The organism is Enterobacter sp. 22466, assembly GCF_052044775.1.
Taxonomy (GTDB): domain Bacteria; phylum Pseudomonadota; class Gammaproteobacteria; order Enterobacterales; family Enterobacteriaceae; genus Enterobacter; species Enterobacter dissolvens.
Genome location: NZ_JBQENX010000011.1, coordinates 1 through 56,841, shown reverse-complemented (window position 1 = coordinate 56,841; position 56,841 = coordinate 1). Strand labels below are relative to the sequence as shown.

Below are 56,841 nucleotides of genomic sequence, written 5' to 3'. Positions count from 1 at the left end.
TTTGTGCATTTTTACCGTACCGCGCGGTGCCGGCAGGAAACGCCAGATGAGGCCGCCGCCAAGGAGCAGGTTGATTGCCGCCAGCGCATAAAATGATCCGGCCCAGCCCAGATGGGCCATCAACCAGGTCACCAGCGGAAAGCCCACGGCCAGCCCGAGCGAGACGCCCAGCGCGGTCACGGCGTTGGGTTTGCCAATCTCTTCTGCACCAAAGTTATCGCTGATAAAGCGCGTTTTCAGTGAAAAGAGCGGCCCCTCCGCGACGCCCAGAATCATGCGTGCGATGAGCATTCCCATCAGCGAGCCGAGTAAGGGGGAAATGGCGCAGACCAGAGCCCAAATCGCAATGCTGCTTAATAATCCATGTCGATAATGCAGTTTGCTTTCGATAACCGGTGTTAATAATAAGGCCGAGAATCCATAACCCAGCAGAAAGCAGGTCATTAACATTCCCTGTAACATTCTGTTTTCATTTAACTGAAAATGTTCGGCAAATTCCGGGTTTAAAATCATCACCGAAATATTTACCCGGTCAACGTAGGAAATAATAATGAGAAATAACAGTGCAATTGTGCCTTGCCATCTTGCCGTCATATTGCCCGCCTTATGCGTTCGAGAATTTATATTTTTATCAATGTGATTGTCACGGAGCTAAAATGGTTCACCTGTGAAACTTATTGTTTTTAAAAGGTTGTTTGTAAATGTGTTTCACAGGTGAAACCTGTCGCTTTTTCTTTGCTTTATTTTTAAGGAAGAAAAAGAAAAGAAGTCAATATTTTTCATTTACTCTTTTAGCTCATCACTAAAACGTATTCTTTCACGCCTCAATAATGAAAATTTCATATCGCTGCATTTTTTCGTGATCCCTTGCACACTTAGCTTATTAATTGCCGATCAATTAACAAATTCGTCACATTTACGCTTGACGAAACATTCATCGCTTTTATATTGACCGTATTAAATAAGAAACAGAGTTTCATATATGAAACAAAAGCCTGGAGGATCGTGATGAGCTGGATAGGCGTATGTGACGCAGAACAAGTACAGGAAGATTTCCCTTTTAGCGGCAACGTAGAAGGTAAAGAGATCGGCGTTTATTTAATCGACGGCGAATATTACGCGCTGGAAGACGTATGCCCGCACGCCTATGCGCTGCTGAGTCAGGGCTTTGTCGAGGACGGCAAAGTGGAATGTCCGCTGCACGAGGCGGTGTTCGACGTCAAAACCGGCCAGTGCCTGCACGGCCCCGGCGGCCGAAACCTTAACCGCTACCCGGTTCGGGTCTTTGAAAATCAAATCCAGATTACTTTTGTCGAGGAGACCGTGGCATGAGCGACATCCTGAACTTCAACCCGGCGCTGCCCGAAAGCCGCCAGTTTACGCCCCCGGCAGAAGGCGGGAACGGCGCCATTCATAAACCGGGTGAGTATCAGAACCTGATCTGGCAGACCCGCAGCCGGGTGCCGGAAAACTGGGAAGTGAGCCTTATCGCCACGCTGGAAGATCTCTTTGAGCAGGGCGTTGAAACCTTGCCGGAGCTGGTCAACGGGCTGAACGCGGTGCGCATGCACGACCAGCAGGGCGAGCCGTGGAGCGACGCCAGCTTCCAGGCATTCTTACAGGTTAACGGCTACTGAGGACGACGCGATGACAACTACCGTACAAAACTATCTCGATAAAGGTCTGCGTGGCCTCTGGTATCCGGTGCTGGCAAGCTGGGAAGTGCAGTCTGCGCCCGTGGGCATTACTCGTCTGGGCGAACAGATTGTGGTCTGGCGCAACAAAGATGGTCAGGTGCAGGCGCTGGAAGACCGCTGTCCACACCGCGGCGCGCGTCTGTCGATGGGCTGGAATCTCGGCGACCGCATCGCCTGCTGGTATCACGGCGTGGAAGTGGCGGGCAACGGTGAAGTGAAAGACGTGCCCGCCGTGGACAAATGTCCGCTGGTCGGCCAGCAGTGCGTGCGCAGCTATCAGGTGCAGGAGGCGCACGGCGCCATCTTCCTGTGGTTTGGCGTCACTGCCGATCAGCAGCCGGACGAGCTGACCTTCCCGGATGAACTCGCTGACACGGAACATTTCAGCAACTTCCTCTGCACCGCAGCCTGGAAATGTAACTACCAGTACGCGCTGGAAAATGTGATGGATCCGATGCACGGCACCTATTTGCACTCCTCCTCGCACTCGATGGCGGAAGGGGATCGCAAGGCCGACATGGTCCTGCAGCCGACGAAGACCGGCTTTATCTTCGAGAAAAAAGGGCAGAGCGGCGTCAACTTCGACTGGGTGGAGCTGGGCAACAGCGGCACCTGCTGGATGCGACTCTCCATTCCGTACAAGAAGCGTTTTGGGCCGGGCGGTCACTTCTTCATCGTTGGCATGGTGGTGCCGGAAGATAACGACAACTGCCGCGTCTTCTTCTGGCGTATCCGCCGCGTGCAGGGCTGGCAGCGCGACATGTGGCGTTTTATGTACCGCAACCGCCTGGAAAAGCTGCACTGGGAGGTACTGGAGCAGGACCGCGTGGTGCTGGAAAGCCTGGCGCCCAACGCCCGCGACCACGAATACCTGTACCAGCACGATGTCGGCCTCTCGCGCCTGCGCCGCATGATGCAAAAGGCCGCTAAAGAACAACTGGCGATGCGTGACGCGCAGCAGGGAGCCGCCTGATGAATGCGCTGCTGAGCGGGAAACGCATCGTGGTGACCGGCGCCGCGCGCGGGCTGGGCTATCACTTCGCCAGCGCCTGCGCGGAGCAGGGTGCCGCGGTGGTGATGTGCGACATCCTCGAAGGTGAGCTGGCCGAAAGCGCACACGCTCTGCGGGCACAGGGTTTTACGATCGAATCGCACGTTATCGATCTCGCCGATCCGGCCTCCATTGAGCAGGTGTTCAACGCGATTGGCGAGCAGGGGCAGATTGATGGGCTGGTGAATAACGCGGCGATGGCGACCGGCGTGGGCGGCAAAAATCTGCTCGATTACGACCCGGATCTGTGGGACCGGGTAATGCGCGTGAACGTCAAAGGCACCTGGCTGGTGACGCGGGCCGCGGTACCCCTTCTGCGCGAGGGGGCAGGGATAGTGAACGTGGCGTCCGACACTGCCCTGTGGGGTGCGCCGCGCCTGATGGCCTACGTCGCCAGCAAAGGGGCCGTGATTGCCATGACCCGCTCAATGGCGCGCGAGCTTGGTGAAAAGCGTATTCGTATTAACGCCATCGCGCCGGGACTGACCCGGGTTGAGGCCACCGAATATGTGCCCGCCGAGCGGCATCAGCTCTACGAAAACGGCCGGGCGTTAACGGGGGCACAGCAGCCGGAAGATGTCACCGGCAGCGTGGTCTGGCTGTTAAGCGATCTGTCGCGGTTTATCACCGGGCAGCTGATCCCGGTCAACGGCGGTTTTGTCTTTAACTAAGGTAGGGCGATGATGGCAAACGATCAGGAAGTGAAGTATCTGGTACCGGGGCTGGAGCGTGGCCTGCAGCTGCTGTTGGCCTTTGGCGAGCAGCATCGCGAACTGACCTTTGCCGAGCTGCACCGGCTGGTGGATATGCCGAAGGCCACCGCCTACCGTGTGGTGCAGACCCTGGAATATATGGGCTTTCTGGAGCGCAACACCCGTACCAATACCTTCTCGCTCGGCATGAACGTGCTGCGTCTGGGTTTTGAGTACATCGCCTCGCTGGATGTGGCGCAGGTGGGTCAGCCGGTGATTGAACAACTGCGCGACGTAAGCCAGTGCAGCAGCCATCTGGCGATCCGCGACGGGCGCGACATCATCTACATCGCCCGCGTCAGCGCCGCCGGGTCACGCATCAACCAGGTCAGCATTGGTACCCGTTTGCCGGTGCACTGCACCTCGCTTGGCCGCATGCTGTTGACCGATATTTCCCGCGCCGATTTCGAACAGCTGTTCCCGCACGAGCGCCTGCCGGGCAACACACCGGGTCAGCTTCACGACCGTGAAGCCCTGTGGCAGATGGTGCAGCAGGATAAAGCCCGCGGATACGTGATCGGTGAATCCTTCTTCCGCCACGGTATCTCCTCCATCGTTTATCCGGTGTTTGACCGAAGCCATCGCGTGGCGGCGGTGGTGAGCATTCTGGTGCCGTCGGAAGAGATCCCACAAGCCGACCGCGAGCGACTGCAAAACGAGGTTCGTCTGGCGGCGGACAAAATTTCTGGCTTCTTAGGGTATTTATCACAGGCCAGTTAAATCAGTGAGTTAACGTCAGGCGCTTTGCTGCGTCGGGCATGTTTTACGCCCAATTTGGGCCAGATGAGGCAACGAACGATGAGTGTAACCGGAATTGAAAAGCTGGAATTTGGCGTTGAAGACCTGACGCACTGCGCCAAATTTATGCGTGATTTTGGCCTGACGGGCGATGCCAGCGGCCAGCGTTTTACCACCCTGAGCGGCGCGCGCGTGGAGCTTAACCCGATCGACAGCCCCGACCTGCCCCCGGCGTTTGAAGCGGGCAACACCCTTCGCCGCATGACATGGGCGGTTGCCGCACAGTCAGATCTGGATGCGCTGCGCCCGAAGCTTGCGCAGCAGCCCGGCTTTCGCGAAGTGGGTGACGCCCTGGAGTGTCTTGACCCGAACGGCATGACGCTGCGTGTGCAGGTCAGCCAGCAGACCGAAGTGGAGCTAAACGTTGAGCCGATCAACCAGTGGGGCGACGCTCGACGTATCGACACCCCCAGCCCGGTTTACGATCGCGCCCAGCCCATTAACGTGGGGCACGTGGTGTTCTTCGTGGAGGAGCTCGCGGCGGTGGAGAAATTCTACCGCGAGGTGCTCGGCTTCCAGGTCTCTGACCGCTACATCAACCGCGCCGTATTCCTGCGCTGCGGCGTGCGCGGCGGCCATCACAACCTGTTCCTGCTGCAGCTGCCGAACCGTAAGCGCGGCCTGAACCACGTGGCCTTTACCGTGCGCGATATTCACGAAGTGATCGGCGGCGGGATTGCGATGAACAAAAACGCCTGGAGCACATTTATCGGACCCGGCCGCCATCCGGTGTCGTCAGCCTACTTCTGGTACGTCAACAGCCCGACCGGCGGGGCGTTCGAGTATTACACCAATGACGACTACCTGACGGAAAACTGGCAGCCGCGCGAGCTGGAGCACTCGCTGGTCTCCTTTACCGAGTGGGCGGTGGAAGGCGGTATCGACCACGATACACGCCGCCAGCAGAAAAAACCGGAGGCGGTATGACGTCGCGCATTGTCATTATTGGTGGCGGTCAGGCGGGGGGCTGGGCGGCGAAAACCCTGCGCGATGAGGGCTTTGACGGTGAGATCTGCGTGGTGGCGGAAGAGGCGTGGGATTTCTATGAACGTCCGCCGCTGTCGAAAGCGGCTCTGCTGGAGACGGACGCGACGCTTCCGCGACTCTTTACTGAAGAGGCTCAGCAGGCGCTGAATCTGACCTGGTACCGTCCGCTGCGCGCGGAGCAGATTGACCGCAAGGCGAAAACGGTGCGTTTGAGCAACGGCGAGCATCTTAGTTACAACATACTTTTAATTGCCACCGGAGGGCGGGCGCGCCTGCCGGGCGAGGCATGGTCTGTGCATCCGCAGGTCTACACCCTCCGCCACTGGCAGGACGCGCAGCGCCTGAAACGTCGGCTGGCGGAAAGCCAAACCCTGGCGATTGTGGGCGGTGGCTGGATAGGCCTGGAGATTGCCGCTTCTGCGCGCAAAAGCGGCGTGGCGGTCACCCTGTTCGAGCAGCAGCCCGCGCTGTGCATGCGCTCGGTGAGCGGCGAGGTATCGCAGCGCTTAGAGGCCCTTCACCGCGAGCAGGGCGTGGATATCCGTACCGGCAGCGGCGCGCTGGAGCTGGAAGACGACGGCGGCCTGCCGGTCATTCACTGTGACGGCAAACGTGAAACCGTTGATGCGGTGGTGGTAGGGATCGGCGTCGATCTCAATCTGGAGCTGGCGCGCGACGCGGGGCTGCAAACCGAACGCGGGATCGTGGTGGATGCGCAGGGCCGCACGTCGGATCCGTCCATCTTCGCTGCCGGGGATGTGGCACAGCATCATCATTACGGCCTGTGCATTCAGTCCTGGGCCTTCGCCCAGAATCAGGCGGTGGCGGCGGCAAAAGCGATGCTTAACCCCGATGCGGCAGGCTATGACGACGCGCCGTGGCTGTGGTCGGATCAATACCAGCACAATATTCAGATCCTCGGCATTCCGCAGCCGGGCAGCCGCACCATAGTGCGTGAAGACGCGCTGTACTTCTCGCTGGACGAAAACGGGCGCCTGACGCAGCTGGTGGCGTTCAACGATGCGCGCACCGTCAAGCTGGCGAAACGCTGGATGGCGGCCGGGCGGGATTTATCAGACGTGCCGCTCGCCGACCCGACTTTTTCACTGATGTCATTGCGATAGCTAACCCGCACCCGTAGGGGGAGACATGACCACATTAGAGACCAACACCGCGCCCGTTGAGGCGAGCGGTGAGGGGACCCGCACGCCTGAAAAAGCGGTGCGCTGGGCCATCCCGCTGTCGCTGCTGGCCTGCGTGCTGCTGGCGTTTTTCGACAAAATCAGCATTGCGGCGCTGTTTTCTGACAGCCATTTTCAGCAGGCGATGGGCATCGATTTTGACACCACGCGCCTCGGCATTCTGATGAGCGCCTTCCTGCTGAGCTACGGCTTTTCATCGGTCTTTCTCAGTGGGCTGGGGGACAAAATCGCCCCGCTGCGCCTGCTCACCGGGATGATGGTGGTGTGGTGTGTACTGATGGTGGCGATGGGCTTTACCCATAACTACACGCTGATGATCGTGCTGCGCATTCTGTTGGGCGTGGCGGAGGGGCCGCTGTTTCCGCTGGCCTTCGCCATTGTGCGCCACAACTTCCCGCAGCATCTTCAGGCGCGCGCCACCATGCTGTGGCTGCTGGGCACGCCGGTGGGGGCGGCGATTGGCTTCCCGCTCTCCCTCTGGCTGCTGAACACCTTCGGCTGGCAGAGCACCTTTTTCGTGATGGCGATGCTGACCGTACCGGTGCTGATCTTTGTGCGCGTGGGTCTGCGCGGGATCCGTCTGGAGGCGAAGAGCGGTACGTCACAGACCTCCCGGGACGAACGGCGTGCTGCACGGCGCGAGCTGTTTGTCAGCCCGCACTTCTGGATCATCTGCATCTTTAACATCGCTTTCCTGACCTACCTGTGGGGCATCAACGGCTGGCTGCCGGGCTATCTGATCAAAGGCAAAGGGATCCATCTTGAGCACGCGGGCTGGCTGTCGTCGATGCCGTTCATCGCCATGCTGGCGGGGGAAGTGATTGGCGCGTGGCTCTCTGACCGGGTCGATAAGCGTGCGGCGGCCTGCTTTATCTCCATGGCGGGGGCCGCTGTCGGGCTCACGGCCGTAATGCACCTCGACACCCCGCTGACCATCATTGCGGCGATGAGCTTCAGCACATTCATGTGGGGCACCGGGGCACCCAACATTTTCGCCCTGCTGGCAAAGGCCACCCATCCACGGGTGAGCGCCACGGCGGGCGGCATTTTCAACGGGCTGGGAAACTTTGCGGGCGCGCTGTCGCCGGCGGTGATGGGCGCGCTTATCGCCTTCACCCACAGCATGGATTCCGGGCTGATTTTTCTGGCGGTGATGGCGGCGGTGGGCTGCGTCCTGTTACTGCCGCTGCTGAGACGTTACTGAGGAGAGTGTCATGACTGATTCAACCGTAACCAATACATCTGGTATCAAACCTGACCACCTGACGATGGAAGAGTGGGTCGAGTCGCGTATTGCGCGCTTTGAGGGTCGCAAATACGACTGGAACGCGCTGAAGTTCCAGGCCGATTTTGACCCGAAATACCGCCGCGCGCAGATGCGCTATATCGGCACCGGCGCCACGGGTGTGGCGAGCGACACCAACACCGTGCAGGCGGACCATTTTACCTTCTCCACCATGGTGCTGCCGTCGAAGTGCGAAGGACCGTTGCACCTGCACGACGATGTGGAAGAGGTGTTCTTCATGCTCAAAGGGCAGATCACGCTGATGATCCAGGACGGCGATAACTACACCGAAACCGTGCTGCGCGAGCGCGACCTGATCTCCGTGCCGCCGGGGATCTATCGCGGGCTGTTTAACCACGGCGAAGAAGAGGCGCTGATGTGCGTCATGCTGGGCACCAACAAGCCGGAAATTCCGACCTACCCGGCGGACCATCCTCTCTCGAAAGTGAAGCGGAACTAAGGGGGCATGATGACGGGTTTTCGTGAACAGGGAAGCGGCGTTCCGCTGATGCTGCTGCACGGGATCAGCTCTGGTGCAGCCTCCTGGCACAAGCAGATGGCGCTGAACGGTTTTCGCGTGCTGGCGTGGGACATGCCCGGTTATGGCGAAAGCCCGATGCTAGCCGCGGAACGGGCGAACGCGGGGGATTACGCCGACGCGCTGGCGGCGATGCTTGATCGGGCTGGCGTCTGGCAGACGGTGCTGGTGGGCCATTCACTCGGGGCACTGGTTGCCAGCGCCTTTGCGGCGAAATATCCGGATCGTGTGCTGCATCTGGTGCTGGCGGACGCCGCGCAGGGTTACGGCCAGGCCGCGCCGGAGCAGCGCGAGCAGGTCTGGCGCAGCCGCGAGCAGCAGATGGCCCTCGGCGGTGAAATCCTCGCGCAGACCCGCGCCGCAAAACTGCTGCGTCCCGGCGCGCGTGAAGCGGATATCGCCACTGTGGCAGCAGGCATGCGCAGGCTTCGCCCCGAGGGCTACCTCGCCGCCGCGTGGATGCTGGCGCACGACGATATTCATGGCTGGCTGAAGCGCTATTCCGGCAACTTTGAAGTGTGGTGCGGCGAGCAGGATGCGATCACGCAACCCGAGCTGGTGCAGGGGCTGGCGCTGCGCTACGGCATGCCGTTTATCGCCATTGCCCAGGCCGGTCACGCCAGCTATCTCGATAACGATGCGTTTTTTAACCAACAGCTTTTACGTATTAACGAAGAGGTGCGCGATGAATGCACAAATCGACGGACGCGTAGCGGTCGTCACCGGCGGTTCTTCTGGTATTGGCTTCGAAACGCTGCGCCTGTTGCTGGGCGAGGGGGCAAAAGTGGCCTTCTGTGGCCGCGATCCGGATCGCCTCGCCAGCGCCCATGCCGCGCTGCATAACGAATACCCCGACGGGGAGGTTTTCTCTTATCGCTGTGACGTACTGAACGCTGACGAGATGCAGGCCTTCGCGGCTGCCGTTCAGGCGCGCTTTGGTGCTGTGGACATGCTGATCAATAACGCCGGGCAGGGATACGTGGCGCACTTCCATGACACCCCGCGCGAGGCGTGGCTGCATGAAGCCGAACTCAAACTGTTTGGCGTGATCAACCCGGTGCAGGCGTTTCAGCCTTTGCTGGAGCAGTCCGACATCGCTTCCATCACCTGCGTGAACTCCCTGCTGGCGCTTCAGCCGGAGGAGCACATGATTGCCACCTCTGCCGCCCGCGCGGCGCTGTTGAACATGACGCTGACGCTCTCAAAAGAGCTGGTGGGTAAAGGCATTCGCGTGAATTCGATATTGCTTGGCATGGTCGAATCCGGACAGTGGCAGCGTCGCTTTGAAAACCGGACAGACAAAAGCCAGAGCTGGCCGGAGTGGACGGCGGAGATCGCCCGCAAACGCGGTATTCCGATGGCGCGCCTCGGCAAGCCGCAGGAGCCCGCGCAGGCGCTACTGTTTCTCGCCTCACCGCTGGCCTCGTTTACCACCGGTGCGGCGCTGGACGTTTCCGGCGGCTTTTGCCGACATCTGTAAGGACACATCATGAAAAAGGTTATGTTGATTGGTTTTGGCGCCATGGCGCAGGCGGTGATTGAGCGCCTGCCCGCTGGCGTGGCTATCGGCTGGATTGTGGCGCGCGAGGCCCATCATGCGGCGATTCACGCGCAGTTTGGTGATGCGGTAGTGGCGTTGACCTCACCGCTGCAATGCGCGCAAACGCCCGACCTGGTGCTCGAGTGCGCCAGCCAGCAGGCGGTGGCGCAGTACGGCGAGGACATTTTACGTCGTGGCTGGCATCTGGCGGTTATTTCGACCGGCGCACTGGCGGACAGCGCGCTCGAACAGCGCCTGCTCAACGCGGGCGGCAGGCTGACGCTGCTCTCCGGGGCGGTGGCCGGCATTGACGGGCTGGCGGCGGCGAAAGAGGGCGGGCTGGCGCGCGTGACCTACCAGTCGCGTAAAAGCCCGGCCAGCTGGCGCGGCAGCTATGCCGAGCAGCTTATCGATCTGAATTCGGTGGCTGTTGCGCAGGTCTTTTTTGAAGGCAGCGCCCGCGAGGCGGCGCGTCTGTTCCCGGCCAACGCCAACGTGGCGGCCACCGTGGCGCTCGGCGGCGTGGGAATGGACGACACGCGCGTACAGCTGATGGTCGACCCGTCAACGAAACGTAACACCCACACGCTGCACGTGGAGGGCGCGTTTGGTGAATTCCATCTGGAGCTAAGCGGCCTGCCGCTTGCCTCTAACCCGAAAACCTCCACCCTGGCGGCACTCAGCGCGGTACGCGCCTGCCGCGAGCTGGCCCTGAGCTGAGGAGTGACGATGGACGATCTGAAGATATTTATCGGCGGCCACTGGCGACACGGCAGCGGCAACCCGATGCAGAGCCAGTTTCCGGCTGACGGGTCGATCAACGCGACGTTGAATGCGGCAAGTCTGGACGACCTGCAGGACGCGATCGAGGCCGGTGAGCGCGCGTGGCGAGATCCCGCCTGGCGCCACAGTCTGCCGCATATACGGGCTAAGATCCTGCACAAGGTGGCGGAGCTCATTGAATCCCGCGTCGACGATCTGGCGCAGATGCAGAGCCGCGATAACGGCAAGCCGCTGGCGGAGGCGCGCGGGCTGGTGATGAGCGCGGCGGGCACGGCGCGCTACTTCGCCGCCGCCTGCGAGCTGCTGGAAGGGGAACTGCCGACGCCGCGCCAGCCGGATTTACTGACCCTGAGCCGCTATGAGCCGCTCGGCGTGGTGGCGGCCATCACGCCGTGGAACTCGCCGATTGCCAGCGAGATGCAGAAAGTCGCGCCGGCTATTGCCGCGGGTAACGCGGTGATCCTCAAGCCCGCCGAAGCCACGCCGCTGATGGCGCTGGAGCTGGCGCGGATATTTGAACAGGCCGGGCTGCCCGCCGGGCTGCTGAGTGTGCTGCCGGGCAAAGGCTCGGTGATTGGCGATGTGCTGGCACGCCACCCTAAGGTACGCAAAATTTCCTTTACCGGCGGCACCACCACGGGCCGTCACTTGGCGCACGTGGCGGCGGAAAAACTGATCCCGGCATCGCTGGAACTGGGCGGAAAATCGCCGACTATCGTGCTGGAGGATGCGGATATCGAGCAGGCCGCGCGCGGGATCTGCTACGGCATTTTCAGCTCGGCGGGACAGGCGTGCATCGCGGGGTCGCGGCTGTTCATCCATGAGAGCCTTTACGCGCCGCTGATGGCGCGGCTGCTGGAGTTAACCCGCGGTCTGCGCGTCGGACACCCGTTCGCGCCGGGTACCCACGTTGGGCCGCTGATCAGCGCCAGCCATCGTCAGAGCGTGCTGGCTTACGTTGAGCTGGCGAAGCGTGAAGGGGGCCGCGTGCTGTGCGGCGGGGAGATCCCGGCCGATCCTAATCTTGCAAACGGCAGCTTCTTCCTGCCCACGATTATCGAAGGGCTGAACAACAGCGCCCGCACCTGCCAGGAGGAGATCTTCGGCCCGGTGCTGGTGGCGATGCCGTTTCGCGATGAAGCCACGCTTATCCGCGAGGCCAACGACTCGGTTTACGGCCTGGCCGCCGGGATCTGGACGCGCGATACCGGGCGCGCGCTGCGCTTAAGCGAGCAGCTTGAGGCGGGCACGGTGTGGATCAACACCTACAAAGTGTTTGCGATTTCGACCCCATTCGGGGGCTTTAAAGAGAGCGGTCTGGGCCGCGAAAAGGGCATTCAGGGGCTGAAAGCCTGGATGCAGCAAAAGAGCATTTATCTGGCGACGGGTAACAGCGTCAACCACTGGTGCGACTGAGAAAGGGTGAGCAATGAGCGAAATGATAACCGTCGGCGACGCCATCGCCAGAACGCTGGAGCAGTATCAGGTAGAGGCCATCTACGGCGTCATCTCCATTCACAACCTGCCCATCGCGGATGCGGTAGGACAGCGCGGTAACATCCGCTTTGTACCGGCACGCGGTGAAGCCGGTTCCGTCACCATGGCCGATGCCCACGGGCGCTTTTCCGGCCTCGGCGTGGCGCTGACCAGCACCGGCGCGGGTGCGGGTAACGCCGTAGGCGCGCTGGTGGAAGCGATGAACGCCTGCACGCCGCTGCTGCACTTAACCGGGCAGGTAGAAAAAGCCTGGCTGGATGCCGACACCGGATTTATCCATGAAACCCGCGACCAGCTGACCTTCCTGAAGGCCAGCTCAAAACGGGCGTATCGCATCAGCAATGCCAGTCAGGCGATAGCGATTCTGCATAAAGCTATTCAGGACGCGCAGACGCCGCCGTGCGGGCCGGTCTCCGTGGAGATCCCGATTGATATTCAGGGGGCGAAAATTCCGCTGTCGCTGGTGACCGCACCGGTGAAACCGGCGCCGGGTGTGAGCGTTGATGCGACCGTTATCGATACGCTGTGGGCGCAGCTCAAGCAGGCAAAACAGCCGCTGCTGTGGCTGGGTGGCGGGGCGCTGGGCAGCGCTGAGGCGGTGAAAAAGCTGGCGGATGCGGGTATCACCGTGATCTCCAGTACTCACGCGCGCGGCGTGCTGCCGGACAGCCATCGCGCCAGCCTGCGGGCGTTCCACAACTCGCCATCGGTCGAGGCGCTCATTTCGCAGTGTGACTTTACGCTGATCGCCGGTTCACGTCTGCGCAGCAATGAGACCCGTTCATGGACGCTCGAGCTGCCTTCTCCGCGGGTGCAGATTGATATCGACCCGGCGGCGGCCAGCCGTAACTATCTGATGGATAACACGCTGGTAGCCGACTGCTCCGCGTTGCTGAACGCGCTGGCTGAAAAAGCACAGGGGCGTGAATGGGGGAATGCTCAGTGGGATGGTCTGGTTCAGGAGGCGGTGACACAGGCCGAACGTGGGCTGCGTGAACAGTGCGGCGCCTATGCGCAACTCAACGATGCCATAGAGAAAGCGCTACCTGAAGATGGACTGCTGGTGCGCGATATTACCGTTTCCGGCAGCCTCTGGGGCAGCCGACTGTTCCGCGCCAGGGGGCCGCTGATGAATATCCACTCTCTGGCCGGGGCAATTGGCATGGGCCTGCCGATGGCGATCGGCACCGCGATTGCCAACCCACAGCGTAAAGTGGTGGGGCTGGTGGGGGACGGTGGTCTGAGCCTGAATCTGGGCGAACTGGCGACGCTGGCGCAGGAGAAGGCCAACGTGACGTTGCTGATCATGAATGACGGCGGCTACGGCGTCATGCGCGGTATACAGGACAAGTATTTCGGTGGCCGTCAGTATTACAACGAACTGCATACGCCGGACTTTACCCTGCTGTCACAGGCGATTGGCCTGCAGGCATGGAGCATGGAGCGGGCAGAGGATTTTGATGCGGTGATGACGGAAGCGCTGTCGATGCCGGGACCGTCGGTAGTGGAAGTGCGGATGGGACAAATTGGCGCGCTGAAGTTTGCCGGGCCGCCGCAGAAGACGCTTTACTAGCTGTTTTTCCCTCACCCTGGCTCTCTCCCAAAGGAAGAGGGTGATCATATTCCCTCTCCCTTTGGGAGAGGGTTAGGGTGAGGGGATAAACTCAGAACACGTTAAACGGGTATTCCACGTAAGCGCGGATCTCATCCCCGCCCACGTTATAGTCGCTGGCGTTGCTGGAGACGCGCAGTACGGAATAGCGCAGTTTCAGCTTCAGATCTTTCGCCGGGCCGTCCTGCACCTGATACTGGATCTGGTTAAACCATTCATGCTCTTTGCCGTTACTGGTTTCAGCGGTTTTAATGTTGTCGCCACGCACGTAGGCGGTGGTCCAGGTCAGGCCTGGCAAGCCGAGACCGCCAAAGTCCAGCCCGTAAGACGCCTGCCATGAACGTTCGTCTTCACCGTTAAAATCAGACCAGTAGGAGTTCGCCAGCCAGATGGTGTTGCCGCCGTCACCTACACCGCCCTGGTCACGGTAGCCACCATAGTTGTAGCCGGTGCTGCCGCTGCTCTGCTGGTACGCCACTTTAAAGGTATGGATATCCCAGATGTAGCTCGCTGCCAGGCTCCAGATGGTGTTGCTGCGGCCCGTATTGAGGCTGTCAGCGTAACCCTGGTCCAGACGTGAGTTGTAGCCGTTAAAATCGAGTACCAGCTGTTGTCCGGAGCTGAACGGCTGTTTGAAATTCATGCCCAGATATTGCTTGTTCATCACCTCTTCGTTATGGGAGGCGTACAGCGCGCCGCTGAACTGGTCATTGAACTGGTAGCTCGCGCCGCCGAAGGTGAGGCTTTTCAGACCGCTGTCGTGGCGATCGTCACTTTTACGCTGCTCGTCGGTGAAGTAACCGGCGTTGATTTCAAGACCGTCGATCTCTTTCGAGGTCAGCAGGGTGCCGGTGTAGCTTTCAAACAGCAGGCGTGAGCTGTCGGCGGTAATGATTGGCAGCTCGGGACGTTGATTACCGTAACTGAGTACGGTATTCGAGATGCGCATTTTGGCGGTCGCGCCAAATTTCGCCAGATCGGATTTTGCGCGTCCATCGTCTTCCTGTTTAAAGAAGTCAATGCCGCCCGCGCCGCTCTTGCCGCGCCCGCCGTCCAGACGCACACCATACTGCGCAATGCCGTCCACCCCAAAGCCAACCACTCCTTCGGTATAGCCGGATTCAAAGGTGGCGATGATACCCTGGCCCCATTCTGCTTTATCCTGCTGGCCCTGGTGATAATCACGGCTGATATACGCATTGCGTAAAAACAGATCTAAATGGCTGTCATTAATAAAACCCTGGCTGTCTGATTGTTGGCTCGCAACGGCAGGGAATGTGGCGAATAAGCCTAATGCAATTAACGATAATTCTTTTTTCACGGAGGGAACGTCTCTGTCTTAATATATTAATTTGAATTACTGCGGATTCGATAATTACCCGAAAAGTAACCGATTGCAATAATTATGTGACCAGACATTTCAATGGTGAAGGGCAGGTGTTACGGGCTTTCTGTGGGTGTTACCGATATGTGCGGTTAAGTTAGCAATTCATGCGAAATAAAAAGGAGGCAAATTTGCCTCCTTCCAAAATTATTTAATTCCGTCTGCGGCCATACGGTCGCGAATATGTTGTGCACGCGCTTCTGAGGCCGGGTGATCGTCAAACATGGAACTTTGACGTCCGGCTTCCAGTTTGGCCAGCTTTTCAAAACTGGTGGCTAAGCCTGCTGGATTAATACCGCGTTTGCGCAACAGATCGTAGGAGTAGTCATCCGCTTCGGACTCCTGACGCTGAGAGAACTGCGAGTTGACCAGCTTTTCACCCACATCGCCAAGCTGTGACTGGGACAGGCTGCCCACAATACCGCCCGCCGAGGCCGCCGCTGCGCGCAGGGCGTTGGTGCCTAAGGCGACCTGCATCCCTTTCTTCACGTGGCCGAGGGCAACGTGGCCCATCTCATGGCCGATCACCGCTTCCACTTCGTTATCGGTCATCATGTCCATTAACCCGCTGTAGACGCGGATACAGCCGTTCGCCATGGCAAAGGCGTTCACGTCTTTTGCGACGTAGACTTTGTAGTTCACCGGCTGACCGTTGATGTTATCGCCAAGCGCAGAGGCAATTTTATTCAGACGCTGCGTGTAGGGACTGTTGGCCGGGGCAATTGTAGCCTTTCCATCCATATCTTTACAGGCCTGGTCGCTCAGCGCTTTAACCTGCGCGTCGCTCAGGGAATAGGCCTGAAAGGCTTCTGCGCCTGAGGACATCAGGCCGTTAGAATCCATACTCTGACAACCGCTCAGCAGGAACGTTGTACCCAGGGCCAGCACTAATGCACGCATTTTCATGAGATTGCTTCCGTACTCGTTAATCTGAATAAAATCCGAAAAGTACACCGACAGCGAAGCCGGGGTCGGGCTAAGTATAAGGAATATCGACGGGCCCGGGCGAGCAGATTGCGCAACATGCGAGCATGATCCAGAGATTTCTTAAGCGGCAAAAGAATGCTCCATGTACATGGCATGCCGCTTGGGTTACATTGTTGGCACTTTTTTCCGGCGTAGCCCAAAACGCGCTGTCGTCAAGGGCATGGCCTTTAACAGTCCGATCTGGAGTTAAAATGTCCTCACGTAAAGAGCTTGCTAATGCTATTCGTGCGCTGAGCATGGACGCAGTACAGAAAGCCAAATCCGGCCACCCAGGGGCCCCTATGGGTATGGCTGATATCGCCGAAGTCCTGTGGCGTGATTTCCTGAACCACAACCCGCAGAACCCGGCATGGGCTGACCGCGACCGTTTTGTGCTGTCTAACGGCCACGGCTCAATGCTGATCTATAGCCTGCTGCACCTCACTGGCTACGATCTGCCAATCGAAGAGCTGAAAAACTTCCGTCAACTGCATTCCAAAACTCCAGGTCACCCGGAAGTGGGTTACACCGCGGGTGTTGAAACCACGACTGGCCCACTGGGTCAGGGCATTGCGAACGCGGTGGGTATGGCGATTGCTGAGAAGACCCTGGCGGCACAGTTCAACCGTCCTGGCCACGACATCGTTGACCACTTCACCTACGCGTTCATGGGCGACGGTTGCATGATGGAAGGCATTTCTCATGAAGTGTGCTCTCTGGCAGGTACCCTGAAGCTGGGCAAACTGGTGGCGTTCTATGACGACAACGGTATCTCCATCGACGGTCATGTTGAAGGCTGGTTCACTGATGACACTGCGGCACGTTTCGAAGCCTACGGCTGGCACGTTGTGCGTGGTGTTGATGGTCATAATGCTGACTCGATTAAACGTGCAATTGAAGAAGCGCGTGCGGTAACGGACAAACCATCCCTGCTGATGTGTAAAACCATCATCGGTTTCGGTTCACCGAACAAAGCGGGCACCCACGATTCTCACGGTGCGCCACTGGGCGACGCGGAAATCGCACTGACGCGTGAAGCGCTGGGCTGGAAATACCCTGCTTTCGAAATTCCATCTGATATTTATGCTCAGTGGGATGCCAAAGAGGCGGGTCAGGCGAAAGAAGCCGCCTGGAACGAGAAGTTCGCGGCTTACGCTAAAGCCTTCCCACAGGAAGCGGCTGAATTCACCCGTCGTATGAAAGGTGAAATGCCGTCTGACTTCGACGCGAAAGCGAACGAGTTCATCGCTAAGCTGCAGGCGAACCCATCTAAAATCGCCAGCCGTAAAGCGTCTCAGAATGCGATCGAAGCGTTCGGTCCGCTGCTTCCGGAATTCCTGGGTGGCTCTGCTGACCTGGCCCCGTCTAACCTGACCCTGTGGTCTGGCTCTAAGCCAATCAACGAAGATACAGCCGGTAACTACATCCATTATGGTGTACGTGAATTCGGTATGACCGCTATCGCGAACGGTATCTCCCTGCACGGTGGTTTCCTGCCGTACACCTCTACCTTCCTGATGTTCGTGGAATATGCACGTAACGCCGTGCGTATGGCTGCGCTGATGAAACAGCGTCAGGTGATGGTTTATACCCACGACTCCATTGGTCTGGGCGAAGATGGTCCAACTCACCAGCCGGTAGAGCAGGTCGCTTCCCTGCGTGTCACCCCGAACATGAGCACATGGCGTCCATGTGACCAGGTGGAATCTGCAGTGGCATGGAAATACGGCGTTGAGCGTCAGGACGGTCCAACCGCGCTGATCCTCTCCCGTCAGAACCTGGCACAGCAGGATCGTACCGAAGAGCAGCTGGCGAACATCGCGCGCGGTGGCTACGTGCTGAAGGATTGCGCGGGTCAGCCAGAGCTGATCTTCATCGCAACCGGTTCTGAAGTTGAGCTGGCTGTTGCAGCCTGGGACAAACTGACTGCCGAAGGCGTTAAAGCGCGCGTGGTTTCCATGCCGTCTACCGATGCGTTCGACAAGCAGGATGCTGCTTACCGTGAATCCGTACTGCCTAAAGCCGTTTCCGCACGCGTGGCGGTTGAAGCGGGTATCGCTGACTACTGGTTCAAATACGTGGGTCTGAACGGCGCTATCGTCGGTATGACCACCTTCGGTGAATCTGCTCCGGCAGAGCAGCTGTTCGAAGAGTTCGGCTTCACCGTTGAGAACGTGGTCGCTAAGGCGAAAGAACTGCTGTAATTGCCGTTTTGCCCGGTGAAGCTTACGCTTACCGGGCCTACATATGGCACAAAATATAGGCCGGGTAAGCGTAAGCGTCACCCGGCTTTTTTGTAGGCACTATTCCTCAGACATGTAACTGCTCTGTAAATTATTCCATCCAAAATGTGACGCAAGTCATATAGCTCGCTTATTCATCTGGACAGACATTCCTTTTATTCCCCGATTCGCTTATTCTTGCTGAAGCGTTTCAGTCGATTAAATGTTCGACAATTGACCAATCAATCGCAGTTTGTGATAGCAAAGATTCCCCTTCGGGCGTAGCTGGATTACTCTTTCAGCCACCTCGAACTCAGGGATAGCTTTGCAGGAGATCTATGACCGTACGCGTAGCGATTAATGGCTTCGGTCGCATCGGGCGCAACGTGGTTCGTGCTTTGTATGAATCCGGGCGTCGGGCGGAAATTACCGTGGTGGCAATCAATGAACTGGCGGATGCTGCGGGCATGGCGCATTTGTTGAAATACGACACCAGCCACGGACGCTTTGCCTGGGACGTGCGCCAGGAAAGGGATCAGCTGTTTGTCGGTGACGATACGATCCGCGTACTGCATGAGCGCAGTATTGCCGCGCTACCGTGGCGTGAACTGGGTGTGGATGTGGTGCTTGACTGTACCGGCGTATATGGCAACCGTGAACACGGCGAAGCGCATCTCACCGCCGGCGCGAAAAAAGTCCTGTTCTCCCACCCCGGCAGTAACGACCTCGACGCGACGGTCGTTTTCGGCGTCAATCAGCATGAGCTGCAAGCCGAACACCGTATTGTCTCCAACGCCTCCTGCACCACCAACTGCATTATTCCGGTCATCAAACTGTTAGACGATGCATATGGCATTGAATCCGGTACTGTGACTACGATTCACTCCGCCATGCACGATCAACAGGTCATCGACGCCTACCACCCGGATTTACGACGCACGCGTGCCGCGAGCCAGTCAATCATCCCGGTGGACACAAAACTGGCTGCGGGGATCACCCGAATTTTCCCGCAGTTTAATGACCGTTTTGAAGCGATTGCCGTGCGCGTACCGACGATAAACGTCACCGCAATTGACCTCAGCGTGACGGTAAAAAAACCGGTAAAAGCTTGTGAAGTCAACCTGTTGCTGCAAAAAGCGGCACAGGGGGCATTTCATGGTATAGTTGACTATACGGAATTACCGTTGGTCTCAGTGGATTTTAACCACGACCCGCACAGCGCCATTGTTGATGGCACGCAAACGCGCGTCAGTGGCGCACACCTTATCAAGACGCTGGTCTGGTGTGATAACGAATGGGGCTTTGCTAACCGTATGCTCGACACCACGTTAGCAATGGCCGCCAAAGGTTTCAGGTAAGACGCATCGTGCGTCTGCAAAACTTTAAGAATCAACGAGAGGATTCACCATGTCTGTAATTAAGATGACCGATCTGGATCTGGCTGGTAAACGCGTTTTCATCCGTGCGGATCTGAACGTGCCAGTTAAAGATGGCAAAGTGACCAGTGACGCGCGTATCCGTGCATCTCTGCCAACCATCGAACTGGCTCTGAAGCAGGGTGCGAAAGTGATGGTGACCTCCCACCTGGGTCGTCCAACTGAAGGCGAGTACAACGAAGAGTTCTCTCTGCTGCCGGTTGTTAATTACCTGAAAGACAAACTGTCCAACCCGGTTCGCCTGGTGAAAGATTACCTGGACGGCGTGGAAGTGGCTGCCGGTGAACTGGTGGTTCTGGAAAACGTTCGCTTCAACAAAGGCGAGAAGAAAGACGACGAAGCACTTTCCAAAAAATACGCTGCACTGTGCGACGTATTCGTGATGGATGCCTTCGGTACTGCGCACCGTGCGCAGGCGTCTACCCACGGTATCGGTAAATTTGCAGACGTTGCGTGCGCAGGTCCTCTGCTGGCTGACGAACTGGAAGCGCTGGGTAAAGCACTGAAAGAGCCCGCTCGTCCAATGGTTGCTATCGTGGGTGGTTCTAAAGTTTCTACCAAACTGACCGTTCTGGATTCCCTGTCTAAAATCGCTGACCAGCTGATCGTTGGCGGTGGTATCGCGAACACCTTCGTTGCCGCTCAGGGCCACAACGTTGGTAAATCCCTGTATGAAGCAGACCTGGTTGACGAAGCCAAACGCCTGCTGGGCACCTGTGATATCCCGGTTCCAACCGATGTTCGCGTTGCCACTGAGTTCTCCGAAACGGCGACTGCTACCCTGAAATCTGTAAACGACATCAAAGATGAAGAGCAGATTCTGGACCTGGGCGACGTTTCTGCACAGAAACTGGCTGAAATCCTGAAAAACGCAAAAACTATCCTGTGGAACGGTCCTGTTGGCGTGTTCGAATTCCCGAACTTCCGTAAAGGGACTGAAATTGTTGCTAACGCTATCGCAGACAGCGAAGCGTTCTCTATCGCAGGCGGTGGTGACACCCTGGCAGCAATCGACCTGTTCGGTATTGCTGACAAAATCTCCTACATCTCCACTGGTGGCGGCGCCTTCCTCGAATTCGTGGAAGGCAAAGTTCTGCCAGCAGTAGCAATGCTCGAAGAGCGCGCTAAGAAGTAAGCCATTCAAGGGCAGGGAAACCTGCCCAATTTTCAGCGCGCTTTAAGAGCTCGCACCTTTTCTAACGGCCGAAGATACAGGACTAAGCAACATGTCTAAAATTTTTGATTTCGTAAAACCTGGCGTGATCACTGGTGATGACGTTCAGAAAGTGTTCCAGGTAGCTAAAGAAAACAACTTTGCTCTGCCAGCAGTTAACTGCGTGGGTACTGACTCCATCAACGCCGTACTGGAAACCGCTGCAAAAGTTAAAGCACCGGTTATCGTACAGTTCTCTAACGGCGGTGCTGCGTTCATCGCAGGTAAAGGTGTGAAAACTGACATCCCTCAGGGTGCTGCAATCCTGGGCGCTATCTCTGGTGCGCACCACGTACATCAGATGGCTGAACACTACGGTGTTCCAGTTATCCTGCACACTGACCACTGCGCGAAGAAACTGCTGCCGTGGATCGACGGTCTGCTGGACGCGGGTGAAAAACACTTCGCGGCTACCGGTAAGCCACTGTTCTCTTCTCACATGATCGACCTGTCTGAAGAGTCACTGCACGAAAACATCGAAATCTGCTCTAAGTACCTGGCGCGCATGGCCAAAATGGACATGACCCTGGAAATCGAACTGGGTTGCACCGGCGGTGAAGAAGACGGCGTGGACAACAGCCACATGGACGCTTCTGCTCTGTACACTCAGCCAGAAGACGTTGATTACGCTTACACCGAGCTGAGCAAAATCAGCCCACGCTTCACCATTGCAGCGTCCTTCGGTAACGTACACGGCGTTTACAAACCAGGTAACGTGGTTCTGACCCCAACCATCCTGCGTGACTCTCAGGAATACGTGTCCAAGAAACACAACCTGCCGCACAACAGCCTGAACTTCGTCTTCCACGGCGGTTCCGGTTCTTCTGCTCAGGAAATCAAAGACTCCGTAAGCTACGGCGTAGTGAAAATGAACATCGATACCGACACCCAGTGGGCAACCTGGGACGGTATCCTGCAGTACTACAAAGCAAACGAAGCTTACCTGCAGGGCCAGCTGGGCAACCCGAAAGGCGAAGACCAGCCGAACAAGAAATACTACGATCCACGCGTATGGTTGCGCGCAGCGCAGACATCCATGGTGACCCGTCTGGAACAGGCATTCAAAGAGCTGAACGCAATCGACGTTCTGTAATCTGAACGTCTGACAGCACCAGAAGGCCCGCATATGCGGGCCTTTTTTTATGCGTTTTCAACATGCTGCAACATCTGGATTTGTGATCTGTTTGGCAAAACTTGCGCTTTTTGTTTACCCTTTACTGACCTGCCTGTCTCCATGGGGGATGGATTTTGTGTTTTGGTTTAACAAAAGGAAGAATAAATGGAACAACTCGATGTTGTAGACAGCATCAATAACGCTGGCAACTGGCTGGTGCGCAACCAGGCACTGCTGCTGAGTTATGCGGTGAACATCGTTGCCGCGATTGCCATCATCATCGTCGGGATGATTGTGGCGCGTATCGTATCGAACGCGGTCAACCGGGTGATGGTGGCGCGACATATTGACGCCACGGTGGCTGACTTCCTCTCTGCGCTGGTGCGCTATGGCATTATCGCCTTTACGTTGATTGCTGCACTGGGGCGCGTTGGCGTGCAGACGGCATCGGTGATCGCCGTGCTTGGTGCCGCGGGTCTGGCGATTGGTCTGGCGTTACAGGGCTCGCTCTCGAACCTGGCGGCAGGCGTACTGCTGGTCACCTTCCGTCCGTTCCGCTCCGGTGAGTATGTTGATCTGGGCGGCATTGCCGGAACCGTGCTGCAGGTACAAATTTTCTCTACCACTCTGCGTACCGTCGATGGCCGTATCGTTGTGGTTCCGAACGGGAAAATCATTGCGGGCAACATTATTAACTTCTCCCGCGAGCCGGTGCGCCGTAACGAGTTAATTATCAGCGTGGCGTATGATTCTGATATCGATCAGGTGAAATCGCTGATTGCTAACATCATTGCCTCTGACGAACGCATTCTGAAAGATAAAGAGCAGACCGTCCGCCTGAACGAACTGGGGGCATCTTCTATTAACTTCGTGGTGCGCATCTGGAGCAAAAGCAGCGATCTGCAAAACGTGTACTGGGATGTGCTGGAGCGGATCAAACGTGAGTTTGACGCCAACGGCATCAGCTTCCCGTATCCGCAGATGGACGTAAACGTCAAAAAAGTCAAAGAAGTCGAATAACGTCTCCCATAGGCCCGGTTAGCGCTGGCGACACCGGGCTTTTTCTTCATTAGACCTGCTAATACCCAATTAATATTATCAATTTCCTCTAATGTTATTCTCAAAGTATAGTCTGCACCAAAGACCATTCTGCGAGATTGATGTCATGTTATCGTACTATTTTCAGGGGCTTGCGTTAGGCGCAGCCATGATCCTTCCCCTTGGTCCGCAAAACGCGTTTGTGATGAACCAGGGGATTCGCCGCCAGTATCATCTGATGATTGCCCTGCTGTGCGCGGTAAGCGATTTGCTGCTGATCTGTGCCGGGATTTTTGGTGGTAGCGCGCTGCTGATGCAGTCCCCCTGGCTGTTGGCGCTGGTGACCTGGGGTGGGGTCGCCTTCCTGCTGTGGTACGGATTCGGCGCGCTGAAAACGGCGATGAGCAGCAACCTGGCGCTGGCGAGCGCCGAAGTGATGAAGCAGGGACGCTGGAAGATTATCGTCACCATGCTGGCGGTAACGTGGCTTAATCCGCATGTCTATCTCGACACCTTCGTGGTGCTGGGTAGCCTGGGTGGGCAACTGGAGGTTGAACCGAAGCGCTGGTTTGCGCTGGGTACGGTGAGCGCCTCCTTCCTCTGGTTCTTCGGCCTCGCGATTCTGGCTGCGTGGCTGGCACCCCGTCTGCGTACCGCCAAAGCCCAGCGGATCATCAACACGCTGGTGGGCGTGGTGATGTGGGTCATTGCCTTTCAGCTGGCAAAAGAGGGGATTCATCATGTTCAGGGATTGCTCAACTAAGCGTTGTCTTATGGACAACTGAGCAAGACCCGCTAAGCTTGCTGGCATGCGCCCTGTTGTTGGGGCACTCTTCGCAACATGGAGGAATGACAGTGAAGTTTAACGTGATGGCCCTGGCGGCATTAGTAAGTTTAGGTGCGGTGTCTGTTCAGGCGAATGAATTGCCAAATGGTCCGCACATCGTCACTTCCGGCACCGCCAGCGTGGATGCGGTACCGGATGTTGCGACGCTGGCAATTGAAGTCAACGTAGCCGCGAAGGATGCCGCTTCCGCCAAGAAGCAGGCTGACGATCGTGTTGCGCAATATCTCTCTTTCCTGGAGCAGAATGGTGTTGCCAAAAAAGACATCAGCTCTGCGAACCTGCGTACTCAGCCTGATTACGACTACCAGAACGGCAAAAGTATCCTGAAAGGTTACCGTGCCGTGCGCACCGTTGAAGTGACCGTCCGCCAGCTGGATAAGCTGAACTCCCTGCTGGATGGCGCGCTGAAGGCAGGTCTGAACGAAATCCGTTCCGTCTCACTGGGCGTTGCGCAACCGGAGAAATATAAAGACGAAGCGCGTAAAGCGGCAATTGATGATGCAATGCATCAGGCGCAGCAGCTGGCCGCTGGCTTTAAGAGTAAACTCGGCCCGGTGTATAGCGTGCGTTACCACGTCTCTAACTATCAGCCAAGCCCAATGGTACGGATGATGAAAGCCGATGCGGCACCGGTATCTGCTCAGGAAACCTATGAGCAGCCGACCATTCAATTCGACGATCAGGTGGATGTGGTGTTCCAGCTGGAACCGACTCAAACTCAGCAAACTGAGGCGGCTAAGGCGCAGTAATTTGCCCTCACCCTAACCCTCTCCCACAGGGAGAGGGAATTCAAGCGATTAATCCTGTCTCAACACCTTGTGCCCGTAAGCCAGCAGCGCGTCGGTGACGTTGCGCATCATGCGGCTTTCCGGTGCAAAACGGTGCCAGTAGAGCATCCGGCGCTGATACAGCCCCGGCGTCAAATCAATCAGCTCACCGCTTTTCAACTCTTTTTCAATTTGCAGGTGTGGGATCATGCAGCAGGTGGTTCCCTGACGCGCAAGCTGCACGAAGGCCTCGGACGAGTTCACGATATGGCACGGCACGCTGCCCGGCGGCAGGTCAAAGTTTTGTTGCAGGAAAGCCTGATGCATATCGTCCAGATGGTCGAACGCCACCGCAGGCGCCTTAAGCAGCGCGGCGCGGGTGACGCCATTGGGGAAGTAACGTTCAGCAAAGGCTTTTGAACCAACAAACAGGTAATCCAGCGCACCCAGTTGATCCACCAGACAGCTTGGCAGCGCCTGAGGCTGGATACTGACCGCTCCAACCACTTCACCACGGCGCAGGCGTTCCTGAGTGCGGGTTTCATCTTCAACCTGCAGATTCAGGCGGATAGGGGAGTCGGCCAGGACCGGGGCGAGGGCGGGCAGCAGCCAGGTTGCCAGACTGTCGGCGTTCACCGCCAGCGACAGCAGCAACGGCGTAGAACCCGTTTGTTCATCACCCAGCCATTCGTCTTCCAGCAGTTCAACCTGACGCAGCAGGGCGAGGAGCTTTTGTCCTTGCTCTGTTGGACGCGGTGGCACGGTACGCACCAGCAGTGGCTGCCCGAACATGTTTTCAAGCTGTTTGATACGCTGTGATACGGCGGACTGAGTAATACACAGCTTTTGCGCTGCGCGCTCAAAACCGCGTTCACGAATAACTGCATCAAGTGCCTGTAGTGTTCTGTAGTCCGGACGTTTCATTGCTCTGGCTTACTCCTTAATTTTGCTTAATCTGCACTATGACACAATTTTCCCTTTGTGGCAGACGAATTCCACCTCACGTGTTCTATAATGCGCCCTAAGTTTTCATACCACAGGCAAAACGATCATGACGCAGGATGAACTGAAAAAAGCAGTAGGATGGGCCGCGCTCCAGTACGTGCAACCGGGTACTATCGTCGGTGTGGGTACGGGGTCGACGGCGGCACACTTTATCGATGCGCTGGGCACGATGAAGGGGCAGATCGAGGGCGCGGTTTCGAGCTCCGATGCTTCCACGGAAAAGCTGAAAAGCCTCGGCATTACCGTTTTCGATCTGAACGAAGTGGACCGTCTGGGGATCTACGTTGATGGCGCGGATGAAATCAACGGGCATATGCAGATGATCAAAGGCGGCGGTGCGGCGCTGACGCGTGAAAAGATCATCGCCTCTGTCGCGGATAAATTCATCTGTATCGCAGATGCATCCAAACAGGTCGATATTCTGGGTAAATTCCCGCTGCCGGTTGAAGTGATCCCGATGGCGCGCAGTGCCGTGGCACGTGAGCTGGTAAAACTGGGTGGCCGTCCGGAATACCGTCAGGGTGTGGTCACCGATAACGGTAACGTGATCCTCGACGTGCATGGCCTGGAAATTCTCGACGCGATTGCGCTTGAAAATGCCATCAACGGCATCCCGGGCGTTGTCACCGTAGGGTTATTTGCCAACCGTGGTGCGGATGTTGCGCTGATCGGCACGGCTGATGGCGTGAAAACCATCGTAAAATGATCTGACGGGGGGAGCACTCCCCCCGCTAAAAAAAATTTGAAAAGCTAAATTCGGTGACTTGTGTCACGTTTTTCGCCCCTCTCTTGCCGATCCTTCCGCATTCATAAATATCCACAGCATTTTACTCTGCTATTTTGCGCTGTATGACTTTTCTTCAGAGTGCCGACGCAAACGTTCATATTGCTGCAATAGTTTTTTTTGATATGTTGGCTAAGCGGATTTCAATCCAGCACAACATCAGTTCAGACAAAAAAACAGGGTCGGGTAAATGGCAAAGGTATCACTGGAGAAAGACAAGATTAAATTCCTGCTAGTAGAAGGCGTGCATCAAAAAGCACTCGATAGCCTTCGCGCGGCAGGTTACACCAACATCGAATTTCACAAAGGCGCGCTGGATACTGAAGAGCTGAAAGCGTCCATCCGTGATGCCCACTTCATCGGCCTGCGATCCCGTACTCATCTGACTGAAGACGTTATTGCCGCGGCGGAAAAGCTGGTGGCTATCGGCTGTTTCTGCATCGGTACCAACCAGGTTGACCTGAATGCTGCCGCCAAACGCGGTATTCCCGTGTTTAACGCCCCGTTCTCCAACACCCGTTCCGTGGCGGAGCTGGTGATTGGCGAACTGTTGCTGCTGCTGCGCGGTATTCCGGAAGCTAACGCCAAAGCCCACCGCGGCGTGTGGAACAAACTGGCCGCGGGCTCTTATGAAGCGCGCGGTAAAAAACTGGGTATCATCGGTTACGGCCACATTGGTACCCAACTGGGTATCCTGGCTGAATCCCTGGGCATGCATGTTTACTTCTACGACATCGAAAGCAAACTGCCGCTGGGGAACGCGACTCAGGTTCAACATCTTTCTGACCTGCTGAACATGAGCGACGTGGTGAGCCTGCATGTGCCGGAAAACGCCTCAACCAAAAACATGATGGGCGCGGAAGAGCTGGCGCTGATGAAGCCGGGTTCACTGCTGATCAACGCCGCACGCGGTACGGTTGTCGATATTCCCGCGCTGTGCGATGCCCTGAAGCGTAAGCATCTGGCGGGGGCGGCTATCGATGTTTTCCCGACGGAGCCTGCAACCAACAGCGATCCGTTTAACTCTCCGCTGTGCGAGTTCGACAACGTGATCCTGACGCCACACATCGGTGGTTCTACTCAGGAAGCGCAGGAGAACATCGGCCTGGAAGTGGCGGGTAAACTGAGCAAATACTCCGATAACGGCTCAACGCTCTCGGCCGTTAACTTCCCGGAAGTGTCGCTGCCGCTGCACGGTGGTCGTCGTCTGCTGCACATTCACGAAAACCGTCCGGGCGTGCTGACCGCCATCAACCAGATCTTTGCTGAGCAGAGCGTCAACATTGCCGCGCAGTATCTGCAGACGAACTCGCAGATGGGTTACGTGGTGATTGATATCGAAGCAGATGAAGATGTGGCCGAGAAAGCACTGCAGAGCATGAAGGCCATTCCGGGGACGATTCGCGCGCGTCTGCTGTACTGAGGGTGTGAGGTAAATGCAAAACGGTAACGAGAGTTACCGTTTTTTATGTTTTCTCCCTCTCTCTGTGGGAGAGGGCTGGGGTGAGGGCATCAGGCTGCACGCCTGTTTTACCATTCCCACAACTTCGATGGCGTCACCACCGCCGGCAACGGCACATCCCACTTCTCGACCGGCAAAGCTTCTACCGCCTGACAATCATGCGCATAACCCACCGGCTGCAACCCGTACTGCCGCCAGTTTTGCAACGTCCTGTCATAGAAGCCCCCGCCCATTCCTAAACGTTGGCCCTGTTCATCAAACGCCACCAGCGGCGTAATCAGTACGTCCAGCTGTGACAGCGGCAGCACGTCGCGTACATCCAGCTTCGGCTCGGTGATTTTCAGACGATTCACAACCAGTTCGCTGTGCGGGTGGTAGTGCAGAAACAGCAGATTCCCGGCGCTAAACGGATGCAGCACAGGCAGGTAAACCCGCTTTCCGGCTCGCCAGAGTTGCTCGATGAGCGGCTGCGTATCCAGCTCACCATCAAATGAGAGAAACAGCGCGACGGTATGCGCCATCACCACCGGCGGATACGCCATCATGCGTGCGGCGGCCTGTTGGGCAAAATGCGTTTGCTGTTCAGGGGTTAACGCCCGGCGACGTTGACGAATTAACTGACGAATGTCCTGGCGTGAGGCAGAAACTTCAGGGAATTGGGTCATGGTAGTGGGTAGAAGAAGAGTGAGGGAATCTCCGAGATGCCGCCGCAGGCTGTAACCCTTGAACCCTTGGTTCAAGGTGAATGTGTCGTCATAGTTTTAAGGCTTCTCGGACGAACCGAGCATGCTCACCAACCATGGAGCGCCACATTCTTGTGGTATGAAATATCGGCTCAGGGGACTGGCCCGCTTGCGAACATCTCAGAGAAATTTTGTCTTCACAGTTACTCTACCATAGTCAACTGAGAAGTGTTATTCAAACTTTGGTCCCGGTCTTTCGGGATTGCGACCTTGATCAAGCAACGCCTGTTCTATGGTCTGCTGGAGCATTTTAATGCGCTGCTCCATGCTTGCCGCGTAGTCGCGGGTCTTCGCTTTTTCCTGAGTCAGTTCATAGCTGATGTTCAACGCGGCGATAAAAACCAGCTGCTCAGTATTTGTGACTCTAGTGCGTTCTTTAAGATCTTGCAACCGCTGATTCAAATCGTCCGCAGCCTGATTCAAAGCATCCCTTTGTTCAGGAGGACAATTCACTCGCAGTGAACGGCCAAAAATCTGGAGATCGACGGGTTGTGCAGACATGCCACCTTCCTGCTGATTGACTGCGCTGCCTTCGCTTACTGCCCCGGGGGCTGCGAAGGGGCGACACTATAGCTACCCTGATGTGAAGATACAAGCCCTTTTCTGGTATCACCAGGGTCCAAAGTGGTAGCATATCATGAATATTCCTCCCTTTGATGACGAAAGCTCATGTCTATACAGAACGAAATGCCTGGTTACAACGATTTAAACCAGTTACTGAACCAGCAGGGTGTGGGTTTAACCCCTGCCGAAATGCACGGTCTGATCAGTGGCATGCTATGCGGCGGAAACAGCGACAGCTCATGGCAGCCGCTGATCCACGACCTTACGAACGAAGGGCTGGCGTTTGGTCATGAACTGGCGGAAGCGCTGCGAAAAATGCACTCGGCAATCAGCGATTCGCTGGAAGACGATGGCTTCCTTTTTCAGCTTTATCTGCCTGAAGGCGACGATGTCAGCGTGTTCGATCGCGCCGATGCGCTGGCCGGTTGGGTAAACCACTATCTGCTGGGGCTGGGCGTCACGCAGCCTAAGCTTGATAAAGTCACCGGCGAAGCGGGTGAAGCGATCGACGATTTGCGTAACATCGCGCAACTGGGTTACGACGAAGAAGAAGATCAGGAAGAGCTGGAGATGTCTCTCGAAGAGATCATCGAGTACGTTCGCGTGGCGGCACTGCTGTGCCACGACAACTTTACGCGCTCAAAGCCAACCGCACCGGAAGTCCGTAAGCCAACCTTACATTAAGAAAAATAACGCACAGGAGGGTGTCATGGTTATCTCGAATCAAGAGTATTCCCGTCGTCGTCAGGCGCTGCTGGCAAAAATGCAGCCAGGAAGCGCAGCGCTGATTTTTGCCGCGCCCGAAGTGACGCGCAGCGCCGACAGTGAATACCCCTATCGCCAGAACAGCGATTTCTGGTACTTCACCGGGTTCAATGAACCGGAGGCGGTACTGGTGCTGATCAAGAGCAATGACACCCACAACCACAGCGTGATTTTCAACCGTGTTCGGGATCTCACGGCGGAGATCTGGTTCTGTCGACGTCTGGGGCAAGAGGCCGCGCCAGCAAAACTGGGTGTGGACCGTGCACTGGCGTTCAGCGAAATCAACCAGCAGCTCTATCAGTTGCTGAACGGCCTGGATGTGCTTTACCACGCGCAGGGCGAGTATGCGTATGCCGATGAGATAGTCTTTACCGCGCTGGACAAGCTGCGTAAAGGCTCCCGTCAGAATCTCTCTGCCCCGGCCACGCTGACGGACTGGCGTCCGGTGGTCCACGAGATGCGCCTGTTCAAATCGCAGGAAGAGCTGGACGTGATGCGTCGTGCAGGCGAAATCAGCGCGCTGGCACACACAAGGGCGATGGAGAAGTGCCGTCCAGGCATGTTTGAATATCAGCTGGAAGGCGAGATCCACCACGAATTTAACCGCCACGGTGCCCGCTATCCCTCCTACAACACCATTGTCGGCGGCGGCGAAAACGGCTGTATTCTGCACTACACCGAAAACGAAAGTGAGCTGCGTGACGGCGATCTGGTACTGATTGATGCGGGTTGCGAATACCTGGGCTATGCGGGCGACATTACCCGTACGTTCCCGGTGAACGGTAAGTTCTCACCCGCGCAGCGCGAGATTTATGACATCGTCCTTGAATCCCTTGAGACGGCGCTGACGCTCTATCGCCCCGGTACCTCCATCCAGGAAGTGACCGGCGAAGTGGTGCGCATCATGATTACCGGCCTCGTAAGGCTCGGGATCCTGAACGGTGATGTGGATACCCTGATTGCTGAAAATGCGCATCGCCCCTACTTTATGCACGGCCTGAGCCACTGGCTGGGGCTGGATGTGCATGATGTGGGCGCGTATGGTGCAGAACGTTCTCGCGTGCTGGAGCCGGGGATGGTGCTGACCGTTGAACCGGGGCTCTACATTGCGCCGGATGCCGACGTGCCGGAAGCGTACCGTGGAATTGGCATTCGCATCGAAGATGACATTGTCATCACCGAAACCGGTAACGAAAACCTGACCGCGGGCGTGGTGAAAAGCGCCGATGACATTGAGGCGCTGATGGCAGCGGCACGCCCATGAGCGTGATTATCGTTGGCGGGGGGATGACGGGAGCTACGCTGGCGCTGGCCATCTCGCATTTGACGAAAGGGCAACTCCCGGTCCATCTGGTGGAGGCCGTGGCGCCAGAGGCGTCCGACCATCCCGGTTTTGATGCCCGCGCCATTGCGCTGGCACAGGGGACATGCCAGCAGCTCGCGCGCATTGGCATCTGGCAGGCGATTGCGGATTGTGCGACGGCAATCAACACCGTACACGTCAGCGATCGTGGCCATGCCGGGTTTGTGACGCTGGACGCCCAGGATTACCGCATCGATGCGTTAGGCAGGGTGGTCGAACTTCACGACGTCGGGCTGCGTCTGTTCCGTTTATTGCAGGATGCCCCGGGCGTGACGCTGCATTGCCCGGCGCGCGTCGCCAGCTTTAGCCGTAGCGAAGAGGCGGTCAGCGTGACGCTGGAAAACGGCACGGTTCTCGATGGCCAGCTTCTGGTCGCTGCCGATGGTTCACGTTCTGCGCTTGGCACCCAGTGCGGCGTGGAATGGCGCTCGCAGCCTTACGGGCAGGTCGCCGTTATTGCTAACGTCTCCACGGCGGGAGAACACAATGGCAGAGCGTTTGAGCGTTTCACCCAGCACGGCCCGCTGGCCATGCTGCCGATGTCAAACGGACGCTCCTCGCTGGTGTGGTGTCATCCCCAGGATAAAGCGGCTAACGTTGAGTCCTGGTCCGACGAACGTTTTTGTACCGAGCTGCAAAAAGCCTTTGGCTGGCGGCTGGGGCGTATTACCCATGCGGGAAAACGCGCTGTTTACCCGCTGTCGCTGACCACGGCATCTCAGTCCATCTCCCATCGCGTGGCGCTGGTGGGCAATGCCGCGCAGACGTTGCATCCAATCGCCGGGCAAGGCTTCAACCTTGGGTTGCGCGACGTGATGAGCCTGGCAGAGACTCTGTCCCAGGCGTGGCATGAGCAAAAAGATTGCGGCGCGTATCCGGTGCTCAGCCATTATCAGAAGCGACGCCGGGCCGATAAAGAAGCGACTATCGGCGTCACCGATGGCCTGGTGCATCTGTTTGCCAATCGCTGGGCACCGCTGGTTGCAGGCCGCAACCTTGGGCTGATGGCGATGGAATTATTCATTCCGGCACGTGACGTGCTGGCGCAGCGGACCCTTGGTTGGGTCGCGCGTTAAGGAGTTATCATCGTGCAAAATGTTGATGTCGCCATTGTGGGCGGCGGAATGGTAGGGCTGGCGCTGGCCTGTGGTTTACAGGGTAGCGGTCTGCGCGTGGCCGTGCTGGAGCAAAATCTGCCTCAGCCCGTTGCGCACGATGCGCCACCGGAACTGCGCGTCTCGGCAATCAATGCCGCCAGCGAAAAACTACTGACGCGCCTTGGCGTCTGGTCAGATATCGTGGCGCAGCGTGCCAGCTGCTATCACGGGATGGAAGTGTGGGACAAAGACAGCTTTGGCCATATCGCGTTTGATGATGAAAGTATGGGCTATAGCCATCTGGGTCATATCATCGAAAATGCCGTCATTCACCATGCGTTATGGCAAAAAGCGCAATCCTGCAGCGATATCACCCTGATCGCGCCCGCGCAAATCCAGCAGGTGGCGTGGGGGGAAAACGAAGCGTTTATCACCCTGCAGAGCGGCGATATGTTGACCGCGCGTCTGGTGGTGGGGGCGGATGGTGCAAACTCCTGGCTGCGTAACAAGGCGGATATTCCCCTGACCTTCTGGGACTATCGTCATCATGCGCTGGTCGCGACGATCCGTACTGAAGAGCCGCACGGTGGCGTTGCGCGCCAGATTTTCCATAACGATGGCATTCTGGCGTTTCTGCCGCTGAGCGATCCGCACCTGTGCTCGATCGTCTGGTCTCTGGTGCCGGAAAAAGCACAGCTGATGCGCGAGGCGACGCCAGAGGCGTTTAATCAGGCACTGTGCATGGCGTTTGATAACCGTCTTGGTCTGTGCACCCTTGAGAGCGAACGTCTGGTATTCCCGTTGACCGGTCGCTACGCGCGCCAGTTTGCGGCGCACCGTCTCGCGCTGGTGGGTGACGCGGCGCATACCATTCATCCGCTGGCCGGACAGGGAGTTAACCTTGGCTTTATGGATGCGGCAGAGTTGGTGAATGAGCTGCGCCGTCTGCACCGCGAAGGTAAAGACATCGGCCAGCATCTCTACCTGCGTCGCTACGAACGCAGCCGCAAGCACAGCGCGGCGGTGATGCTGGCAGGCATGCAGGGCTTCCGCGAGCTGTTTGCCGGGGCAAACCCGGCGAAAAAACTGCTGCGCGACATCGGCCTCAAACTGGCCGACACCCTTCCAGGCGTAAAACCTCAACTTCTTCGCCAGGCGATGGGTCTTAACGACCTGCCTGACTGGCTACGCTGATTTAGACCCCCGTCACACTTTATTTACCCGGCCTCTGCGCCGGGTAAATATGCTCGTTTGAAATATTCTAATTTCACGTCATTTTTCGCATTAGATAATCTAATCTGGCTATTTTCGTGTTGCGGAAATTCGGCCCGTTTTTCCGCACGAAATATCACCATGTGCTAAATTTTGTTAGATCGTTGTTAATTTTATGCGGGTTGAATCGCATTTTACCAGTGAATAACTCTGTAGGCTTTTCAGCGTTTTTTGGTCATAAGCTAATGTGATGACCTGTTTTACCTTATGGTTAATCGCCGGTTTCGGTGGTAAGTTCAGGTAAAAGAGAACGTTTGCGTCGGCGCCGGGGAACGGGGCCGATACCGGGATTCACGGTGAATTTTTCAACGAGGAAAAGATGGCTCAACAGACTCCTTTGTACGAACAACACGTGTTATGCGGTGCACGTATGGTGGACTTTCACGGCTGGATGATGCCGCTGCATTACGGCTCACAGATTGATGAGCACCACGCGGTACGCACCGATGCCGGTATGTTCGACGTGTCCCACATGACGATTGTCGATCTGCGCGGTAGCCGCACCCGGGAGTTTTTGCGTTATCTGCTGGCAAACGACGTCGCAAAACTGAAGACGCCAGGTAAAGCGCTCTACACCGGCATGCTAAATGCCTCCGGCGGCGTGATTGATGACCTCATCGTCTACTATTTCACTGAAGATTTCTTCCGCCTCGTTGTAAACTCCGCCACCCGCGAAAAAGACCTCTCCTGGATTACCCAACACGCCGAACCGTATGCCATCGACATCACCGTACGTGATGATCTGTCGCTGATCGCGGTGCAGGGGCCGAACGCGCAGGCGAAAGCCGCCACGCTGTTCAACGACGAGCAGCGTCAGGCCACCGCTGGCATGAAGCCGTTCTTCGGCGTGCAGGCAGGCGATCTGTTTATCGCGACCACCGGCTATACCGGTGAAGCGGGCTATGAAATTGCCATGCCGAATGAAAAAGCCACCGACTTCTGGCGTGCGCTGGTTGAAGCGGGCGTCAAGCCAGCAGGACTGGGCGCGCGCGATACGCTGCGTCTGGAAGCGGGCATGAACCTTTATGGTCAGGAGATGGACGAAAGCGTCTCTCCGCTGGCCGCTAACATGGGCTGGACCATCGCCTGGGAACCGGCTGACCGCGAATTTATTGGCCGTGAAGCGCTGGAGATGCAGCGCGAAAAGGGCACTGATCAGCTGGTTGGCCTGGTGATGAAGGAAAAAGGCGTGCTGCGCGGCGAGCTGCCGGTACGTTTTACCGATGCAGACGGCAATCCGCGTGAAGGCGTGATCACCAGCGGTACCTTCTCCCCCACGCTGGGCTACAGTATTGCACTGGCACGCGTGCCGGCCGGCATTGGCGAAACGGCGGTGGTACAGATCCGCAACCGCGAAATGCCTGTCCACGTGACCAAACCGATTTTTGTTCGCGCCGGTAAACCGGTCGCCTAATCTTTTTTATCAGGAGAACTTCAATGAGCAATGTGCCAGCAGAACTGAAATACAGCAAAGAACACGAGTGGCTGCGCAAAGAGGCGGACGGCTCTTATACCGTTGGGATCACCGAGCACGCGCAAGAGCTGCTGGGCGACATGGTGTTTGTTGACCTGCCGGAAGTGGGCGCGACCGTCAGCGCGGGCGACGACTGCGCTGTCGCGGAGTCCGTTAAAGCGGCATCTGATATCTACGCACCGGTAAGCGGTGAAATCATTGCCGTTAATGATGCGCTGAGTGACTCCCCGGAACTGGTCAACAGCGAGCCGTATGAAGGCGGCTGGATCTTCAAGATCAAAGCCAGCGACGAATCGCAGGTTGCTGCGCTGCTGGATGCCACCGCATACGAAGCCCTGTTAGAAGACGAGTAAGCCATTATCCCTCTCCCTTCGGGAGAGGGCAGGGGTGAGAGTGCCCATCTTCCCCTCACCCTACCCCTCTCCCACAGGGAGAGGGAACTTAAATTCACTGCACGTTTCAGGAACCATCGCTCATGACACAGACTTTAAGCCAGCTTGAAAACCGTGGCGCCTTCATTGAACGTCACATTGGGCCGGATGCTCAGCAACAGCAGGAGATGCTGAAGACAGTTGGCGCGGATTCATTAGACGCACTGATCGGCCAGATCGTGCCAAAAGACATCCAGCTTGCCACGCCACCACAGGTGGGTGAGGCGACGACTGAATTTGCTGCGCTGGCAGAATTAAAGGCCATTGCAGCCCTTAACAAGCGCTATAAGTCTTACATTGGCATGGGTTATACCAACGTGCAGTTACCGCCGGTGATCCTGCGCAACATGCTGGAAAACCCGGGCTGGTATACCGCGTATACCCCCTATCAGCCGGAAGTGTCCCAGGGCCGTCTGGAAGCGCTGTTGAACTTCCAGCAGGTGACCCTGGATCTGACCGGACTGGATATCGCTTCCGCCTCTCTGCTGGATGAAGCCACTGCTGCGGCAGAAGCCATGGCGATGGCGAAGCGCGTGAGCAAGCTGAAAAACGCCAACCGCTTCTTTGTGGCGGCGGATGTTCATCCGCAGACGCTGGATGTGGTACGCACCCGTGCGGAAACCTTTGGCTTCGACGTCATTGTCGACGATGCCGACAAAGTACTGGATCACCAGGATGTCTTTGGCGTGCTGCTGCAGCAGGTGGGCACTACGGGTGAAGTGCATAACTACAGTGCACTGATTGCCGAACTGAAAGCGCGTAACGTTGTTGTCAGCGTCGCCGCTGATTTTATGGCACTGGTACTGCTAACGGCGCCTGGCAAACAGGGTGCGGATATCGTCTTTGGCTCTGCGCAACGCTTCGGCGTGCCGATGGGCTACGGCGGCCCGCACGCAGCATTCTTTGCGGCAAAAGATGAATTCAAACGCTCCATGCCGGGCCGTATTATTGGCGTGTCAAAAGACGCTGCCGGTAACACTGCGCTGCGCATGGCGATGCAGACGCGTGAGCAGCATATCCGCCGCGAGAAAGCGAACTCCAACATTTGTACCTCACAGGTTCTGCTGGCAAACATCGCCAGCCTGTATGCAGTGTTCCACGGTCCGGTTGGCCTGAAACGCATCGCCAGCCGCATTCACCGTCTGGCCGATATTCTGGCCTGCGGTCTGCAGCAGAAAGGCCTCAAACTGCGTCACGCTCACTACTTCGACACCCTGTGCGTTGACGTGGCGGACAAAGCGGCGGTGCTGGCACGTGCTGATGCGGCGCAAATCAACCTGCGCAGCGACATCCATAACGCGGTCGGCATCACCCTTGATGAATCCACCACCCGTGAAGATATCGTCAACCTGTTTAACGTGTTGCTGGGCGACGCGCACGGTCTGGACATCGATACGCTGGACAAAGAGGTCGCGCTCGACAGCCGTTCTATTCAGGACGGTATGCTGCGTGACGATGCGATCCTGACGCACCCGGTCTTTAACCGCTACCACAGCGAAACCGAGATGATGCGTTATATGCACTCTCTGGAGCGCAAGGATCTGGCGCTGAACCAGGCGATGATCCCGCTGGGCTCCTGCACCATGAAGCTGAACGCGGCGGCCGAGATGATCCCTATCACCTGGCCTGAGTTTGCTGAGCTGCACCCGTTCTGCCCGGCCGAGCAGGCGGAAGGCTATCACCTGATGATCAACCAGCTCTCCGACTGGCTGGTGAAACTGACGGGTTATGACGCGCTCTGCATGCAGCCAAACTCCGGCGCGCAGGGTGAATACGCCGGGCTGCTGGCGATCCGCCACTATCACGAGAGTCGTAACGAAGGCCACCGTGATATTTGCCTGATCCCAAGCTCTGCCCACGGCACCAACCCGGCCTCTGCCCAGATGGCGGGAATGGAAGTGGTCGTGGTGGCGTGCGATAAGAACGGCAACATTGACCTCGCTGACCTGCGTGCGAAAGCCGAACAGGCGGGCGATAAGCTCTCCTGCATCATGGTGACCTACCCGTCGACTCACGGCGTGTACGAAGAGACCATCCGTGAAGTCTGCGAAGTAGTACATCAGTTCGGCGGCCAGGTTTATCTTGATGGCGCGAACATGAATGCGCAGGTGGGCATTACCTCGCCGGGCTTCATCGGCGCGGACGTTTCGCACCTGAACCTGCATAAAACCTTCTGCATTCCGCACGGCGGTGGCGGCCCGGGTATGGGGCCAATCGGCGTGAAAGCGCACCTGGCACCGTTTGTTCCGGGCCACAGCGTGGTGCAGATCGAAGGGATGTTGACCCGTCAGGGCGCGGTGTCAGCGGCGCCGTTTGGTAGCGCCTCAATCCTGCCAATCAGCTGGATGTACATCCGCATGATGGGCGCAGAAGGGCTGAAAAAGGCAAGCCAGGTGGCCATCCTGAATGCTAACTACATCGCGACCCGCCTCAAGTCGGCCTACCCGGTGCTCTACACCGGCCGCGATGGCCGCGTGGCGCACGAGTGCATTCTGGATATTCGTCCGCTGAAAGAGCAGACCGGCATTAGCGAGCTGGATATTGCCAAACGTCTTATCGACTATGGATTCCATGCACCAACCATGTCCTTCCCGGTTGCGGGTACGCTGATGGTGGAGCCAACGGAGTCCGAGAGCAAAGCCGAGCTGGACCGCTTTATTGATGCGATGCTGGCCATCCGCATGGAGATCGACCGCGTGCAGGACGGCGAATGGACGCTGGAAGACAACCCGCTGGTCAATGCGCCGCACACGCAGCATGAAATGGTGGTGGAGTGGAATCACGGTTACAGCCGTGAACTGGCGGTCTTCCCGGCCGGTGTGGCAAACAAATACTGGCCAACCGTGAAACGTCTTGATGACGTCTACGGCGACCGTAATCTGTTCTGCTCCTGCGTACCAATGAGCGAATACCAGTAATCGTGTTGATGTAGTAACGTAGGCCGGGTATGGCGAAGCCGCCATACCCGGCTTTTTTATTGGGAGAAAAGAATGGGTATTGCACTTGTCACCGGCGCCAGCCGCGGTATCGGTAAAGCCACCGCGCTGCAGCTGGCAAACGAAGGCTACACCGTGGCGGTGAATTATCACCATAACATTAAGGCCGCGACGGACGTTATCAACCAGATCGTCGGGGCGGGCGGTAAAGCCTTTGCCCTGCGCGCGGATATCAGCGATGAAGCGCAGGTACTGGCGATGTTCGACAGTCTTGACCGCGAAGCGGAGCCGCTGACCGCGCTGGTGAATAACGCCGGGATCCTGTTTGAGCAATCCACCATCGAAAATCTTTCGGCTGAACGCATCAATCGTGTGCTGGCAACCAACGTCACGGGGTATTTCCTCTGCTGCCGTGAAGCGGTAAAGCGTATGTCGCACAAACATGGCGGCAAGGGTGGGGCGATTGTGAATGTCTCCTCCGCGGCGTCACGACTGGGCGCGCCGGGTGAGTATGTGGATTACGCGGCGTCCAAAGGGGCGGTGGATTCACTGACAACCGGGTTAGCGCTGGAAGTGGCGGCGCAAGGTATCCGCGTTAACTGCGTGCGCCCCGGGCTTATCTATACCGACATCCATGCCGACGGTGGAGAGCCGGGACGTGTGGATCGCGTTAAGTCGTTGCTGCCGATGCAGCGCGGCGGCCAGCCTGAAGAGGTGGCCCAGGCGATTGTCTGGCTGCTGAGCGAGAAGGCATCGTACGTGACGGGCAGTTTTATTGAGTTAGCGGGCGGGAAGTAAACCTCTCACCCTAACCCTCTCCCAAAAAGGGAGAGGGGAGCAATCGTAGGCCGGTGCAAGCGTAGCGCCGCCCGGCGTTACAGAGTTAAAGCGTCTCACCGTTACTGGCAATCACACCTTTATACCACTCGAAGCTTTTCTTACGGGAGCGCGACATGTCACCTGTGCCGTCGTCGTGCTTGTTCACATAGATAAAGCCATAGCGCTTGCTGTACTGGCCGGTGGTGAAAGAGACGCAGTCGATACAGCCCCACGGTGTGTAACCCATCAGATCAACCCCATCGTGCGTCACGGCTTTGATCATCTCTTCCACGTGAGCGCGCAGATAGTCGATGCGGTAGTCATCGTTGATGCTGCCGTCTTCTTCCACTTTATCGTAGGCGCCAAAACCGTTCTCGACGATAAACAGCGGTTTCTGATAACGCTCGTATAGCTCACACAGAGAGTAGCGCAGACCCACAGGGTCAATCTGCCAGCCCCAGTCAGAGGCTTTCACGTGCGGGTTGGGCACGCTGCCTTCAAAGCCTGAAATTGCATCGCCGGTACCGCCTTCGGCTTTGACAGCGTTCGTCATGTAATAGCTGAAACCTAAGTAGTCGCAGGTGCCTTCGCGCAGGATCTGCTCATCACCCGGCTCCATGTTAATGGTGAAACCTCGGCGCTCCCATTCATTCAGTACGTAAGACGGGTAGTAACCGCGCAGCTGAACGTCGGTAAAGACGTAGCGTTCACGCATGGACTCCTGGGCAAACATCACGTCCTCCGGTTTACAGGAGAACGGATAGAGCGCCACCATCGCCAGCATACAGCCGACCTTCATTTCCGGGTTAATACGACGCGCAGCTTTCACTGCCAGGGCGCTGGCCACAAACTGATGATGCAGCACCTGGTACATGGTCTCTTCCGGGTTGTCGTGCTCGGTATAGACCACACCGGAGCAGCAGTAGCCGAACAGCGGGGCACGCCAGTTACGCTGGTTGTTGATTTCGTTGAAGGTCATCCAGTATTTGACCTTGTTTTTGTAACGCTCGAAGACCACTTCCGCGAAACGGACAAAGAAATCGACCACTTTACGGTTGGTCCAGGCGCCATACTCCTGCACCAGGTGCAGTGGCATTTCGAAGTGGGAGAGGGTGATCACCGGCTCGATGTTGTACTTCAGTAACTCATCGAACATATCGTCGTAAAACTTCAACCCTTCTTCATTAGGCTGCGTTTCATCACCTTTCGGGAAGATGCGCGTCCACGCGATAGAGGTGCGGAAACATTTGAAGCCCATCTCGGCAAACAGCTTGATGTCTTCTTTGTAGTGGCCGTGAAAATCGATGGCCTCGTGGTTGGGGTAGTATTTACCCGGTACCACTTCCTGAGTGATTTCACGGGGGACGCCATGTGCACCACCGGTCAGCACGTCACAGATGCTCGGCCCTTTGCCGTCCTTGTTCCAGCCGCCTTCCACCTGGTGAGCAGCAACCGCGCCGCCCCATAAAAAATCTTTTGGTAAGGTTAATTTTTTCATCGTTGCTATTCTCAATTCATGACTTATTGGAATCGAGTCTAGCAAAGCGACATTAAATGTCACGATATAACAATTTGCCTGAATTGTAATTTGTTACATGCAAAAAACAGGATGTTTTATTCTGTTAATTTCTTCGCCAGTTTACGCCCGAGCGACTCCAGAATATAAATAACGGGGATTTGGGTGGTGATATCATACACGCCTGCAATACGTGTCTGTGGAACATGCCAGGAAAGATTAAAATCGGCCAGTTTTGCCAGCCGCGAATGCTCATGGCTGGTAATGGAAAGTACCTTGCAGTGATGCAGGCTGAACTGGCTGGCAAAGCGCAGGATCTCTTCCGTTTCACCGGATACCGACAGTACAATCGCCAGCGCATTTTTGGCCATGTCATTGGTTACCGGGAAATAAGGATCGTCGATATGGTTGCTGAATTTACCGATATTAGAAAAGAAGCGTGCGCCATATTTTGCCAGCGAGCCTGAGGTCCCCGCGCCGACAAAGATAATTCGCTCGGACGATAATATTATCTCCACCGCTTCATCTAATAATGTATCGAACTCTTCATTATTAACGCTTTTAAAGAAGCTGATAATTTCACTGGCACCAAAATTTACCTGCTGAGGCTCATTCTGCTCCAGATAGAGCTTAAAGCGTACGCGGAATTCAGAGTAGCCTTCGCAGTTGAGTTTGCGGCAAAAGCGCAGGATAGTGGTGGTGGAGACACCCGCCGCGTCCGCCAGTTCGCGGATTGTCATGTACATCACTTTGTCACGATTTTTGATGACATAGTTGTAGACCATCATCTCCAGATTATTGAGACTGGCAATGGCGGCGTGGGTGAACATACTCACAGTGGCATAACTCTCATTCAGACTTCATTGATCCATCATAACATGCAGCCGGAGGGCAGGATCCATTTTTATGCCTTTGATTCATAATGATTAAATTTTAATGTGAACAAATGTAAGGTGAAACGGTTTTTTATATATATGATTTTTATATATAAATTATGGATTGAAATTATTTTAGCTAACAGGTGTTCACTGGAATCATTCTCAGTTAGCATAGTCATGCGATGAATAATCATCTTTCGTTTTCCCGGAGTTTTGTATGGTGAGCAGACCATTAATCGCACAGGGATATTCACTGGCTGAGGAAGTAGCCAACAGCATCAGCCACGGCATTGGCCTGGTGTTTGGGATTGTCGGTTTAGTGTTATTACTGGTGCAGGCGGTGGACACCAACGCCAGTGCCATGGCCATTACCAGCTACAGCCTGTATGGCGGGAGTATGATCCTGCTGTTTCTGGCGTCGACGCTGTATCACGCCATTCCGCATCAGCGGGCGAAGATATGGCTCAAAAAATTTGACCACTGCGCTATCTATCTACTTATTGCAGGCACCTACACGCCGTTCCTGCTGGTGGGCTTGAACTCACCGCTGTCGCGTGGCCTGATGATTGTGATCTGGAGCCTGGCATTGCTGGGGATCCTGTTTAAGCTGACCATCGCGCACCGGTTTAAGGTGCTGTCGCTGGTGACCTATCTGACGATGGGCTGGCTGTCGCTGATAGTGGTTTATCAGCTGGCGATTAAGCTGGCGGTAGGGGGCGTGACCTTGCTTGCCGTAGGCGGCGTGGTCTACTCGTTGGGCGTCATTTTCTATGTCTGCAAGCGCATCCCTTATAACCATGCTATCTGGCACGGCTTTGTACTTGGGGGCAGCGTGTGTCACTTCCTGGCAATTTATTTGTATGTGGGGCAGGTGTAGTTTTTACATCTTGCGGCCTGTTGCCCTCACCCCAACCCTCTCCTACAGAGAGAGGGAGAACACCAAAACCGTAGGCCCGGTAAGCGCAGCGCCACCGGGCGATACAGCATCACTCTTCCAGAGAATACGGCAGCGGCTCAATACTCAGTGTATTGGCATCATCACGCACGCGGAACACGCTGTCGGCTTCCATGTCGTTGTTCATCACCGCCTGCACCAGCAGACGGCCATCATCCAGTTGAACGGCGGCTAACACAGTGCCGGTACGGCGCCAGTTTTCGCCCATCTTCAGTTCTAAATCTTCACCCGCTTCCGGTACACGGCTGGCGTGACCCGCCAGGGTCCACAGTGCACGCTTATTCGCGCCGCGGAATTTCGCTCGCGCGACCATCTCCTGGCCGGTGTAGCAGCCTTTTTTAAAGCTGATACCGCCCAGCGCCTGCAGGTTGGTCGCCTGCGGAATAAACTGCGCGCTGTTGGCCGCATCAATCACCGGCAGACCCGCTTCAATGTTCAGCGCCAGCCACTGCTGGCTGTTATTGAACTGGGCTTCACCGCGCAGGGCCTCAGTAACGCGTTCGGCGGTCGCGGTGTCGGTCACCAGCAGGAAACGCTCTGCAGGGTGTTCAAACCACAGGATGGAGGTTTCACCTTCGCTGACCAGCTGTTTTTCTGCATCCGGCAGGTCGCTGAACAGGTTTTTCAGCGCAGCACGCGCCTGGAAACCGGCCACGCCCAGCAGCACGTGCTCGTCATCTGGTGCAATCGTGACTTTGGAAAAGACCGCGTATTTTTTCAGCTCTTTGAGCTGTTCATCACGCAGGCTGCGGCGCTCAATAAAGGCAAAGCCATCCTGACGGCGGAACAGGCGCAGGTTACTCCACATTTTGCCTTTTGGATCGCAATGCGCAGCCAGCAGGTGCTGATGTTCGGTCATCTGGCTGACGTCTGCCGTGACCTGGCCCTGCAGGTATTTTTCGGCGTCGGCACCCACGAGTGTGGCCAGCGCCCAGTCATCAAGAGAAATAAGCGTCAGCGGCAGACGCGCAGAGGCGGCGGGCTGGCGAGGAGAAAATGGTGTAAATGCCATAACGGTATCCTGAATTGCTTAACGCTTTGATAATGCCTAATGGTAAAAGAGACTACAGCCATTGCAAGCGCTTTCAGCAGGCCATTCGTGCCATAACGCAGCAATGCGTAGCGCCACGCAAAATAGTGTAATCCGCTGTCTTTATAGGGTTTATTCTGGAAGCCCGCTTCAGCTTCGCAATATTCCAGTAAAGAAACGGTCAAAAACACGTTACACTAGCGAGTGTCCCCGCAGAGAAATAAAGAAGACTGAACGGGGTACCGACTGTGCCAAACGTAATGCAGGAAACAGAACATGGATATTAACAACAAGGCCCGTATTCACTGGGCATGCCGACGCGGCATGCGTGAACTTGATATCTCCATCATGCCTTTCTTCGAATATGAGTATGACAGCTTAAGCGATGAGGATAAGCGTCTGTTTGTTCGCCTGCTTGAGTCTGACGATCCCGATTTATTCAACTGGCTGATGAACCACGGCAAGCCCGCCGACACCGAGTTGCAACGGATGGTGCAATTAATTCAAACACGGAATCGGGAACGTGGTCCTGTGGCAATCTGATCTTCGCGTCTCATGGCGCTCCCAGTGGATGTCGTTATTGCTCCACGGCCTGGTCGCGGCCTTTGTTTTACTGATGCCGTGGCCGCTTAGCTATACGCCGCTGTGGCTGTTGTTGCTGTCGTTCGTCGTGTTTGACAGCGTGCGCAGCCAGCGCCGGATCAATGCCCGCCAGGGTGAGATTAAATTACTGATGGACTCCCGCCTGCGCTGGCAGGGGCAGGAGTGGGATATCCTCGGTATGCCCTGGATGCTCAGTTCCGGCATGATGCTACGGTTACGCCAGGTGGGCGGCGGTAAGTGCCAGCATCTGTGGCTGGCCGCCGACAGTATGGATATTGCGGAGTGGCGGGATCTGCGCCGGATGATATTGCAGCAGCAACCGACGCAGGAGTGATACGCGTTAGCTGAACTTCTCAGCCATTTCGCCCAGAATCTGTTCGCACCAGGTTTGCAGACGTTCATCACTCAGATCGTACTGGTTGGTTTCATCCAGCGCGAGCCCGACAAACAGCTGGCCGTCTGCGATAACCGGCTTTTTACTGGTGAACTCGTAACCTTCCGTTGGCCAGTAGCCGATAAACGTAACGCCTTTCGGGGCCAGCTTATCATGCAGCATGCCGAGCGCATCCAGGAACCATTCACCGTAACCGAACTGGTCGCCCATACCGTACATGGCAATGATTTTGCCGTCGAGGTTGAGCGTATCGAGCTGATCCCAGATGGCTTCCCAGTCTTCCTGTATCTCGCCGAAATCCCAGGTCGGGATGCCGAGGATCAATACGTCGTATTGCTCCATCAGCGTGAGCGCATCATCTTTCAGGTTATGCAACGTCACCAGTTCCGGGCCAATGATGTCGCGAATTTTCTCTGCTGCCATTTCGGTGTAGCAGGTGCTGGAACCATAAAACAGACCAATATTCATCGCGTATCTATCTCAATTCTTGCTATGACTTTGCGCGTAGTGTACCAGAAACCGGTCGCAATCAGGCATAATGCCCGGATTGCAGAATCAAAGGGGCTGATGTGGAAAAGGATCTCGCACTCATCGAGCAGTTTCTTGACGCGCTGTGGCTGGAGAAAAACCTGGCCGAGAATACGCTGAGCGCCTACCGGCGAGATCTCACCATGCTGGTGGAGTGGCTGGCACGCCGGGAACTGTCGCTGGAGAGCGCACAAAGCGACGACTTGCAGGCGCTGCTGGGCGAGCGTATGGAAGGGGGCTACAAAGCCACCAGTTCCGCGCGTCTGCTCAGTGCAATGCGTCGACTGTTCCAGCATTTGTACCGCGAGAAAATTCGCGCAGACGATCCCAGTGCTCTCCTGGCATCGCCTAAACTCCCGCAGCGGCTGCCGAAAGATCTCAGCGAAGCACAAGTTGAGAGATTATTACAATCACCCGCAGTTGACCTGCCGCTGGAGTTACGCGATAAAGCCATGCTTGAGCTATTGTATGCTACCGGCTTGCGCGTTTCGGAACTGGTTGGCCTGACGATGAGCGACATCAGCTTGCGTCAGGGCGTGGTTCGTGTGATCGGTAAAGGGAACAAGGAACGGCTGGTCCCGCTGGGAGAAGAGGCGGTGTACTGGCTGGAAACGTATCTGGAGCACGGACGTCCGTGGTTGCTGAATGGCGTTTCTATCGATGTCTTGTTCCCCAGCCAGCGTGCGCAGCAGATGACGCGACAAACGTTCTGGCATCGCATCAAGCATTACGCCACACTGGCGGGTATTGACAGTGAAAAGCTGTCGCCGCATGTGTTGCGACATGCCTTCGCGACACATCTGCTGAACCACGGCGCCGATCTGCGCGTGGTGCAGATGCTGCTGGGACACAGCGATCTTTCCACGACGCAAATTTACACCCATGTCGCGACGGAACGCCTGCGGCAGCTACACCAACAGCACCACCCTCGTGCGTGAGTGCCGACGAATTGTTACAGGATCTTATATGAAAAAGTCTTTTGCGCTGTTCACCCTGCTGGCAGCCTCTTTTACCGGTTTTGCCCATGCGGATGACGCCGCTATCAAACAGTCGCTGACGAAACTCGGCGTGACCAGCAGCGATATTCAGCCTGCACCGGTGGCGGGGATGAAAACCGTTTTAACCAACAGCGGCGTGCTGTACGTAACCGAAGACGGTAAACACATTATTCAGGGGCCGATGTACGACGTAAGCGGCGCGCAGCCGGTGAACGTGACCAATCAGCTGCTGATGAAAAACCTGAATGCGCTCGAAAAAGAGATGATCGTTTATAAGGCGGCGCAGGAAAAACACGTCATTACCGTCTTTACCGACATCACCTGTGGCTACTGCCACAAGCTGCATGAAGAGATGAAAGATTACAACGCGCTGGGTATTACCGTGCGTTATCTGGCTTTCCCTCGCGCGGGCGTGCAGAGCCAGCCTGAGCAGGACATGAAGGCCATCTGGTGTGCGAAAGATCGTAACAAAGCGTTTGATGACGCGATGAACGGTAAAGGCGTGCAGCCGGCTTCCTGTGATATTGATATCGCCAAACACTACGCGCTGGGCGTGCAGTTTGGCGTGACCGGTACGCCAGCCATTGTCTTAAGCAACGGCTACGTTGTGCCGGGCTATCAGGGGCCAAAAGAGATGAAAGAGTTCCTCGACGCGCACCAGAAACAGTTTGGTGGTAAATAATCCGCGTGAAAGCCCCAATAAAATTGCGCCGCCGTGACGCGGTTGAACAGGCTGATTTGCCAGCCGATCTTCCGCCGCTGTTAAAGCGGCTCTATGCCAGCCGCGGCGTGCGGAGCGCAGGCGATCTTGAGCGCAGCGTCAAAGGGATGCTGCCCTGGCAGCAGCTGAACGGCATCGAAAAAGCCACAGAGATGCTCTACAACGCGCTTCGTGAAGGAACGCGCATTGTGGTGGTGGGGGATTTCGACGCCGACGGCGCCACCAGTACCGCGCTGAGCGTGCTCAGCCTGCGCGCGCTGGGCTGCGAAAATGTCACCTATCTGGTGCCCAACCGCTTCGAAGATGGCTATGGTCTCAGCCCGGAAGTGGTCGATCAGGCGCATGCCCGCGGCGCACAGATGATCCTGACCGTTGATAACGGGATCTCTTCCCATGCGGGTGTCGATCACGCGCATCAGTTGGGGATCCCGGTGCTGGTCACTGACCACCACCTGCCGGGTGAAACGCTGCCGGCCGCTGAAGCCATTATTAACCCGAACCTGCGCGACTGCGATTTCCCGTCGAAATCACTGGCGGGCGTGGGCGTGGCGTTTTATCTGATGCTGGCGCTGCGCACGCTGCTGCGAGATAAAGGCTGGTTCGAATCCCGCGGGATTGCCGTGCCCAATCTGGCCGAGTACCTCGATCTTGTCGCGCTCGGTACCGTTGCGGACGTGGTACCGCTCGATACCAATAACCGTATCCTCACCTGGCAGGGGTTAAGCCGCATACGTGCGGGCAAATGTCGTCCGGGCATTAAGGCGCTGCTGGAGATTGCGAACCGCGATCCGCTCAAGCTCGCCGCCAGCGATTTGGGCTTTGCCCTCGGCCCGCGCCTGAACGCGGCCGGCAGGCTGGACGATATGTCCGTCGGAGTCGCACTGCTGCTGTGCGATAACATTGGTGAAGCGCGCGTGCTGGCGAATGAACTGGATGCGCTGAACCAGACCCGCAAAGAGATTGAACAGGGAATGCAGGCTGAAGCGCTGACCTTGTGCGAAAAGCTTGAACGCAGCGGTGACACATTGCCGGGTGGGCTGGCTATGTACCACCCTGAGTGGCATCAGGGGGTGGTGGGGATTCTGGCGTCGCGCATTAAAGAGCGTTTCCATCGTCCGGTGATTGCGTTTGCACCCGCAGGCGATGGCACGCTGAAAGGCTCCGGTCGTTCGATTCAGGGGCTGCACATGCGCGATGCGCTGGAGCGTCTCGATACACTTTACCCGGGCCTGATGCTCAAATTCGGTGGTCACGCGATGGCGGCAGGTTTGTCGCTGGAAGAGGCGAAATTCGAGGAGTTCCAGCGTCTGTTTGGCGAGCTGGTGACCGACTGGATCGACCCCGCTCTGCTGCAGGGTGAAGTGATTTCCGACGGTGAGCTCGCACCGATGGAGATGACCATGGACGTGGCGCAAATGCTACGCGATGCAGGCCCGTGGGGGCAGATGTTCCCGGAGCCGCTGTTTGATGGCCGCTTCCGTCTGCTGCAACAGCGCCTTGTAGGCGAACGTCACTTGAAGGTGATGGTGGAACCGGTGGGCGGCGGCCCGCTGCTGGACGGTATCGCCTTTAACGTCGATACCTCTGTCTGGCCGGACAATGGCGTACGCGAGGTCGAACTGGCCTACAAACTGGATATCAACGAGTTTCGCGGTAACCGCTCCCTTCAGATCATTATCGACAATATCTGGCCAATTTAGCGGCAGTAATCTCTATAAAAAAGGGCGTGGATTCGGTACAATCCCGCTCTTATCACCGCATTTTGACAAGTCCATAAAAGAAAACAGACCATGTTTGAAATTAATCCGGTAAAAAACCGTATTCAGGACCTCACGGAGCGCTCTGACGTTCTTAGGGGGTATCTTTGACTACGATGCCAAGAAAGAGCGTCTTGAAGAAGTAAACGCCGAGCTGGAACAGCCAGATGTCTGGAACGAGCCAGAACGCGCGCAGGCGCTGGGTAAAGAGCGTTCCTCTCTCGAAGCTATCGTAGATACGCTGGATCAAATGGCTCAGGGACTGGAAGACGTTTCCGGTTTGCTGGAGCTGGCTGTAGAAGCCGACGACGAAGAAACCTTTAACGAAGCCGTGGCAGAGCTCGACGTGCTGGAAGAGAAGCTGGCGCAGCTTGAGTTCCGTCGTATGTTCTCCGGCGAATACGATAACGCTGACTGCTATCTCGACATTCAGGCGGGTTCTGGCGGTACTGAAGCACAGGACTGGGCCAGCATGCTGATGCGCATGTACCTGCGCTGGGCAGAAGCGCGTGGTTTCAAAACCGAAATTATCGAAGAGTCTGAAGGTGAAGTGGCTGGCATTAAGTCCGTCACCATCAAGATCATTGGTGACTACGCCTACGGCTGGCTGCGTACCGAAACCGGCGTTCACCGCCTGGTACGTAAGAGCCCGTTCGACTCCGGTGGCCGTCGTCATACCTCCTTCAGCTCCGCGTTTGTTTACCCCGAAGTTGACGAAGATATCGATATCGAAATCAACCCGGCGGATCTGCGTATCGACGTTTATCGCGCATCTGGCGCGGGCGGACAGCACGTTAACCGTACGGAATCGGCGGTACGTATTACCCACATTCCAACCGGGCTGGTAACACAGTGCCAGAACGACCGTTCCCAGCATAAGAACAAAGACCAGGCCATGAAGCAGATGAAAGCGAAGCTTTATGAGCTGGAGATGCAGAAGAAAAATGCTGAGAAACAGGCGATGGAAGACAACAAGTCCGACATCGGTTGGGGCAGCCAGATCCGTTCTTATGTCCTTGATGACTCCCGCATCAAAGACCTGCGCACCGGGGTTGAAACCCGTAACACGCAGGCGGTGCTGGACGGTAGCCTGGACCAATTTATCGAAGCAAGTTTGAAAGCAGGGTTATGAGGAACCAACATGTCTGAACAACAAGCACAGGGCGCTGACGCGGTAGTCGATCTTAACAACGAACTGAAAACCCGCCGCGAGAAGCTGGCAGCGCTGCGCGAGCAGGGCGTGCCGTTCCCGAACGATTTTCGTCGTGATCACACCTCAGACCAACTGCACGCTGACTTCGACGCTAAAGAAAACGAAGAGCTGGAAGCGCTGAACATCGAAGTGGCCGTTGCGGGCCGCATGATGACCCGTCGTATCATGGGTAAAGCCTCTTTCGTTACCCTGCAGGACGTGGGCGGCCGCATTCAGCTGTACGTTTCCCGTGACGATCTGCCGGAAGGCATCTACAACGAGCAGTTCAAGAAGTGGGACCTGGGCGATATCCTGGGCGCGAAAGGTAAACTGTTCAAAACCAAGACCGGTGAACTGTCTATCCACTGTACCGAACTGCGTCTGCTGACCAAAGCCCTGCGCCCGCTGCCGGACAAATTCCACGGCCTGCAGGATCAGGAAGCGCGCTACCGTCAGCGTTACCTGGATCTCATCTCTAACGATGAATCCCGCAAGACCTTCAAAATTCGCTCTCAGATCATGGCCGGTATCCGCCAGTTCATGGTTAACCGCGACTTTATGGAAGTGGAAACCCCAATGATGCAGGTGATCCCTGGCGGCGCATCTGCGCGTCCGTTCATCACCCATCATAACGCCCTGGACCTGGACATGTACCTGCGTATCGCGCCGGAACTGTACCTGAAGCGTCTGGTGGTGGGTGGTTTCGATCGCGTGTTCGAAATCAACCGTAACTTCCGTAACGAAGGCATCTCCGTGCGTCATAACCCAGAGTTCACCATGATGGAACTCTATATGGCGTATGCCGATTACAAAGATCTGATCGAGCTGACCGAATCCCTGTTCCGCACCCTGGCGCAGGACATTCTGGGCACCACGCAGGTCCCTTACGGTGAAGAAGTGTTCGACTTCGGCAAGCCGTTCGAAAAACTGACCATGCGCGAAGCTATCAAGAAATACCGCCCGGAAACCAACATGGCGGATTTGGATAACTTCGATTCTGCGAAAGCGATCGCTGAAAGCATCGGTATTAAAGTCGAGAAGAGCTGGGGTCTGGGCCGTATCGTGACTGAGATCTTCGAAGAAGTGGCAGAAGCGCACCTGATTCAGCCGACCTTCATCACGGAATACCCGGCTGAAGTGTCCCCGCTGGCGCGTCGTAATGACGAGAACCCGGAGATCACTGACCGCTTTGAATTCTTCATCGGTGGCCGCGAAATCGGCAACGGCTTTAGCGAGCTTAACGATGCTGAAGATCAGGCGCAGCGCTTCCAGGATCAGGTTGACGCGAAAGCGGCAGGCGACGACGAAGCGATGTTCTTCGACGAAGACTACGTGACGGCCCTGGAGCACGGCCTGCCACCAACGGCGGGTCTGGGTATTGGTATCGACCGTATGGTGATGCTGTTCACCAACAGCCACACCATCCGCGACGTGATCCTGTTCCCGGCGATGCGTCCGGTGAAATAACGTCGTCCAGACTGAAAAAGCCCCGTGCGATAGTCGCCGGGGCTTTTTTATTTGGCGGCGAAGGCCCGCAGTTTTTCGCGTGCGGTCGTCGCTTCCATCACCATCCAGGGGCTAAAGGCCCACGGTGTGGCATCCAGGGCCTGGAACAATGCGTCCAGATCAACCCATTCGTATGCCATCACTTCATCACTGTTGATCGTCAGCCCATTCGTGATCCTGGCGGCAAAGACCGGGCAAATCTCATTTTCGACGATCCCGGAAGGATCGGTTTCGCAATAGCGAAACTCAGCGGCGACAGGGGTGATATCGGTAATTTCCGCACCCACTTCGAAGCGACAACGGCGAACAATAGCTTGCTCAATCTCTTCGCCAGATTGCGGATGTCCGCAGACTGAGTTCGTCCACACACCCGGCCAGGCTTTTTTGCTTAATGCGCGACGGGTGATCAGACACTCCCCTTTGGCGTTAAACAGCCAGGAGGAGAACGCCAGATGTAGCGGAGTGTGGGAGGTATGTGCTGCATACTTTTCCTGAGTGCCAATCACCATTCCCTGGTCATTTACCAAAATAACGTGTTCTTGAATACTCATTGATGCTCCAGTGCTAACCATGCGGATGGTTAAGCACCATCAGCGACGCCATTATACTGCATTCTTATACGAACGGTTTGACCCACAGAGCGGAAAAGGGCTGACCCATTTCTGTTTGGGCTGGTATCATAGGGCGCCATTCACGCTGACCGAGGATCTGTTTTGTTTGCAGGAAGCCTGACGAGAAACCCCATCACTGCTGTTTTCTGCCTGACGCTGGCGCTAATACTGGCAGGCTGTTCAGGGAGCAAATCTTCAGACATGGGCAGCTATTCCGGCGCGGTGTATACCGTGAAGCGCGGGGATACGCTGTACCGGATTTCGCGCGCGACGGGGACCAGCGTGAAGGATCTGGCGCGTCTGAATAACATCTCTCCGCCTTACACCATCGAAGTGGGGCAGAAGCTGAAGGTTAACGGCAGTTCGTCCTCGGGCAGAAAATCCTCGTCGAAAGGCAAAACAGCCAAAGTGACGCCCTCTTACGCGGTGCCGCAGTCCTCCTGGCCGCCTGTCGGGCAGCGCTGCTGGATCTGGCCGGCCAGCGGCAAAGTGGTATTGCCGTACTCCTTGTCCGAAGGGGGCAACAAAGGTATCGATATTGCAGCCGCGCGCGGTACGCCGGTTTATGCATCCGGTGCAGGGAAGGTGGTGTACGTGGGCAACCAGCTGCGCGGTTACGGTAATTTGATCATGATTAAGCATGGTGAAGACTACATCACGGCCTATGCGCATAACGACACAATGCTGGTTAACAACGGCCAGAACGTGAAGGCGGGGCAGAAGATCGCCACCATGGGCAGCACGGGGACGGATACGGTGAAGTTGCACTTCCAGATCCGTTATAAGGCCACCGCCATCGACCCACAGCGTTATCTCCCGGCGCAGGGCAGCAAGCCGAAGTGCTAAGTGATTATTTTATCGCCATTTAGTTGCGAAGAGGCTTGTATGAAGAAGCGTAAGGTCTATAATGCCTTACGCACCTCAAAGCGGGCGTAGTTCAATGGTAGAACGAGAGCTTCCCAAGCTCTATACGAGGGTTCGATTCCCTTCGCCCGCTCCAGATCACTGATAAATAAGCACATTGTTATTTATCAGCTAGTTACTTTACCCCGCTAATGCAGGTATAGCCGTAACTACACATTGCACAATCGCCGCGCCTGTCGCGTGGTTGGTGTGTGGTAGTCGGGAGCACATCACCGCGCTGGCAGTGGTTTCAACGTTCTTACTGCGACAGCCCAACAACGAACAAAAGCCGCCTACTCGGCATAATCCCGAAGACTTTTAGTGAAGCGCATTTTAGCCCGATGCCCCCGTTCTGTCGCCGTCGCGAGACGCCGCAGGGGATAAACAGGTTAATGGTGGTCACGGTACTTGCAGACCATATGCAAGCTCTGCCAGCGGTTCGGCCTCGCTCCCCTTGGGTACATGGTCATCCTGATAAACATCCCTAACTGACATAACCCTGATGAAGTCCCCAGAGGCCCGCTTGTTGTCTTACCACCAACGGGGTTTTATGGATTCTATTGCGGTATGTGTATGGAATCATGTATGTGATAGCTTTGGTACACTGCATAAAAACAAGTACTGCTGGATGGAACACGATGCGCACACAGAAAAGTCTTAAAGACATTTATGAAGCCAGATGCGCAAGGTACGAGAAGCACCTGCACGCTGGTATGGATACCACCTCAATCATACTGAAAGGGCATCTTTTCGTTGAGGAATTGCTTTTTGATATTCTGAAATTGCATTGCCGGAATAGCGTCCCGATTGAGAATATTAAGCTCGGCTTTAGCCATAAGCTGAGCCTAGTGCATGCTATGTTTGGATCTCATTTACCGGGCGTGGAATTCCCTAAAAATGTTTGGGCTGCTTTGGATAAATTGAACAAGTTGCGGAATGCACTTGCACATAACATTGACTCTCCAAGAGCTGCCGAAGTATTTAAGTAAAGCTGCTGTTAATCGATTCCTGACTGAGAAAGATATTCCGGTGGCGGAGCTGGCACTGCTTATCGATCCGGCTTGGTTCATCATCCTGATGGAACATAAGAAGTTAATGAACGTCCGTTACAGCCGGGATACTGTTCATGGACGAAGCAACCAGCCATCTGGATGAAGAAAATGAAAAACTTATCAACCGCGCCATATCCGGCCTTGATATGACCCGCATTATCATTGCACACCGTCCGTCGACCATCGCTTCTGCTGACAGAGTTATCTCCCTGGGAACACATCACAGCCCGGAACACAGTAACGAAGGGCATGAATCAAAGGGGATCCATCTATGAAAACTGGCTTTATGAGTTCTCTGCTTGCTTTGCTGGTTCTGGGGGCTGCTAACAGTTCGTTTGCCCTGACACCGGAGGAATCAGTAAAAGAAATCGCCGATCACCTTGAAGAACTTAAACCCATAACCTGGGTTGCTCCGGCAGAAAAATATCATCTGGTGGTATTTATTGATAATCAATGCAGCTACTGCTCTGATGTGGTCAAACATGTTCAGCACTATACAGACGCCGGGCTGACCATGTCATTTCTGACTGTCGCCCCGGCATCTATCAGAGACTCGGTGATCGAGGATATGGCCAGAGTCTGGTGCTCTGGCTTACCCCGGGAAAGCCTGCGTATGGCCATGGAAGGTTTTTTACCTGACAATGACAGTACTCCGGCCTGTCAACACACGATCGTGCAACAATCAGAACTCGCACACCGTGTGGGAATAGAGGTGACGCCGGTAATGGTGGTAATGCAACCTACACCTGTTGTATTCACCGGGAATGTTAAACCGGAATATATACTTAATACGCTCGGTAAGTAGTTGCAAAAGGTCGCGGTTAACAAGCCTCGCCAGGTAATGCAACCAGACGCAGAACTTCCTGCGTCTGGTATTTCCACTGTAGAGCATTCGAGATGGATGTCGCCAGGTAACACTGAAGCATAGAGTTTCTCAAGAACCCCATTATTAGCTTAACAGAACTTACCTCAGCAAAGATTCAATAACGCTACTGAAAGTAATATCTCCACTAAAGTCCTTCAGGGCATTGGTATTGGTTTCCAGATATGCTTTCAGTTTCAGCACTGCTGCCTGCTTGTCTGTCGCCTCTGTTTCAAAATCGATTTTTTCGTATTCTGACGATGTGGATAACTGGTCGGCGTAAACCGACTGACTTACGGCAGTAACAATATCCGCACTACTTTTAAAAAAGACAAACTTAGGCATAGATCTTCCTTAAACCTGCAGCCTGGGTATTGCTGCAGGTTTTCTCATCAATTAACGGTTGGTACCAACATGGTCACGTCCGCCTCCGGTGCATCCACCGCCTCCACCAAACGAACCACCGCCTTGTCCGAAATGATTCGCCTGACTGCCACTCCCGCGATTTGAAGTCTGGTAATCACGGTTCTGTTTGCCGGAGTTTCCCCCCTTTGAGCCTGCAGAACCGGATGAGCCACCACAATTACTGCCGCCTGAACGACCACAGGTATCGCCCAGCCCGGCTCCTGCTACCGTACTGTATTGTGAAGAATGGATTTCTTTCATTTGAATTCCTTTTGCAAAAATGAGCGACCTCAGAAGAGCCAGTACTGGTTTCGTTAACGGGAGAGGTCCAGTTCAGACCGGTGAAAAACAGTATCACTGTCTGTATCACAAGAAGAGCAGTCAATACTTGCTTCCCACATGCTCGCTGTATTGGCTCTGCAGTTTATCTGTGCTGCTGTCTTTGGTCATATTTAACGGGCCTTAAACACAGGGCTTCCCCTGCGTGGATATAGGAACTCAGTGATTAACGGCCATCAGCAGAGGTCCGTCCTCTGGCTCCTCCGGAACAACCACCGGATGAACCAAACGAACCACCGCCTTGTCCGAAATGATTCGCCTGGCTGCCACTCCCGCGGTTTGAGGTCTGGTAATCACGGTGCTGTTTGTCTGAACTTCCCCCATTATGACCAGCAGAACCGGATGAGCCACCACAATTACTGCCGCCAGAAGGGCCACAGGTATCCCCCAGCCCGGCTCCGGATACGTTACTGTACGGCGTCTTATCTATAACTTTCAAAAAAAATCCTTTTACAGTTTTTTTAATTAAACCCTGAGCAAATATTGAATCGCCACGGGTTTAACAGACACCTCAGAGTCATTTATGGACTGACCCCGCCCCGGTAGACGATCCTGCCCTATAGTTTGAGCATAGGAGGAGCGTATGGGCACACCACGATTTACACCTGAATTTAAGGAAGAAGCCGTCCGTCAGATAACGGAACGCGGTTATTCCGTCGCCGAAGTATCTGGCCGTCTGGGCGTCTCTGCACACAGCCTCTACAAGTAGCTACGGGCTATCAAACCTGATAACAACGAGCAGCATGCCCGGGATTTACTGGAAGCTAAAAGCGAGATCCTGAAACTCCGGGCCAATAACCTGGCACCGAGCATGAGCCGGCGTGGCAACTGCCAGGATAATGCGGTGGCCGAATCGTTCTTCAGTTCACTGAAAAAAGAACGCATCAGGAAGAGAATATACAAAACCCGAGATCTGGCCCGGGCGGATATCTTCGATTACATTGAAGTGTTCTACAACCGGGCCCGGCGCCACAGTCACCTCGGCGGCGTCAGTCCGGAGGCCTTCGAACAGGCCTCGTCGTGAGGACAGGTGTTACCAACGGTGCAAAACTGATCCACCCCAGCGGTTGAAAATTGATCCAGGGGTTAATCTGCTCCTCTGAATACAGGGGAGCTTATGATCACTTTTGAGATTCGTATGGAAATT

56 protein-coding genes, 1 tRNA gene, 1 other RNA gene and 4 pseudogenes (1 of these 62 only partly in view) are annotated in these 56,841 nt (G+C 56.1%); 47 read left to right on the top strand and 15 right to left on the bottom strand.

Going from position 1 to position 56,841, the window contains the following annotated elements; translation table 11 throughout:
- Nucleotides 1-594, bottom strand: the 5' end (the start) of a protein-coding gene (locus ACTJJI_RS22630; RefSeq protein ID WP_440655613.1) for an MFS transporter. The gene continues 618 nt to the left of window position 1, outside the view; only the first 594 of its 1,212 coding nucleotides appear in the window; it begins with the start codon at nt 592-594; its stop codon lies beyond the left edge, outside the window.
- A gap of 414 nt (nt 595-1,008) precedes the next feature.
- Between ACTJJI_RS22630 and ACTJJI_RS22625 the strand changes: the two genes are divergently transcribed.
- The 14 genes and pseudogenes from ACTJJI_RS22625 to ACTJJI_RS22560 all read left to right on the top strand — a co-directional run bounded on the left by ACTJJI_RS22625 (nt 1,009) and on the right by ACTJJI_RS22560 (nt 13,703).
- Nucleotides 1,009-1,332 carry a Rieske (2Fe-2S) protein gene (locus ACTJJI_RS22625; protein WP_013098654.1) on the top strand — a complete coding sequence of 108 codons (324 nt, stop codon included), beginning with the start codon at nt 1,009-1,011 and terminating at the stop codon, nt 1,330-1,332.
- Nucleotides 1,329-1,637: a recombinase-like helix-turn-helix domain-containing protein gene (locus tag ACTJJI_RS22620; protein WP_083020677.1), complete on the top strand. Its 309-nt coding sequence runs from the start codon at nt 1,329-1,331 to the stop codon at nt 1,635-1,637. Before ACTJJI_RS22625 ends, ACTJJI_RS22620 begins: the two co-directional genes overlap by 4 nt.
- A 10-nt stretch (nt 1,638-1,647) precedes the next feature.
- Entirely contained in the window at nt 1,648-2,670 is a 1,023-nt protein-coding gene (locus ACTJJI_RS22615; protein WP_094915967.1) for an aromatic ring-hydroxylating oxygenase subunit alpha, read from the top strand.
- The gene (locus ACTJJI_RS22610; RefSeq protein WP_342902075.1) at nt 2,670-3,419 is read left to right on the top strand and encodes an SDR family oxidoreductase; all 750 of its coding nucleotides are present in this window, start codon (nt 2,670-2,672) and stop codon (nt 3,417-3,419) included. The genes ACTJJI_RS22615 and ACTJJI_RS22610 overlap by 1 nt, the downstream gene beginning before the upstream one ends.
- Before the next feature lie 12 nt (nt 3,420-3,431).
- Entirely contained in the window at nt 3,432-4,220 is a 789-nt protein-coding gene (locus ACTJJI_RS22605) for an IclR family transcriptional regulator (protein ID WP_038983568.1), read from the top strand.
- A 78-nt stretch (nt 4,221-4,298) separates the two neighbouring features.
- Nucleotides 4,299-5,225, top strand: a complete 927-nt coding sequence (locus ACTJJI_RS22600) for a VOC family protein (RefSeq protein ID WP_014833207.1) — start codon at nt 4,299-4,301, stop codon at nt 5,223-5,225.
- Nucleotides 5,222-6,409 (top strand): NAD(P)/FAD-dependent oxidoreductase, encoded by a 1,188-nt coding sequence (locus ACTJJI_RS22595; protein ID WP_440655609.1) that lies wholly within the window; start codon nt 5,222-5,224, stop codon nt 6,407-6,409. Before ACTJJI_RS22600 ends, ACTJJI_RS22595 begins: the two co-directional genes overlap by 4 nt.
- Nucleotides 6,410-6,434: 25 nt before the next feature.
- A complete protein-coding gene (locus ACTJJI_RS22590; RefSeq protein ID WP_063426892.1) occupies nt 6,435-7,691 on the top strand; it encodes an MFS transporter in 1,257 nt (418 codons plus the stop codon).
- 10 nt (nt 7,692-7,701) lie between these two features.
- Nucleotides 7,702-8,232: a cupin domain-containing protein gene (locus ACTJJI_RS22585; protein ID WP_014833204.1), complete on the top strand. Its 531-nt coding sequence runs from the start codon at nt 7,702-7,704 to the stop codon at nt 8,230-8,232.
- Nucleotides 8,233-8,241: 9 nt separating this feature from the next.
- Nucleotides 8,242-9,009, top strand: a pseudogene (locus tag ACTJJI_RS22580) (alpha/beta fold hydrolase); the annotation flags it as partial.
- Complete coding sequence (locus tag ACTJJI_RS22575; protein WP_014833202.1) at nt 8,996-9,790, top strand: SDR family oxidoreductase; 795 nt, start codon at nt 8,996-8,998, stop codon at nt 9,788-9,790. The pseudogene ACTJJI_RS22580 and the gene ACTJJI_RS22575, both read left to right, overlap by 14 nt.
- 9 nt (nt 9,791-9,799) lie before the next feature.
- The gene (locus ACTJJI_RS22570; RefSeq protein WP_046889554.1) at nt 9,800-10,570 is read left to right on the top strand and encodes an aspartate dehydrogenase; all 771 of its coding nucleotides are present in this window, start codon (nt 9,800-9,802) and stop codon (nt 10,568-10,570) included.
- 9 nt (nt 10,571-10,579) lie between these two features.
- Nucleotides 10,580-12,049, top strand: a complete 1,470-nt coding sequence (locus ACTJJI_RS22565) for an aldehyde dehydrogenase (RefSeq protein ID WP_440655605.1) — start codon at nt 10,580-10,582, stop codon at nt 12,047-12,049.
- 13 nt (nt 12,050-12,062) lie between these two features.
- Nucleotides 12,063-13,703, top strand: a complete 1,641-nt coding sequence (locus ACTJJI_RS22560; protein ID WP_440655603.1) for a thiamine pyrophosphate-binding protein — start codon at nt 12,063-12,065, stop codon at nt 13,701-13,703.
- A gap of 91 nt (nt 13,704-13,794) precedes the next feature.
- Here the strand turns inward: ACTJJI_RS22560 and ACTJJI_RS22555 are convergent, their stop codons facing one another.
- Complete coding sequence (locus tag ACTJJI_RS22555) at nt 13,795-15,063, bottom strand: OprD family outer membrane porin (protein ID WP_440655601.1); 1,269 nt, start codon at nt 15,061-15,063, stop codon at nt 13,795-13,797.
- Between the two features lie 210 nt (nt 15,064-15,273).
- Entirely contained in the window at nt 15,274-16,032 is a 759-nt protein-coding gene (locus ACTJJI_RS22550; RefSeq protein WP_046889557.1) for a M48 family metallopeptidase, read from the bottom strand.
- A 272-nt stretch (nt 16,033-16,304) separates the two neighbouring features.
- Between ACTJJI_RS22550 and tkt the strand changes: the two genes are divergently transcribed.
- From tkt to ACTJJI_RS22515, 7 genes are all read left to right on the top strand, one after another.
- A complete protein-coding gene (gene tkt / locus ACTJJI_RS22545) occupies nt 16,305-18,296 on the top strand; it encodes a transketolase (RefSeq protein WP_014833196.1) in 1,992 nt (663 codons plus the stop codon).
- Between the two features lie 356 nt (nt 18,297-18,652).
- On the top strand, nt 18,653-19,672 hold the full coding sequence (gene epd, locus ACTJJI_RS22540) for an erythrose-4-phosphate dehydrogenase (protein WP_014833195.1): 1,020 nt from the start codon (nt 18,653-18,655) through the stop codon (nt 19,670-19,672).
- 49 nt (nt 19,673-19,721) lie between these two features.
- On the top strand, nt 19,722-20,885 hold the full coding sequence (pgk, locus tag ACTJJI_RS22535; RefSeq protein ID WP_014833194.1) for a phosphoglycerate kinase: 1,164 nt from the start codon (nt 19,722-19,724) through the stop codon (nt 20,883-20,885).
- A gap of 91 nt (nt 20,886-20,976) precedes the next feature.
- The gene (gene fbaA, locus ACTJJI_RS22530; protein ID WP_008499731.1) at nt 20,977-22,056 is read left to right on the top strand and encodes a class II fructose-bisphosphate aldolase; all 1,080 of its coding nucleotides are present in this window, start codon (nt 20,977-20,979) and stop codon (nt 22,054-22,056) included.
- Nucleotides 22,057-22,242: 186 nt separating this feature from the next.
- On the top strand, nt 22,243-23,097 hold the full coding sequence (gene mscS / locus ACTJJI_RS22525; RefSeq protein WP_014833193.1) for a small-conductance mechanosensitive channel MscS: 855 nt from the start codon (nt 22,243-22,245) through the stop codon (nt 23,095-23,097).
- Between the two features lie 145 nt (nt 23,098-23,242).
- A complete protein-coding gene (gene argO / locus ACTJJI_RS22520; protein WP_063412847.1) occupies nt 23,243-23,878 on the top strand; it encodes an arginine exporter ArgO in 636 nt (211 codons plus the stop codon).
- A gap of 92 nt (nt 23,879-23,970) precedes the next feature.
- Nucleotides 23,971-24,711 carry an oxidative stress defense protein gene (locus ACTJJI_RS22515; protein ID WP_014833191.1) on the top strand — a complete coding sequence of 247 codons (741 nt, stop codon included), beginning with the start codon at nt 23,971-23,973 and terminating at the stop codon, nt 24,709-24,711.
- A gap of 48 nt (nt 24,712-24,759) precedes the next feature.
- On the opposite strand, the gene argP is transcribed toward ACTJJI_RS22515, so the two are convergent.
- The gene (argP, locus tag ACTJJI_RS22510) at nt 24,760-25,653 is read right to left on the bottom strand and encodes a DNA-binding transcriptional regulator ArgP (RefSeq protein ID WP_008499727.1); all 894 of its coding nucleotides are present in this window, start codon (nt 25,651-25,653) and stop codon (nt 24,760-24,762) included.
- A 127-nt stretch (nt 25,654-25,780) separates the two neighbouring features.
- Here argP and rpiA point away from each other — a divergent pair, with 127 nt between their 5' ends.
- Both rpiA and serA read left to right on the top strand, forming a co-directional pair.
- A complete protein-coding gene (gene rpiA, locus ACTJJI_RS22505; RefSeq protein ID WP_013098630.1) occupies nt 25,781-26,440 on the top strand; it encodes a ribose-5-phosphate isomerase RpiA in 660 nt (219 codons plus the stop codon).
- A 268-nt stretch (nt 26,441-26,708) separates the two neighbouring features.
- The gene (gene serA, locus ACTJJI_RS22500; RefSeq protein ID WP_013098629.1) at nt 26,709-27,941 is read left to right on the top strand and encodes a phosphoglycerate dehydrogenase; all 1,233 of its coding nucleotides are present in this window, start codon (nt 26,709-26,711) and stop codon (nt 27,939-27,941) included.
- Between the two features lie 107 nt (nt 27,942-28,048).
- Here the strand turns inward: serA and ACTJJI_RS22495 are convergent, their stop codons facing one another.
- From ACTJJI_RS22495 to zapA, 3 genes are all read right to left on the bottom strand, one after another.
- Complete coding sequence (locus ACTJJI_RS22495; RefSeq protein ID WP_046889560.1) at nt 28,049-28,645, bottom strand: 5-formyltetrahydrofolate cyclo-ligase; 597 nt, start codon at nt 28,643-28,645, stop codon at nt 28,049-28,051.
- A gap of 24 nt (nt 28,646-28,669) precedes the next feature.
- Nucleotides 28,670-28,853, bottom strand: a non-coding RNA gene (ssrS, locus tag ACTJJI_RS22490) — 6S RNA.
- A 41-nt stretch (nt 28,854-28,894) separates the two neighbouring features.
- Entirely contained in the window at nt 28,895-29,224 is a 330-nt protein-coding gene (zapA, locus tag ACTJJI_RS22485; RefSeq protein ID WP_006811891.1) for a cell division protein ZapA, read from the bottom strand.
- Between the two features lie 168 nt (nt 29,225-29,392).
- On the opposite strand from zapA, the gene ACTJJI_RS22480 reads away from it, so the two are divergent.
- The 8 genes from ACTJJI_RS22480 (at nt 29,393) to ACTJJI_RS22445 (ending at nt 39,423) form a co-directional block, all read left to right on the top strand.
- Nucleotides 29,393-29,971 (top strand): YecA/YgfB family protein, encoded by a 579-nt coding sequence (locus ACTJJI_RS22480; RefSeq protein ID WP_014833189.1) that lies wholly within the window; start codon nt 29,393-29,395, stop codon nt 29,969-29,971.
- A gap of 31 nt (nt 29,972-30,002) precedes the next feature.
- Nucleotides 30,003-31,316, top strand: coding sequence for a Xaa-Pro aminopeptidase (pepP, locus tag ACTJJI_RS22475; protein WP_440655710.1), 1,314 nt, complete (start codon nt 30,003-30,005; stop codon nt 31,314-31,316).
- Nucleotides 31,313-32,491 (top strand): 2-octaprenyl-6-methoxyphenyl hydroxylase, encoded by a 1,179-nt coding sequence (gene ubiH / locus ACTJJI_RS22470; protein ID WP_194515871.1) that lies wholly within the window; start codon nt 31,313-31,315, stop codon nt 32,489-32,491. Before pepP ends, ubiH begins: the two co-directional genes overlap by 4 nt.
- A 12-nt stretch (nt 32,492-32,503) precedes the next feature.
- Entirely contained in the window at nt 32,504-33,706 is a 1,203-nt protein-coding gene (gene ubiI / locus ACTJJI_RS22465) for an FAD-dependent 2-octaprenylphenol hydroxylase (RefSeq protein ID WP_047361356.1), read from the top strand.
- A gap of 397 nt (nt 33,707-34,103) precedes the next feature.
- Nucleotides 34,104-35,198 carry a glycine cleavage system aminomethyltransferase GcvT gene (gene gcvT, locus ACTJJI_RS22460; protein WP_368279216.1) on the top strand — a complete coding sequence of 365 codons (1,095 nt, stop codon included), beginning with the start codon at nt 34,104-34,106 and terminating at the stop codon, nt 35,196-35,198.
- Between the two features lie 23 nt (nt 35,199-35,221).
- Nucleotides 35,222-35,611, top strand: a complete 390-nt coding sequence (gene gcvH, locus ACTJJI_RS22455) for a glycine cleavage system protein GcvH (protein ID WP_013098622.1) — start codon at nt 35,222-35,224, stop codon at nt 35,609-35,611.
- Nucleotides 35,612-35,733: 122 nt separating this feature from the next.
- The gene (gene gcvP / locus ACTJJI_RS22450; RefSeq protein ID WP_440655593.1) at nt 35,734-38,607 is read left to right on the top strand and encodes an aminomethyl-transferring glycine dehydrogenase; all 2,874 of its coding nucleotides are present in this window, start codon (nt 35,734-35,736) and stop codon (nt 38,605-38,607) included.
- Between the two features lie 72 nt (nt 38,608-38,679).
- A complete protein-coding gene (locus tag ACTJJI_RS22445) occupies nt 38,680-39,423 on the top strand; it encodes an SDR family oxidoreductase (protein WP_013098620.1) in 744 nt (247 codons plus the stop codon).
- A gap of 85 nt (nt 39,424-39,508) precedes the next feature.
- On the opposite strand, the gene ACTJJI_RS22440 is transcribed toward ACTJJI_RS22445, so the two are convergent.
- Together ACTJJI_RS22440 and ACTJJI_RS22435 are read right to left on the bottom strand one after the other, a co-directional pair.
- Nucleotides 39,509-40,942: a 6-phospho-beta-glucosidase gene (locus tag ACTJJI_RS22440; protein ID WP_047361360.1), complete on the bottom strand. Its 1,434-nt coding sequence runs from the start codon at nt 40,940-40,942 to the stop codon at nt 39,509-39,511.
- Between the two features lie 116 nt (nt 40,943-41,058).
- On the bottom strand, nt 41,059-41,790 hold the full coding sequence (locus ACTJJI_RS22435) for a MurR/RpiR family transcriptional regulator (protein WP_014833183.1): 732 nt from the start codon (nt 41,788-41,790) through the stop codon (nt 41,059-41,061).
- A 265-nt stretch (nt 41,791-42,055) separates the two neighbouring features.
- Between ACTJJI_RS22435 and trhA the strand changes: the two genes are divergently transcribed.
- Nucleotides 42,056-42,715, top strand: coding sequence for a PAQR family membrane homeostasis protein TrhA (gene trhA / locus ACTJJI_RS22430; RefSeq protein WP_003863433.1), 660 nt, complete (start codon nt 42,056-42,058; stop codon nt 42,713-42,715).
- Nucleotides 42,716-42,824: 109 nt separating this feature from the next.
- Here trhA and ygfZ read toward each other — a convergent pair whose 3' ends face one another.
- Complete coding sequence (ygfZ, locus tag ACTJJI_RS22425; protein ID WP_047361362.1) at nt 42,825-43,805, bottom strand: tRNA-modifying protein YgfZ; 981 nt, start codon at nt 43,803-43,805, stop codon at nt 42,825-42,827.
- Nucleotides 43,806-44,099: 294 nt separating this feature from the next.
- Between ygfZ and sdhE the strand changes: the two genes are divergently transcribed.
- Nucleotides 44,100-44,366: an FAD assembly factor SdhE gene (gene sdhE / locus ACTJJI_RS22420; protein ID WP_013098615.1), complete on the top strand. Its 267-nt coding sequence runs from the start codon at nt 44,100-44,102 to the stop codon at nt 44,364-44,366.
- A complete protein-coding gene (locus ACTJJI_RS22415) occupies nt 44,347-44,760 on the top strand; it encodes a protein YgfX (protein ID WP_014833181.1) in 414 nt (137 codons plus the stop codon). The genes sdhE and ACTJJI_RS22415 overlap by 20 nt, the downstream gene beginning before the upstream one ends.
- Before the next feature lie 6 nt (nt 44,761-44,766).
- Here ACTJJI_RS22415 and fldB read toward each other — a convergent pair whose 3' ends face one another.
- Nucleotides 44,767-45,288 (bottom strand): flavodoxin FldB, encoded by a 522-nt coding sequence (fldB, locus tag ACTJJI_RS22410; protein WP_046889569.1) that lies wholly within the window; start codon nt 45,286-45,288, stop codon nt 44,767-44,769.
- Nucleotides 45,289-45,389: 101 nt separating this feature from the next.
- On the opposite strand from fldB, the gene xerD reads away from it, so the two are divergent.
- The 5 genes from xerD (at nt 45,390) to lysS (ending at nt 51,483) form a co-directional block, all read left to right on the top strand.
- Nucleotides 45,390-46,286 carry a site-specific tyrosine recombinase XerD gene (gene xerD, locus ACTJJI_RS22405; protein WP_014833179.1) on the top strand — a complete coding sequence of 299 codons (897 nt, stop codon included), beginning with the start codon at nt 45,390-45,392 and terminating at the stop codon, nt 46,284-46,286.
- Between the two features lie 28 nt (nt 46,287-46,314).
- A complete protein-coding gene (gene dsbC, locus ACTJJI_RS22400; protein WP_395999730.1) occupies nt 46,315-47,028 on the top strand; it encodes a bifunctional protein-disulfide isomerase/oxidoreductase DsbC in 714 nt (237 codons plus the stop codon).
- Nucleotides 47,029-47,033: 5 nt separating this feature from the next.
- Complete coding sequence (gene recJ / locus ACTJJI_RS22395) at nt 47,034-48,767, top strand: single-stranded-DNA-specific exonuclease RecJ (protein WP_063426871.1); 1,734 nt, start codon at nt 47,034-47,036, stop codon at nt 48,765-48,767.
- Nucleotides 48,768-48,857: 90 nt separating this feature from the next.
- A protein-coding gene (prfB, locus tag ACTJJI_RS22390; RefSeq protein ID WP_096927693.1) for a peptide chain release factor 2 occupies nt 48,858-49,956 on the top strand; the annotation gives its coding sequence in 2 pieces (ribosomal slippage) (nt 48,858-48,932 and nt 48,934-49,956; 1,098 coding nt in all).
- 9 nt (nt 49,957-49,965) lie between these two features.
- Entirely contained in the window at nt 49,966-51,483 is a 1,518-nt protein-coding gene (gene lysS / locus ACTJJI_RS22385; RefSeq protein WP_013098608.1) for a lysine--tRNA ligase, read from the top strand.
- A 47-nt stretch (nt 51,484-51,530) separates the two neighbouring features.
- On the opposite strand, the gene idi is transcribed toward lysS, so the two are convergent.
- Nucleotides 51,531-52,073, bottom strand: coding sequence for an isopentenyl-diphosphate Delta-isomerase (gene idi, locus ACTJJI_RS22380; RefSeq protein WP_014833175.1), 543 nt, complete (start codon nt 52,071-52,073; stop codon nt 51,531-51,533).
- A 162-nt stretch (nt 52,074-52,235) separates the two neighbouring features.
- On the opposite strand from idi, the gene actS reads away from it, so the two are divergent.
- The 6 genes and pseudogenes from actS (at nt 52,236) to ACTJJI_RS22350 (ending at nt 54,893) form a co-directional block, all read left to right on the top strand.
- Nucleotides 52,236-52,979, top strand: a complete 744-nt coding sequence (gene actS / locus ACTJJI_RS22375; RefSeq protein ID WP_043951693.1) for an amidase activator ActS — start codon at nt 52,236-52,238, stop codon at nt 52,977-52,979.
- Between the two features lie 80 nt (nt 52,980-53,059).
- Nucleotides 53,060-53,133 (top strand) — tRNA-Gly (locus ACTJJI_RS22370).
- 541 nt (nt 53,134-53,674) lie between these two features.
- A complete protein-coding gene (locus ACTJJI_RS22365; RefSeq protein ID WP_046889576.1) occupies nt 53,675-54,025 on the top strand; it encodes a hypothetical protein in 351 nt (116 codons plus the stop codon).
- A pseudogene (locus ACTJJI_RS22360) lies at nt 54,024-54,158 on the top strand (capsid protein); the annotation flags it as partial. The gene ACTJJI_RS22365 and the pseudogene ACTJJI_RS22360, both read left to right, overlap by 2 nt.
- Nucleotides 54,154-54,363, top strand: a pseudogene (locus tag ACTJJI_RS22355) (hypothetical protein); the annotation flags it as partial. The pseudogenes ACTJJI_RS22360 and ACTJJI_RS22355, both read left to right, overlap by 5 nt.
- On the top strand, nt 54,360-54,893 hold the full coding sequence (locus tag ACTJJI_RS22350) for a thioredoxin fold domain-containing protein (RefSeq protein WP_014833171.1): 534 nt from the start codon (nt 54,360-54,362) through the stop codon (nt 54,891-54,893). The pseudogene ACTJJI_RS22355 and the gene ACTJJI_RS22350, both read left to right, overlap by 4 nt.
- 159 nt (nt 54,894-55,052) lie before the next feature.
- Here the strand turns inward: ACTJJI_RS22350 and ACTJJI_RS22345 are convergent, their stop codons facing one another.
- The 3 genes from ACTJJI_RS22345 to ACTJJI_RS22335 all read right to left on the bottom strand — a co-directional run bounded on the left by ACTJJI_RS22345 (nt 55,053) and on the right by ACTJJI_RS22335 (nt 56,133).
- Entirely contained in the window at nt 55,053-55,295 is a 243-nt protein-coding gene (locus ACTJJI_RS22345; RefSeq protein ID WP_014833170.1) for a hypothetical protein, read from the bottom strand.
- A 51-nt stretch (nt 55,296-55,346) separates the two neighbouring features.
- The gene (locus tag ACTJJI_RS22340) at nt 55,347-55,616 is read right to left on the bottom strand and encodes a hypothetical protein (RefSeq protein WP_125365443.1); all 270 of its coding nucleotides are present in this window, start codon (nt 55,614-55,616) and stop codon (nt 55,347-55,349) included.
- 244 nt (nt 55,617-55,860) lie between these two features.
- A complete protein-coding gene (locus tag ACTJJI_RS22335) occupies nt 55,861-56,133 on the bottom strand; it encodes a hypothetical protein (protein WP_440655584.1) in 273 nt (90 codons plus the stop codon).
- A 144-nt stretch (nt 56,134-56,277) separates the two neighbouring features.
- Here ACTJJI_RS22335 and ACTJJI_RS22330 point away from each other — a divergent pair, with 144 nt between their 5' ends.
- On the top strand, nt 56,278-56,403 hold the full coding sequence (locus tag ACTJJI_RS22330; RefSeq protein ID WP_440655582.1) for a transposase: 126 nt from the start codon (nt 56,278-56,280) through the stop codon (nt 56,401-56,403).
- Nucleotides 56,404-56,481: 78 nt separating this feature from the next.
- A pseudogene (locus tag ACTJJI_RS22325) lies at nt 56,482-56,718 on the top strand (IS3 family transposase); the annotation flags it as partial.
- Nucleotides 56,719-56,841: the final 123 nt, after the last annotated feature.

Coding starts and splice junctions, on each gene's coding strand:
- ubiH (WP_194515871.1), top strand. CDS start 31,313: ATGAGCGTGATTATCGTTGGCGGGGGGATGACGGGAGCTACGCTGGCG.
- serA (WP_013098629.1), top strand. CDS start 26,709: ATGGCAAAGGTATCACTGGAGAAAGACAAGATTAAATTCCTGCTAGTA.
- tkt (WP_014833196.1), top strand. CDS start 16,305: ATGTCCTCACGTAAAGAGCTTGCTAATGCTATTCGTGCGCTGAGCATG.
- ygfZ (WP_047361362.1), bottom strand. CDS start 43,805: ATGGCATTTACACCATTTTCTCCTCGCCAGCCCGCCGCCTCTGCGCGT.
- gcvT (WP_368279216.1), top strand. CDS start 34,104: ATGGCTCAACAGACTCCTTTGTACGAACAACACGTGTTATGCGGTGCA.
- ACTJJI_RS22610 (WP_342902075.1), top strand. CDS start 2,670: ATGAATGCGCTGCTGAGCGGGAAACGCATCGTGGTGACCGGCGCCGCG.
- ACTJJI_RS22495 (WP_046889560.1), bottom strand. CDS start 28,645: ATGACCCAATTCCCTGAAGTTTCTGCCTCACGCCAGGACATTCGTCAG.
- zapA (WP_006811891.1), bottom strand. CDS start 29,224: ATGTCTGCACAACCCGTCGATCTCCAGATTTTTGGCCGTTCACTGCGA.
- ACTJJI_RS22605 (WP_038983568.1), top strand. CDS start 3,432: ATGGCAAACGATCAGGAAGTGAAGTATCTGGTACCGGGGCTGGAGCGT.
- ACTJJI_RS22620 (WP_083020677.1), top strand. CDS start 1,329: ATGAGCGACATCCTGAACTTCAACCCGGCGCTGCCCGAAAGCCGCCAG.
- ACTJJI_RS22565 (WP_440655605.1), top strand. CDS start 10,580: ATGGACGATCTGAAGATATTTATCGGCGGCCACTGGCGACACGGCAGC.
- ACTJJI_RS22590 (WP_063426892.1), top strand. CDS start 6,435: ATGACCACATTAGAGACCAACACCGCGCCCGTTGAGGCGAGCGGTGAG.
- epd (WP_014833195.1), top strand. CDS start 18,653: ATGACCGTACGCGTAGCGATTAATGGCTTCGGTCGCATCGGGCGCAAC.
- argP (WP_008499727.1), bottom strand. CDS start 25,653: ATGAAACGTCCGGACTACAGAACACTACAGGCACTTGATGCAGTTATT.
- ACTJJI_RS22615 (WP_094915967.1), top strand. CDS start 1,648: ATGACAACTACCGTACAAAACTATCTCGATAAAGGTCTGCGTGGCCTC.
- ACTJJI_RS22595 (WP_440655609.1), top strand. CDS start 5,222: ATGACGTCGCGCATTGTCATTATTGGTGGCGGTCAGGCGGGGGGCTGG.
- ACTJJI_RS22625 (WP_013098654.1), top strand. CDS start 1,009: ATGAGCTGGATAGGCGTATGTGACGCAGAACAAGTACAGGAAGATTTC.
- ACTJJI_RS22435 (WP_014833183.1), bottom strand. CDS start 41,790: ATGTTCACCCACGCCGCCATTGCCAGTCTCAATAATCTGGAGATGATG.
- ACTJJI_RS22340 (WP_125365443.1), bottom strand. CDS start 55,616: ATGAAAGAAATCCATTCTTCACAATACAGTACGGTAGCAGGAGCCGGG.
- pgk (WP_014833194.1), top strand. CDS start 19,722: ATGTCTGTAATTAAGATGACCGATCTGGATCTGGCTGGTAAACGCGTT.
- sdhE (WP_013098615.1), top strand. CDS start 44,100: ATGGATATTAACAACAAGGCCCGTATTCACTGGGCATGCCGACGCGGC.
- ACTJJI_RS22600 (WP_014833207.1), top strand. CDS start 4,299: ATGAGTGTAACCGGAATTGAAAAGCTGGAATTTGGCGTTGAAGACCTG.
- trhA (WP_003863433.1), top strand. CDS start 42,056: ATGGTGAGCAGACCATTAATCGCACAGGGATATTCACTGGCTGAGGAA.
- ACTJJI_RS22575 (WP_014833202.1), top strand. CDS start 8,996: ATGAATGCACAAATCGACGGACGCGTAGCGGTCGTCACCGGCGGTTCT.
- ACTJJI_RS22550 (WP_046889557.1), bottom strand. CDS start 16,032: ATGAAAATGCGTGCATTAGTGCTGGCCCTGGGTACAACGTTCCTGCTG.
- ACTJJI_RS22330 (WP_440655582.1), top strand. CDS start 56,278: ATGGGCACACCACGATTTACACCTGAATTTAAGGAAGAAGCCGTCCGT.
- fldB (WP_046889569.1), bottom strand. CDS start 45,288: ATGAATATTGGTCTGTTTTATGGTTCCAGCACCTGCTACACCGAAATG.
- ACTJJI_RS22445 (WP_013098620.1), top strand. CDS start 38,680: ATGGGTATTGCACTTGTCACCGGCGCCAGCCGCGGTATCGGTAAAGCC.
- gcvP (WP_440655593.1), top strand. CDS start 35,734: ATGACACAGACTTTAAGCCAGCTTGAAAACCGTGGCGCCTTCATTGAA.
- ACTJJI_RS22365 (WP_046889576.1), top strand. CDS start 53,675: ATGCGCACACAGAAAAGTCTTAAAGACATTTATGAAGCCAGATGCGCA.
- lysS (WP_013098608.1), top strand. CDS start 49,966: ATGTCTGAACAACAAGCACAGGGCGCTGACGCGGTAGTCGATCTTAAC.
- argO (WP_063412847.1), top strand. CDS start 23,243: ATGTTATCGTACTATTTTCAGGGGCTTGCGTTAGGCGCAGCCATGATC.
- fbaA (WP_008499731.1), top strand. CDS start 20,977: ATGTCTAAAATTTTTGATTTCGTAAAACCTGGCGTGATCACTGGTGAT.
- ACTJJI_RS22585 (WP_014833204.1), top strand. CDS start 7,702: ATGACTGATTCAACCGTAACCAATACATCTGGTATCAAACCTGACCAC.
- ACTJJI_RS22440 (WP_047361360.1), bottom strand. CDS start 40,942: ATGAAAAAATTAACCTTACCAAAAGATTTTTTATGGGGCGGCGCGGTT.
- ACTJJI_RS22480 (WP_014833189.1), top strand. CDS start 29,393: ATGTCTATACAGAACGAAATGCCTGGTTACAACGATTTAAACCAGTTA.
- ACTJJI_RS22350 (WP_014833171.1), top strand. CDS start 54,360: ATGAAAACTGGCTTTATGAGTTCTCTGCTTGCTTTGCTGGTTCTGGGG.
- ACTJJI_RS22345 (WP_014833170.1), bottom strand. CDS start 55,295: ATGCCTAAGTTTGTCTTTTTTAAAAGTAGTGCGGATATTGTTACTGCC.
- mscS (WP_014833193.1), top strand. CDS start 22,243: ATGGAACAACTCGATGTTGTAGACAGCATCAATAACGCTGGCAACTGG.
- dsbC (WP_395999730.1), top strand. CDS start 46,315: ATGAAAAAGTCTTTTGCGCTGTTCACCCTGCTGGCAGCCTCTTTTACC.
- idi (WP_014833175.1), bottom strand. CDS start 52,073: ATGAGTATTCAAGAACACGTTATTTTGGTAAATGACCAGGGAATGGTG.
- rpiA (WP_013098630.1), top strand. CDS start 25,781: ATGACGCAGGATGAACTGAAAAAAGCAGTAGGATGGGCCGCGCTCCAG.
- ACTJJI_RS22570 (WP_046889554.1), top strand. CDS start 9,800: ATGAAAAAGGTTATGTTGATTGGTTTTGGCGCCATGGCGCAGGCGGTG.
- gcvH (WP_013098622.1), top strand. CDS start 35,222: ATGAGCAATGTGCCAGCAGAACTGAAATACAGCAAAGAACACGAGTGG.
- ACTJJI_RS22560 (WP_440655603.1), top strand. CDS start 12,063: ATGAGCGAAATGATAACCGTCGGCGACGCCATCGCCAGAACGCTGGAG.